This window comes from Gordonia sp. 852002-51296_SCH5728562-b, assembly GCF_001665475.1.
GTDB classification, from domain to species: Bacteria; Actinomycetota; Actinomycetes; order Mycobacteriales; family Mycobacteriaceae; genus Gordonia; species Gordonia sputi.
In genome coordinates, this window is record NZ_LZMI01000116.1 from 1 (window position 1) to 57,671 (window position 57,671).

46 protein-coding genes, 1 tRNA gene and 1 pseudogene (1 of these 48 running past the window's edge) are annotated in these 57,671 nt (G+C 66.1%); 19 read left to right on the plus strand and 29 right to left on the minus strand.

What is annotated here, in order from left to right; translation table 11 throughout:
• The coding region (locus A5766_RS19795) for a fatty acid synthase subunit beta domain-containing protein (protein ID WP_156527530.1) at nucleotides 1–3,476 on the minus strand (3,476 nt) is incomplete at its 3' end.
• Between the two features lie 499 nt (nucleotides 3,477–3,975).
• Here A5766_RS19795 and A5766_RS19800 point away from each other — a divergent pair.
• On the plus strand, nucleotides 3,976–4,425 hold the full coding sequence (locus A5766_RS19800) for an HIT family protein (RefSeq protein WP_005207802.1): 450 nt from the start codon (nucleotides 3,976–3,978) through the stop codon (nucleotides 4,423–4,425).
• Nucleotides 4,422–5,246, plus strand: coding sequence for an NAD-dependent deacylase (locus A5766_RS19805; protein WP_064906123.1), 825 nt, complete (start codon nucleotides 4,422–4,424; stop codon nucleotides 5,244–5,246). Before A5766_RS19800 ends, A5766_RS19805 begins: the two co-directional genes overlap by 4 nt.
• A 3-nt stretch (nucleotides 5,247–5,249) precedes the next feature.
• Here A5766_RS19805 and A5766_RS19810 read toward each other — a convergent pair whose 3' ends face one another.
• The 3 genes from A5766_RS19810 to A5766_RS19820 form a co-directional block, all read right to left on the minus strand.
• Nucleotides 5,250–9,407, minus strand: coding sequence for an AAA domain-containing protein (locus A5766_RS19810; protein WP_005207804.1), 4,158 nt, complete (start codon nucleotides 9,405–9,407; stop codon nucleotides 5,250–5,252).
• A 95-nt stretch (nucleotides 9,408–9,502) separates the two neighbouring features.
• Nucleotides 9,503–9,835, minus strand: coding sequence for a rhodanese-like domain-containing protein (locus tag A5766_RS19815; RefSeq protein WP_005207805.1), 333 nt, complete (start codon nucleotides 9,833–9,835; stop codon nucleotides 9,503–9,505).
• A gap of 170 nt (nucleotides 9,836–10,005) precedes the next feature.
• Nucleotides 10,006–11,763 carry a DEAD/DEAH box helicase gene (locus A5766_RS19820; protein WP_064864602.1) on the minus strand — a complete coding sequence of 586 codons (1,758 nt, stop codon included), beginning with the start codon at nucleotides 11,761–11,763 and terminating at the stop codon, nucleotides 10,006–10,008.
• Nucleotides 11,764–11,994: 231 nt separating this feature from the next.
• Here A5766_RS19820 and A5766_RS19825 point away from each other — a divergent pair, with 231 nt between their 5' ends.
• Together A5766_RS19825 and opgC are read left to right on the plus strand one after the other, a co-directional pair.
• Nucleotides 11,995–13,782 (plus strand): AMP-dependent synthetase/ligase, encoded by a 1,788-nt coding sequence (locus tag A5766_RS19825; RefSeq protein WP_064906135.1) that lies wholly within the window; start codon nucleotides 11,995–11,997, stop codon nucleotides 13,780–13,782.
• 80 nt (nucleotides 13,783–13,862) lie between these two features.
• A complete protein-coding gene (opgC, locus tag A5766_RS19830; protein WP_082965585.1) occupies nucleotides 13,863–15,029 on the plus strand; it encodes an OpgC domain-containing protein in 1,167 nt (388 codons plus the stop codon).
• A gap of 153 nt (nucleotides 15,030–15,182) precedes the next feature.
• Here the strand turns inward: opgC and A5766_RS19835 are convergent, their stop codons facing one another.
• Together A5766_RS19835 and A5766_RS19840 are read right to left on the minus strand one after the other, a co-directional pair.
• The gene (locus tag A5766_RS19835) at nucleotides 15,183–16,331 is read right to left on the minus strand and encodes an acid phosphatase (protein ID WP_064866641.1); all 1,149 of its coding nucleotides are present in this window, start codon (nucleotides 16,329–16,331) and stop codon (nucleotides 15,183–15,185) included.
• Nucleotides 16,332–16,543: 212 nt separating this feature from the next.
• Nucleotides 16,544–18,070, minus strand: coding sequence for a DUF7782 domain-containing protein (locus tag A5766_RS19840; protein ID WP_005207810.1), 1,527 nt, complete (start codon nucleotides 18,068–18,070; stop codon nucleotides 16,544–16,546).
• Nucleotides 18,071–18,378: 308 nt separating this feature from the next.
• Between A5766_RS19840 and A5766_RS19845 the strand changes: the two genes are divergently transcribed.
• Complete coding sequence (locus A5766_RS19845) at nucleotides 18,379–20,118, plus strand: hypothetical protein (RefSeq protein WP_231894738.1); 1,740 nt, start codon at nucleotides 18,379–18,381, stop codon at nucleotides 20,116–20,118.
• Between the two features lie 128 nt (nucleotides 20,119–20,246).
• Here the strand turns inward: A5766_RS19845 and A5766_RS25175 are convergent, their stop codons facing one another.
• Nucleotides 20,247–20,519 (minus strand): hypothetical protein, encoded by a 273-nt coding sequence (locus tag A5766_RS25175; RefSeq protein WP_231894739.1) that lies wholly within the window; start codon nucleotides 20,517–20,519, stop codon nucleotides 20,247–20,249.
• Nucleotides 20,520–20,638: 119 nt separating this feature from the next.
• Here A5766_RS25175 and A5766_RS19850 point away from each other — a divergent pair.
• A pseudogene (locus A5766_RS19850) lies at nucleotides 20,639–23,518 on the plus strand (GH92 family glycosyl hydrolase).
• Here the strand turns inward: A5766_RS19850 and A5766_RS19855 are convergent.
• From A5766_RS19855 to A5766_RS19865, 3 genes are all read right to left on the minus strand, one after another.
• On the minus strand, nucleotides 23,511–24,161 hold the full coding sequence (locus A5766_RS19855) for a hypothetical protein (protein ID WP_039856539.1): 651 nt from the start codon (nucleotides 24,159–24,161) through the stop codon (nucleotides 23,511–23,513). The pseudogene A5766_RS19850 and the gene A5766_RS19855 sit on opposite strands and share 8 nt — an antisense overlap.
• A gap of 94 nt (nucleotides 24,162–24,255) precedes the next feature.
• On the minus strand, nucleotides 24,256–26,094 hold the full coding sequence (locus A5766_RS19860; RefSeq protein WP_005207814.1) for a GmrSD restriction endonuclease domain-containing protein: 1,839 nt from the start codon (nucleotides 26,092–26,094) through the stop codon (nucleotides 24,256–24,258).
• Nucleotides 26,095–26,303: 209 nt separating this feature from the next.
• Nucleotides 26,304–26,388 (minus strand) — tRNA-Leu (locus A5766_RS19865).
• Between the two features lie 60 nt (nucleotides 26,389–26,448).
• Between A5766_RS19865 and A5766_RS19870 the strand changes: the two genes are divergently transcribed.
• Genes A5766_RS19870 through A5766_RS19880 form a run of 3 tightly spaced genes read left to right on the plus strand, consistent with a single transcriptional unit; the run spans nucleotide 26,449 to nucleotide 28,445 of the window.
• Entirely contained in the window at nucleotides 26,449–26,919 is a 471-nt protein-coding gene (locus A5766_RS19870; protein ID WP_039856559.1) for a glucitol operon activator, read from the plus strand.
• Nucleotides 26,916–27,287: a DUF3817 domain-containing protein gene (locus tag A5766_RS19875; RefSeq protein WP_005207816.1), complete on the plus strand. Its 372-nt coding sequence runs from the start codon at nucleotides 26,916–26,918 to the stop codon at nucleotides 27,285–27,287. Before A5766_RS19870 ends, A5766_RS19875 begins: the two co-directional genes overlap by 4 nt.
• Before the next feature lie 45 nt (nucleotides 27,288–27,332).
• A complete protein-coding gene (locus tag A5766_RS19880) occupies nucleotides 27,333–28,445 on the plus strand; it encodes a glycosyltransferase (protein ID WP_005207817.1) in 1,113 nt (370 codons plus the stop codon).
• A gap of 47 nt (nucleotides 28,446–28,492) precedes the next feature.
• Here A5766_RS19880 and rdgB read toward each other — a convergent pair whose 3' ends face one another.
• The 11 genes from rdgB to clpS form a co-directional block, all read right to left on the minus strand.
• Complete coding sequence (rdgB, locus tag A5766_RS19885) at nucleotides 28,493–29,104, minus strand: RdgB/HAM1 family non-canonical purine NTP pyrophosphatase (protein ID WP_005207818.1); 612 nt, start codon at nucleotides 29,102–29,104, stop codon at nucleotides 28,493–28,495.
• Nucleotides 29,105–29,108: 4 nt separating this feature from the next.
• Nucleotides 29,109–29,864, minus strand: a complete 756-nt coding sequence (rph, locus tag A5766_RS19890) for a ribonuclease PH (RefSeq protein WP_005207819.1) — start codon at nucleotides 29,862–29,864, stop codon at nucleotides 29,109–29,111.
• A gap of 18 nt (nucleotides 29,865–29,882) precedes the next feature.
• Nucleotides 29,883–30,650, minus strand: coding sequence for a cyclic nucleotide-degrading phosphodiesterase (locus A5766_RS19895; RefSeq protein WP_064906127.1), 768 nt, complete (start codon nucleotides 30,648–30,650; stop codon nucleotides 29,883–29,885).
• Between the two features lie 104 nt (nucleotides 30,651–30,754).
• Entirely contained in the window at nucleotides 30,755–31,564 is an 810-nt protein-coding gene (gene murI / locus A5766_RS19900; protein WP_039856561.1) for a glutamate racemase, read from the minus strand.
• A complete protein-coding gene (locus A5766_RS19905; protein WP_005207822.1) occupies nucleotides 31,561–32,208 on the minus strand; it encodes a rhomboid family intramembrane serine protease in 648 nt (215 codons plus the stop codon). Before A5766_RS19905 ends, murI begins: the two co-directional genes overlap by 4 nt.
• A gap of 195 nt (nucleotides 32,209–32,403) precedes the next feature.
• A complete protein-coding gene (locus tag A5766_RS19910; RefSeq protein WP_005207823.1) occupies nucleotides 32,404–33,375 on the minus strand; it encodes a PLP-dependent cysteine synthase family protein in 972 nt (323 codons plus the stop codon).
• 7 nt (nucleotides 33,376–33,382) lie between these two features.
• Nucleotides 33,383–33,691, minus strand: a complete 309-nt coding sequence (locus A5766_RS19915; RefSeq protein WP_005207824.1) for a MoaD/ThiS family protein — start codon at nucleotides 33,689–33,691, stop codon at nucleotides 33,383–33,385.
• 7 nt (nucleotides 33,692–33,698) lie between these two features.
• Nucleotides 33,699–34,106, minus strand: coding sequence for a Mov34/MPN/PAD-1 family protein (locus tag A5766_RS19920; RefSeq protein WP_005207825.1), 408 nt, complete (start codon nucleotides 34,104–34,106; stop codon nucleotides 33,699–33,701).
• Nucleotides 34,107–34,197: 91 nt separating this feature from the next.
• Nucleotides 34,198–35,322 carry a P1 family peptidase gene (locus A5766_RS19925; RefSeq protein ID WP_005207826.1) on the minus strand — a complete coding sequence of 375 codons (1,125 nt, stop codon included), beginning with the start codon at nucleotides 35,320–35,322 and terminating at the stop codon, nucleotides 34,198–34,200.
• Nucleotides 35,322–35,897 (minus strand): oxidative stress transcriptional regulator AosR, encoded by a 576-nt coding sequence (gene aosR, locus A5766_RS19930; RefSeq protein WP_005207827.1) that lies wholly within the window; start codon nucleotides 35,895–35,897, stop codon nucleotides 35,322–35,324. Before aosR ends, A5766_RS19925 begins: the two co-directional genes overlap by 1 nt.
• 19 nt (nucleotides 35,898–35,916) lie before the next feature.
• Nucleotides 35,917–36,258: an ATP-dependent Clp protease adapter ClpS gene (gene clpS / locus A5766_RS19935; protein ID WP_039856542.1), complete on the minus strand. Its 342-nt coding sequence runs from the start codon at nucleotides 36,256–36,258 to the stop codon at nucleotides 35,917–35,919.
• 20 nt (nucleotides 36,259–36,278) lie between these two features.
• Between clpS and A5766_RS19940 the strand changes: the two genes are divergently transcribed.
• From A5766_RS19940 to glgB, 5 genes are all read left to right on the plus strand, one after another.
• Nucleotides 36,279–37,583: a nicotinate phosphoribosyltransferase gene (locus A5766_RS19940; protein WP_005207829.1), complete on the plus strand. Its 1,305-nt coding sequence runs from the start codon at nucleotides 36,279–36,281 to the stop codon at nucleotides 37,581–37,583.
• 141 nt (nucleotides 37,584–37,724) lie between these two features.
• Entirely contained in the window at nucleotides 37,725–38,336 is a 612-nt protein-coding gene (locus A5766_RS19945) for an isochorismatase family protein (RefSeq protein WP_005207830.1), read from the plus strand.
• Between the two features lie 80 nt (nucleotides 38,337–38,416).
• A complete protein-coding gene (locus A5766_RS19950) occupies nucleotides 38,417–40,507 on the plus strand; it encodes an ATP-dependent DNA helicase (protein ID WP_064906129.1) in 2,091 nt (696 codons plus the stop codon).
• A gap of 137 nt (nucleotides 40,508–40,644) precedes the next feature.
• On the plus strand, nucleotides 40,645–42,645 hold the full coding sequence (locus tag A5766_RS19955; protein WP_005201712.1) for a maltotransferase domain-containing protein: 2,001 nt from the start codon (nucleotides 40,645–40,647) through the stop codon (nucleotides 42,643–42,645).
• A 7-nt stretch (nucleotides 42,646–42,652) separates the two neighbouring features.
• Complete coding sequence (glgB, locus tag A5766_RS19960) at nucleotides 42,653–44,857, plus strand: 1,4-alpha-glucan branching protein GlgB (protein WP_005201714.1); 2,205 nt, start codon at nucleotides 42,653–42,655, stop codon at nucleotides 44,855–44,857.
• Between the two features lie 26 nt (nucleotides 44,858–44,883).
• Here the strand turns inward: glgB and trxA are convergent, their stop codons facing one another.
• The 5 genes from trxA to A5766_RS19985 form a co-directional block, all read right to left on the minus strand.
• Nucleotides 44,884–45,789 (minus strand): thioredoxin, encoded by a 906-nt coding sequence (gene trxA / locus A5766_RS19965; RefSeq protein WP_005201716.1) that lies wholly within the window; start codon nucleotides 45,787–45,789, stop codon nucleotides 44,884–44,886.
• Nucleotides 45,790–45,875: 86 nt separating this feature from the next.
• Nucleotides 45,876–47,099, minus strand: a complete 1,224-nt coding sequence (locus A5766_RS19970) for an MFS transporter (protein ID WP_156527531.1) — start codon at nucleotides 47,097–47,099, stop codon at nucleotides 45,876–45,878.
• A 31-nt stretch (nucleotides 47,100–47,130) separates the two neighbouring features.
• On the minus strand, nucleotides 47,131–47,436 hold the full coding sequence (locus tag A5766_RS19975; RefSeq protein ID WP_005201720.1) for a thiamine-binding protein: 306 nt from the start codon (nucleotides 47,434–47,436) through the stop codon (nucleotides 47,131–47,133).
• Between the two features lie 59 nt (nucleotides 47,437–47,495).
• Nucleotides 47,496–47,864: a DUF3817 domain-containing protein gene (locus tag A5766_RS19980; RefSeq protein WP_039854076.1), complete on the minus strand. Its 369-nt coding sequence runs from the start codon at nucleotides 47,862–47,864 to the stop codon at nucleotides 47,496–47,498.
• 72 nt (nucleotides 47,865–47,936) lie between these two features.
• Nucleotides 47,937–49,142, minus strand: coding sequence for an acetyl-CoA C-acetyltransferase (locus tag A5766_RS19985; protein WP_005201725.1), 1,206 nt, complete (start codon nucleotides 49,140–49,142; stop codon nucleotides 47,937–47,939).
• Nucleotides 49,143–49,221: 79 nt separating this feature from the next.
• Between A5766_RS19985 and mce the strand changes: the two genes are divergently transcribed.
• Nucleotides 49,222–49,764: a methylmalonyl-CoA epimerase gene (mce, locus tag A5766_RS19990; RefSeq protein WP_005201727.1), complete on the plus strand. Its 543-nt coding sequence runs from the start codon at nucleotides 49,222–49,224 to the stop codon at nucleotides 49,762–49,764.
• Between the two features lie 100 nt (nucleotides 49,765–49,864).
• Nucleotides 49,865–50,905 (plus strand): hypothetical protein, encoded by a 1,041-nt coding sequence (locus A5766_RS19995; RefSeq protein ID WP_005201729.1) that lies wholly within the window; start codon nucleotides 49,865–49,867, stop codon nucleotides 50,903–50,905.
• 12 nt (nucleotides 50,906–50,917) lie between these two features.
• Here A5766_RS19995 and nucS read toward each other — a convergent pair whose 3' ends face one another.
• The 3 genes from nucS to A5766_RS20010 form a co-directional block, all read right to left on the minus strand.
• Complete coding sequence (gene nucS / locus A5766_RS20000) at nucleotides 50,918–51,616, minus strand: endonuclease NucS (RefSeq protein ID WP_005201730.1); 699 nt, start codon at nucleotides 51,614–51,616, stop codon at nucleotides 50,918–50,920.
• 73 nt (nucleotides 51,617–51,689) lie between these two features.
• A complete protein-coding gene (glsA, locus tag A5766_RS20005; protein WP_039854079.1) occupies nucleotides 51,690–53,126 on the minus strand; it encodes a glutaminase A in 1,437 nt (478 codons plus the stop codon).
• A gap of 39 nt (nucleotides 53,127–53,165) precedes the next feature.
• Complete coding sequence (locus A5766_RS20010; RefSeq protein WP_039854082.1) at nucleotides 53,166–54,410, minus strand: helix-turn-helix domain-containing protein; 1,245 nt, start codon at nucleotides 54,408–54,410, stop codon at nucleotides 53,166–53,168.
• 149 nt (nucleotides 54,411–54,559) lie between these two features.
• On the opposite strand from A5766_RS20010, the gene A5766_RS20015 reads away from it, so the two are divergent.
• From A5766_RS20015 to A5766_RS20025, 3 genes are all read left to right on the plus strand, one after another.
• Nucleotides 54,560–56,431, plus strand: coding sequence for an NAD(P)/FAD-dependent oxidoreductase (locus A5766_RS20015; RefSeq protein ID WP_005201734.1), 1,872 nt, complete (start codon nucleotides 54,560–54,562; stop codon nucleotides 56,429–56,431).
• Between the two features lie 182 nt (nucleotides 56,432–56,613).
• Nucleotides 56,614–57,492, plus strand: coding sequence for a universal stress protein (locus A5766_RS20020; RefSeq protein ID WP_005201735.1), 879 nt, complete (start codon nucleotides 56,614–56,616; stop codon nucleotides 57,490–57,492).
• An 18-nt stretch (nucleotides 57,493–57,510) separates the two neighbouring features.
• Nucleotides 57,511–57,671 carry the 5' end (the start) of an APC family permease gene (locus tag A5766_RS20025; protein ID WP_005201736.1) on the plus strand. Its footprint extends 1,456 nt past the window's final position, so only the first 161 of its 1,617 coding nucleotides appear in the window; the start codon lies at nucleotides 57,511–57,513; its stop codon lies off the right edge, out of view.

Here is a 57,671-nt window from a genome sequence, read left to right on the forward strand (position 1 = left end):
GCGGGGGCGACGTCCGGGATACGACCGTGGGACGCGTCATCGACGTCGCCGTCGAGGTGTCGGGACCGGACGGTGAGCTCGGTGTCGTGGTCGGGAATGGTTGCGAACGTCTCGATGGTGTGGTCGAGGTGGACGAGGTCGAGCAGTCCCTCGACGACGGGGATGCCGTCATCGGTCTTGGCAGCACCGACCACCGCGAAAACGCTTGGCCAGCAGGCGCCTACGAGCGTGTCGGGCACCGCGAAGCCGAACGGCTGCGACGGTGTCACGGCGTGGAGGTGAGCGGGCAGCGTGTTGGCGGTGACCACGGCGTGGTCGGCGACGCCGTCTGCCGACCACTCGACTGTGGTGACCGCGGCACCGTCGACGACGTCTGTCAGACATCCACCCGCTGCGACGGTGAGGATCTCGCGCATCGCGTCTGCGGCATCATCTCGCTCGATGCGCGGGCTACCGCCGTCGGCGATGCTCCGATCGACGCGGAGCGGAATGCGCACCGACGATCCCGAGATCGGCACTGTCAGCTCGAAGTTGTCTTCGCCCAGATGCTCGAGCACAGCGCCGGTTGCCGCGTGCTCCGCGCGATGCTCCGAGGTGACCTCCCAGGACTCCCGAGCACCCAGTAGCGCAATGGGACTCGGCACGATACGGCCGGCCCACGAGACATCGTCAGCCCAGAGCACGGCACCGAGGACGCCTGTGTCGCGAACCTGGGCCTGCTTGCGCGCGGTGATCGGCTCAGGCGCCGCACCGGCGACGGTCAGATCGTCGACGACCCTGGCCTCGAACCGGTCGAGTAGGTCACCCACCGGTTCATCGACACGAGTGATACCCGATACCGCGACCGGCCCCGGGATGATGCAGACGGCGTCCGCGCCATAGCGTGCATCGTGGGCCTGCCACAGCGAGTCGCTGCGCCACCACCGTCGAACATCTTTGTCGACGACGGGCACGAAGTTGACCGGCTTGCCGGGGGTCCGGCACAGACCGAGGAAGAACGCGACGTCCGCGGGATGAAGGATGTCGGTCTCGATCTCGGGATAGACACCGCCGAGAGCGTCGATCGCCGCATGCGGATCGTCGGTCGACGCGAGGTCGGCGAACATCGTCGGCACCGGCCCCGAATCCTTCGGGTGCATACGCGCCTCGGTACGCTGCAGCATCTCGACAAACCGCTGCTGCCAGGTGATGTCGGCCCACGGGTACTGATCGGTGCGACCGTCCCCCACGGCCAGCGTCGCGTAGCGGTCGAGCCATTCGCGATAGGTCATGGAGTCGACGTCGCCGAAGTAGGGCTTGGCGGTCGGCGCCATGGCGGCCACGATCTCGTCGCGGCGTTCGGCCACCGCGTCGGCGTCGCCCGCCACCTCGTCGAGAAGTCGCCCGCAGCGCGACGCGGCGTTGTCGACCTCGTGGATGTCGGCGCCGAGTTGGCTTCGGCCCGAAGCCATTCCGTGTGCGGCACGGCCTGCGCCGATCCACTCGTCGACACCCTCGGTGTCGACGAGCAACTGCTTGACCTCCGGCGCCGTGGTGGCCTCGGCGGTGGCCATGGCCGCGGTGCCGATCAGGATGCCGTCGAGCGGCATGGTGGGATAACCGTGCCTTGTTGCCCATTCGCCGGTCAGGTACTCACTGGCGCGCTCGGGCGTACCGATGCCGCCACCGACGCAGATGACGACGTTGTCACGCACGCGCAGCTCGGCGTAGGTGGAGAGCAGCAGGTCGTCGAGGTCTTCCCATGAGTGGTGGCCGCCGGCGCGTCCGCCTTCGATCTGCACGATGACCGGGTGGTGCGGTACCTCGGCGGCGATGCGGATCACCGAACGGATCTGCTCGACGGTGCCGGGCTTGAATGCGACGAAACGCAGTCCTGCCTCGACGAATTCGTCGACGAGGGCCACGGCGTCCTCGAGTTCGGGGATACCCGCCGACACGATCACGCCGTCGATCGGAGCGCCCTGCGCCCGCGCCTTCTGCACGAGACGCTTGCCGCCGAGTTGGAGCTTCCACAGGTACGGATCAAGGAACAGCGCATTGAACTGTGCCTCGCGGCCGGGCTCGAGGAGGTCGGTGAGCGTGGCGACGTTGCGCGCGAAGATCTCTTCGGTCACCTGGCCACCGCCGGCGAGTTCGGCCCAGTGGCCCGCGTTTGCCGCGGCGGCGACGATCGCCGGGTCAACGGTGGTCGGGGTCATGCCCGCAAGCAACATCGGAGAGCGCCCGGTCAGTCGGGTGAACGCCGTCTGCACGACGCGCCGACCGTCGGCGAGCTCAGCCAGCGTCGGGGCGAAGTCAGACCAACGGCGTGCGACCTCCGGAATTCCACCGGGGCTGAACAGGTTTCGCTGACCTCCGCGAAGTGCGGTGGCCACCAGGCCGACGCCCTGCCCCCGAACGAGCGGCGCGGTGAGTCGCGTTGCGAGATCGCTGGGACCGAAATCGAGAATCCACGCGGCGCCGTCGGCGATCACGGCGTCGATCTGAGCAACCCAGTCGACCGGTGCGACCAGAATCGATTCGGCGTGACCGGCAGCGGAGTCGGCGTCGATTCCGCAGGTCTGCGCCCACTCGCGCACCAGATCGACCGCCGGTGCCATGCCGGGGTGGTGGAATGCGACGCTGACGGGAAGCTCGTCGAAGACGGGGGCGAAGGGCGCGCCGCCGGTGACCTTGCGCTTGCGGTCGTCGGCCTCGGCGGCCACGATGCGCTCGCACTCCGCCGCGAACGCCGCGAGGTGCCGGGGTGCGCCGGACAGCACAACCGAACGACGGCTGTTGCGAATGGCGATCACGGGTGCGGTGACCAATTCGGCGTCAGGCAGCCCCGCGCGATAGGTCGAGAGGATCTCGTCGATGCGTGCCGGGGCAACGTTGGTGATCGACAGCATCGGCGAGCCGTCGGGACCGCTCGCCAGGCCACGACGTCGAGCAACGAGCGTGCCCGCGGCAGCGATGAGATGCGCGATCGCAAGTAGCTGTCCGCAGCCGCTCTCGCCGTGCCGGATGGCGTCGACAGCGAGTGATCCCTGCGAATGTCCGACGACGGCGACGGGTGCGATCGCATCGGGATCGAGGCCCTGCTTCTTGAGTGATTCGACGACGGCAACCTGGCTGAGGAGCACACCGGGCCCGCTCAGTGCGAAGTCGGCGAGCTCGGCGTCCGACGGCACCGGCTCGCCTGCATCGGCTGCACGCACCCACGCGAGCGGATGGAAGCCGTCGGGGCGGGCGATCTCGATGGAGTCGGCAACGGGGGCGAGCATGCGCTCGGCGACGGCGACTGCTCCCGCCAGCTTCTGCTCTAGATCGGCGTCGACGACCAATTCGGCCAGTGTCGACAACCACGGACCACCCTGTCCACCGAAGCTGATCGCGTACTGCTCACCTGCTGCGAGCCGATCGATCAGGGATTCTGCAGGGCGTCCGGTGTTGCGGCTTCCGTGGTGCCCTGGGCGGAATTGGTCGACGGTCACGGGCTCTCCTCGTGGTTCGGGGCTCGGCTGATATGCGATGCAGGAGTTGTCTGGGTTTCGTGCGAGAGCACCACGTGGCACGACCCGGCGGCGGGGGGATATCGCCGGGTCGCGCACGTGTCTCTCACGAACATGCTTGCCCAGCAACACCTTTGACGCTGTGGCGGGCGACTGACAGTTCCGCATGGAACGTCGTCGACATGAACGTGGCACTCATGATGGCACATAAACGTGAGGACTTCCTCATGTTGTTCCCGACCCCCAGGTATACCCGCGAGTAGTCCCGCCGGTAACAAATGACGCCGCTTCCCGCCGCCGAAACCATGTGCACATCCGACCAGTTCGCGGCGCATTTTCTTGCTGATTCGAGCTCCGATCGAGGCGCCCTACTCTCGTTATATAATCGTTATGTGACCTGTCGCACTACGTGTCGCTCGTTGCGACATGCCACGCCCGCGGGACTGTCGAGCCCGGGCGGCGAAGTCGTTAGGGTTCAGGGATGACCGACTGCGTGTTCTGCCAGATCGTCGACGGTTCCGCGCCGGCCCGAAAGGTGTACGAAGACGACGCCGTGGTGGGCTTCCTCGACATCAAGCCGGTCTCGCGTGGGCACACCCTCATCGTTCCCCGAACGCATTCGGCGGGCCTGGCAGATCTGGCTCCCGACGACGGCGCTGCGCTGATGCGTGCGGGACAGGTTGTCGCGGCCGCATTGCGGACGACGCCGCTGACACGCGACGACTCGCCTGCTGATGGGGTGAATCTCGTCGTCAACGACGGAAAGGCCGCCTTCCAGACCGTCTTCCACACGCACCTTCATGTGATCCCCCGTCACCGCGGCGACAAGCTCCGCATGGCGAGATCGCTGCTCGTGCGCCGCGACAAGACCCCCGACGTCACCGCGGCCACGGTGCGTGCGGCGGTCCTCGAACAGATCGGACGCGCATGACCTACGACGACGCCCTCACCACTCCTGATGCGCAGATCCCCCAGGCCGCCATCGACACCCTCGCGGGTGCCGAGTGGATCACTGTGTTCACCGGTGCGGGAATGTCGGCCGACAGCGGTGTGCCGACCTTCCGCGACGCACAAACGGGACTCTGGGAGAACTTCGACGCCGAGCAACTGGCGACCCCGCAGGCGTTCAACGCCGACCCCGCCCTCGTGTGGGGGTGGTACCAGTGGCGCGCGCACCTGGTCCGAAAGGCCGCCCCGAACGCAGGACACCTGGCGTTGAGCACCCTGGCAGAGCCGACCGACGAGGCCGACGACGCACCATCGGTCATGGTGGTGACACAGAACGTCGACGACCTACACGAGCGTGCAGGCAACACGGTGGTCAGCCACCTACACGGTTCCCTCTTCGCTCCCCGCTGCTCGCGCTGCGGACACCCCTACGAGGGCAGAGATGCCGACCCGACAACAGCCACCGACGAACGCCCGGTCGAGCCGCCCGCATGCCCGATATGTCTGTCGCCGGTACGGCCGGGCGTCGTGTGGTTTGGCGAACCACTCCCCGCGGAGCCGTGGGCACGTGCCGAGCAGGTATTCGACGTCGCCGATGCCGTCCTCGTCGTGGGGACGAGCGGGATCGTCTACCCCGCCGCGGCGCTGCCCGAGCGCGCAGCGAACCGCGGCATTCCGATCATCGAACTCAACCCGGAACCGTCAGGACTGAGTTCTGTTGCCACGCATAGCATTCGGACCACCGCCGCGCGAGGCCTACCCGAGATCGCCGAACGCGTGCGTGCCACACGGCGCAACCGATAGCTGCTACTCCGCTCCGGTCAGGTCGATCGGTTCCCACGCAGCAGCCTCGCGGGAGGCCGTCGCCGATACCGAACCCGGTTTGACGCCTCGACGGTCGAGAAGCCGGATCACCGCGGCGAGCGCGGCGTCGGCGTCGAGCTCGAACTCCGATTCGCGCACGCGCGCGAATTCCCAACCGCAGCGGCGCAATTCACGCTCGCGCTCCATGTCGGAGCGCGCCTGCGCGCCTGTCGAGGTGAACTCGTCTCCGTCGCATTCGACGGCCATCCGGCCCTCCGAACCCGTGACCACGAGATCGATGACCCGATTGTTGACAAGGACTTTCGGCGTCACGTGATAGCCGAGCGCGGCCAAGCGGTTGAACACCCGCTGCTCGAAGAGGCTGTCGAAAGGTTCGACTCGCTCGTCGTCGGGGACGTCGGAGGGCATCGGAGCGATGGTCGGCCCCTGATTTGCCTGCATGTAGCCCAGCAGCGAGTAGCGCAGGTCGTTGGGACGCAGATCGTCGAGTCCGACCGAGTGGAACAACCACACCTGGTCCATCGCGCGCGACGCGGCGACGTTGATTCGACGCTGTGACTCTGCGCGGGTGAGGGCACTCAGTGATGCGGGGTCGGAGACCACCATCGACAAGAACATCACATGTCGTTCGTCGCCCTGGAAGTCGGGCGGGGTGCCCACCCGGATACGACGCGCACGCCAGGTCTCCTCGCCGACGGCCTCGCGCAGGAGACGGGTGATCTCATCGACCTGCTTGGCTCCCTGCAGCGCGATGATGCCGAAATCGAGTTGGGCATAGGCGGGATCGGCGAGGCAATCGAGCAGTGTCGCAACGATCGCCGCGGCCTCGCCTTCGTTCACCAACGACTGCCCCTGGCCGGAGGCCACGCCGTCGACCCGCACGGTCCGCAGGGGATCGAGCCGATCGGCACCGAACTGTCGAACGGGAACGAGTGGCGACCCACCGTAGAACTGTCGCGACGAGTACTCGATGATCTCCGGCATCGACCGGAAATGTTCACGTAGTCGGATAAGGTGACCGAATCGACTGCGCAGCAACGAGAACAGACTCGATCGCGGTGTCAGCCCGTCGCGGAGGTAATGCGGGAGATCCGGAAGCTCAGCGTCGAGCCTGGCAAACGCATCGTCGAGCGAGGTTCCGGCGAGTCCGCGTGGGGCGCACTGCTTGTCGTCGCCGACGACGATGACGCGGGGCGCGAGCCACAGCAGAAACGAACTGGTGATGTCGGCCTGACTCGCCTCGTCGACGATCACGACGTCGAACGAATTCGGTTCGGGCGGAAGCATATCGGCGACCTGGCTGGTCGACATGATCCACGCGGGAACTGCCGACTGCGCCTGCTCCATCGCTTCGCGCGCGGCAGCCCGGAATCGGTTGGCGTGCTTGCCCGATCCCTTGCCGAGATTGATCATGTGGTCGCGGTAGGACTGTAACGCCTGCACCTGGGCGACGGTGGTGCGCGCGAGACACGCCCGCCACGCGCGCGCGGCGGCGAGCTTGGTGGTCAACTGTGCGATGTCGGCGTCGGCCTCGTCGAGTGCCGACGCCAGACGCGCCTCGGCGTCGGGGTCGCTGCGTTCGGCCACCCAGGTCCGCGCCCGACGCCACTCCCACGCGCCGACCACGTCACGTAGGCGCGCGTCCCACGCCGGGTCGTCAGCTGTTGCGGCCAGCGCCGCGTAGAACTCCGGTGCCTTGCCGCGCAGCCGCAGAGCGAGCAGATCGACGGCCGCTTGGTCGTTCAGCTCACCACGCGCAGTGGTGAACGCACGTCGCGCCGCCCTGATCGCCTCCGCATCGGCGTTGGCCAGTGCGGCGACAAGTGCATCGCCTTCGGGCGACGGTCCCCTTTCGACCTCGGTTGACAGCCGGTACGCGTGATCGGCCAGTTCCTGCTCGGCGAGAATCGCATCGTTGGCCGCCGCGATCGACGCACCCTGGTGGGCAACCTCTGCGACCTGCGCGACGCTGCGCGGGCGCGGGCCACCGGGACTGATGTACTCGAGCTCGCGAATCAACTGATCACGCGCAGAAAGCAGATCCGATACCCAGGCGAGCTGCGTGTCGAGGCGGACGAGCTGGCTGAGCTGCTTGGATCGGGAACCGGCGGTGTCGACGGGGACATGCAGATCCGCGAGCACGCGATGCACCTGACTCACGGCATCGAGGACCGCGAGGTGATCAGCGACGAGCGCCAGGCTGTCGGCGTCGGTGGCTGCGTGGCCGTCGACGCTGGCTATGGCGCCCGATTCTTCTACTGCCCGTTGCTGTTCGGATCTCAGGAGGCGGCCACGCCAGCGTCCACCCTCGCGAAGATAGGTCGCGGCAGCTGCGAACCGCTCACTGTCACCAGGCCTCGCGTTCTCGACGACGATGACGTGCGCGCCGATCGCCCGGTCACGCTGCGCGGCGTCGGCGATGACCGACGAGAGAGCCGTGACGCGCGACCACAGGTGCGCTTCCTGACCGGCGAGGAGCCTGTCGGCCATGTCGACGACCAGTGGCGGGAACGTCGCGACCTCACCGGAGGCCACCGCGAGGTGATCGCAGATCCCCTTTATCCGCAGCAACCGTTCGCTTCCGACGTCCGACAGGATCGACATCAACGAACCGCTACCGACCATCGGCTCCTCGGGTCGCTGTCTGATCCGTTCGCAGATCGCGTCCATCGTCATCGTGTCGGGTAGGTAGTCGTCGAGGTCCGGCAGTCGCTGCGCGAGACGCCCGGAATCGTCACCGACGCGGCGAAGCAGTTCGAGCAGTCGGGTGAACTCGCCGCCGTCCAGTGGAGGCAAAGCGCCGTCGAGCGGCCCGGGAAGCCAGTCGAAACGTTCGGCGTCGGCGTTGCACGCGCGCACGATCGACGCCGCGGTACCGCGATAGTCGCCCGCAACCCACTCGTGCACCTCGGTCTCGGACGAACGCAGGTCCCACAGACCGCGGAGCGCACGCTCGCGCCGATCGACCGCCTGCGCACGGCGGTAGGCGAGGTCGTCGATCTCTGCGTCGGCGACACCGGGTGAGAAACTGGACTTGCGGTCGGCGATCGCCTCGACGCCCGACACCACGGCGTCGTAACTGTCGGTGCTGATGTCGGCGAGCGAAACGGTCAACTCGCGTAGCTCCGGCGGGAGGATGTCGCGCAGCACCTGCAGCGCGTTGACCTTCTCACTGGTCACCAGCACGCGCTGCCCCTTGGCGAGAAGTGCCGAGAGGACGTTCGCGATGGTCTGGGTCTTGCCGGTACCAGGTGGTCCTTCGACGACCACGCCGCTGTCGACACCGAGTTGGGCCAGCACGTCACGTTGCTCGACATTGGACGCGAGCGGGAACATCGCATCGGCGACGAGTTCGGCCGCAGGAGTCGTTCCCGGCCCGCTGAGCGCCGCCAGCCGGTCTGCTGCCTCGATGGGCGCGACGAGCTGCGACAGCCCGATCGGCACCTCGGTGTCCGGCTCGCGCAGTGCCGCCAGCATGGCGTCGTAGAAGCGCAACGCCGACCCCGTTCCGCGGTTGCGGAGAACGATGGCCGGCGCGAGGTCGATGGTCAGTGACACGTGATCGTCGTCGATGACGACGTTGTCGCGCCACGCGGAAACAAGTTGTCCCGCAGCAGAATTTGCGATGTTCGTCAGGCCTGCTACACGTCCCCGCTGCTTGACCGCCTCGGACAGGTCGATGCCGTCGATGGAGGCGAGCAGGTGGGTGTCGTGGATCATCGGAACGCCCGCGGATCCGAGCGAGATCCGGATGACCCCCGAATCGGTGTCGCGTTCCGCGACGACGTCCTGAGTCAGCAGGTGTTCGCGAACGAGGGGCTCGGCGTCGTTCTCCTTGTCGACGACGGTGACCAGTCCGTTGGCGAGGACGATCTCGAGCGCCTCGGGATCGGCGACGAGGTCGTCGAGGATCGTCGACAGTTGCGAATACGTGTCATCGTCCGGAGATACCTCGACGACGGTCTGTCCTGGCGCCGCTCCCGTGCGTACCTGCACCGGCGTCGACCTGCCTACCCACACGACTGCGGGATGCGAGTCGACGGTGGTGACCGACACCGATCGTGACCGGACCAGGCCGCGGAGGAAACCGATCAGCCTCGACACCTGATCCCGACGCTCATCAGGAGTGTCGTTGATCATGCGCTTGCTGCCTTCCCGCCGCGATACCAGAGTTCATCAACGCTACCAAGGCCGCGGAGGCCCGGTCGTGTCGACGAGCACTGTGGCGGTGCAGCTCAGCGAACCGAGGTGCCTCGAAGGGCGGGGAAACCGCCGTCGACGTAGTGCACATTGGTGTAGCCGAGGTCAGCGATCTGCTCGGCGATGCGCGGTGCCTGCGAACGCACAGAGACGACGGCGATCTCGGTGTCGCGGTTGCTGACCAGCGGGAAAGAACCGGTCGGCGTGGGCGCGAGTCGAGTTGTGACCTCATTCGGGTCGACAACGACCGCGCCGGGAACACTGCCCTGGTGACGGACGACCTGCGGACGGGCGTCGACGACGACTGCGTCTCCGTGCTCGACGTGATCGATGGCTTCTGCTGCGGTAATCGAACTCACCACTGACACTGGTGACTCACTCCTGAACTAGAACTTCTACGTGCTTGCCGGGAGCCGGATCGACCGCTCTCCCCCAAAAAAGGTTACGGAAAGATATCGATCTGTCCACCTTCGCATCATCAGCCTGGTCACAGGTTTCAACCCGTTGTATCGCGCAGCGAATCCTTCGGTCGGCTATGTCAGCCCCGACTACGGCCGGCGACGCGCGGATTACCGCGCTTCCCCCAGCTGTCACCGCGTTTGCCGTGGCGGTCACGGTTGAAGCCGCCACCGCCCTGACCATTACGTTTACCGCCACGTGCGCGAGGCGGGCCCTGGTCGCGACGGATGTCGATCGGGTTCTTGCCGATCCGCGTGTGCCTCAGGCGATCCAACGTCTCACGGTCGAGGTCCTCGGGAAGCTCGACGATCGAGAAGTCGTCGCGGATGCTGATGTTGCCGAAATCACCCCGGGTCAGTCCGCCCTCGTTGGCGATCGCGCCCACAATCGCACCCGGAGACACCTTGTGTTTGCGTCCGACAGCGATCCGATAGGTGGCGAAGTTGCCGCCACCCGACCGCGGCGCACGTTCCCGACGCTCGGGACGTTCACCCTTCGGCGGGTCGGGTGCCATCAGGAATCCACCGTCGCGGGTCTCGAGCGCCAGCGCGGCCGCGATGTCGGCCATCGCCACGTCGTTGTCGCGGGCGTAGTTCTCGATCAGTTGCCGGAACATGTCGAGATTCTCCGACGCGAGATTCTCGGTGATGGAGTCGGCGAAACGCGCGACGCGCTGGGCGTTGACGTCGTCGACGGATGGCAGATCGATCTCGGTGAGCGGTTGGCGTGTTGCTCGCTCGATCGCGCGCAGCAGGTGACGCTCGCGCGGTGACACGAACAGCAGGGCGTTACCCGATCGTCCGGCACGTCCGGTGCGTCCGATGCGGTGCACGTACGACTCGGTGTCGTGCGGAATGTCGTAGTTGACCACATGCGAGATCCGGTCGACGTCGAGTCCGCGGGCGGCTACGTCGGTGGCGACGAGAATGTCGATCCCGCCCGCCTTGAGCTGATTGATCGTCCGCTCGCGCTGGGCCTGCACCATGTCGCCGTTGATCGCGACCGCGGAGAACCCCCGCGAGCGCAACTTCTCGGCGAGTTCCTCGGTTGCCGACTTCGTGCGGACGAAGACGATCATCGCGTCGAACGTCTCGACTTCGAGGAAGCGCGTCAGGGCATCGAGTTTGCGCTGGTGAGACACCTGCAGATAGCGCTGGGTGATGTTCTGGGCGGTCGCGGTCTTGGCTTTGACCGTGATCTCCTGCGCATCGTGCAGGTATCGCTGGGCGAGCCGTCTGATCGCGCTCGGCATGGTCGCCGAGAACAACGCGACCTGCTTGTCGTCGGGAGTCTCGGCGAGAATGCGTTCGACGTCCTCGGCGAATCCCATCGTCAGCATCTCGTCGGCTTCGTCGAGCACGAGGAAGTCGAGTTGGGAGATGTCGAGTGTGCCCTTGTCGAGGTGGTCGATGACGCGTCCCGGCGTACCGACGATCACCTGCGCGCCACGCTTGAGACCGGCGAGCTGCACGCCGTAACTCTGTCCGCCGTAGATCGGCAACACACGTACATCGGGCATATGTGCCGAGTATTTGCCGAACGCTTCGGCCACCTGGAGTGCGAGCTCACGGGTCGGCGCGAGGATCAGCGCCTGCGGGCGTCGAATCTGCGGGTCGATCCGCGACAGGATCGGAATCGCGAACGCGGCGGTCTTGCCGGTACCGGTCTGGGCGAGACCGACAACGTCGCGACCCTCCATGAGCGGTGGAATCGTGGCCGCCTGGATGGGCGACGGGGTCTCGTAACCGACATCGGCGATGGCGTTGCGTACGCGTTCGTCGATGTCGAGATCGTCGAATGTGATCGACGGCGCATCTGTGGTCGGGCTGTCGGTCATGGTCTGCGTGTCCCGTTCATCGACTCATACTCTAATCCGCGGGCGGGCCAAAAGCGGCATTCACGTGCCGCACGGTCATGACCCGAGTCGATCACACCTGAATGTGATGAGCACCACTTTCCCTGCTACCCTCTGTGGCAACATATCCGAGCGGCATCCCGCCCGACCTCGACTATGTCCGTTATGTCTATGTCCGAAATGCCGGATACCACGTCCCAGGGGGCCACCTACATGCAGCAGTACGCCACTCCGTCGGATCTGACCGTCGAAGACAAGGCCACGCTGGTCGACACTCTGCTTCGTTATCGCGACAAACGCCCGACACTGCCATTGTTCAAGCGATTGTCGTCCGGTCAGTGGATCACAGTGACCGCCAAACACTTCGCCGACGAGGTCGACGGCGTGGCCAAAGGCCTCATCGCGTCGGGCATCGAGCCGGGCGACCGCGTCGCGATCTGTTCGGCCACGCGGTATGAGTGGTCACTCCTCGACTACGCCATCTGGCGTGCGGGCGCGACAACCGTCGCGGTGTACGAGACCTCTGCACCTGATCAGGTTCAGTACCTTCTCGACGACTCCGGAACCGTCGCGCTGATCGTCGAGGACGACAACCATCGCGACAAGTTCCGCGAGGTGACCGCCGCATTGCCGGCGCTTCGTGAGACCTTCGTCATCGACGACGGCGCGGTGAACGAGCTGACACAACGTGGCGCGGATGTTCCCGACTCCGAACTCGATTCGCGACACGCCAACACGGTGTCGTCCGACGCCGCGACGCTGATCTACACCTCGGGGACCACCGGCCGCCCCAAGGGCGTGGTGCTCACCCATGCGAACTTCCTCGCTGAATGCGCGGCGACCCGCGAGGCCGTCGGCTCGGGCCTCGAAGAGGGCAATTCGACGCTCCTCTTCCTGCCGTTGGCACACGTCTTCGCCCGCGTCATCGCCGTCGCAAGCCTGGAGAGCGGCGTGATCGTGGGTCACACCAGCGATATCCCGCACCTCGTCGAGCATCTCGCCACGTTCAAGCCGAACTACGTGTTGTCGGTGCCGCGCGTGTTCGAGAAGGTCTACAACTCCGCCAAGCAGAAGGCATACGACGGCGGTAAGGGATCAATCTTCGACAAGGCCGCCGACACCGCCATCGAGTACAGCGAGGCGTTGGAAAAGGGCGGACCCGGCATCGTGCTCAAGCTCAAGCACAAGGTGTTCGACGCCCTGGTCTACAACAAGCTGCGTGCCGCACTCGGCGGCAACTGCGACGGTGCGATCTCGGGCGGAGCCCCACTCGGAGCGCGCCTCGGGCACTTCTTCCGTGGCGCGGGTGTGCCGGTTTACGAGGGCTACGGACTGTCGGAAACCACAGCTGCAATCACCGCCAACAGCGAAGAGCACCAGCGTGTGGGTTCTGTCGGGCGGCCGATTCCCGGCGTGACCATCGCGATTGCCGAGGAGGACGGCGAGGTTCTCGTCAAGGGACCTGTGGTCTTCACCGAGTACTGGCACAACCCCGACGCCACCGCCGACGCGATTCGCGACGGATGGTTCCACACCGGCGACGTCGGACGTCTCGATGACGGCTTTCTCTACATCACTGGCCGTAAGAAGGAATTGATCGTCACGGCGGGCGGCAAGAACGTCTCCCCCGCCCAGCTCGAGGACTCGATCCGTGCGCATCCGATGATCAGCCAGTGCCTCGTCGTCGGCGACAACAAACCGTTCATCGCCGCATTGATCACCATCGACACCGAGGCAGTTCCCGGTTGGCTCGAGCGCAACGGGCTCGCTGCCGACACCCCGTTGACCGAGCTGGCCTCCAACGACAAGCTGCGCGCGGAGATCACCGAGGCTGTCGACGCCGCCAATGCGAAGGTCTCCAAGGCCGAGGCGATCAAGAAGTTCAACATCCTCGACACCGATTTCACGATCGATTCGGGCGAGCTCACGCCGACGATGAAGCTCAAGCGCAACATCATCCACTCGGCCCATCAGAAGGCGATCGCCGACCTCTACACATGATCGCTCAGTAGACAGTCAAACCGCACCCCGCGTGGCCCTGCACGGCTACGCGGGGTGCGGTCTTCTACGCTCGAATGACCATGACCCGTGATCTCGCCATCGACGCCACGCGCGGCGTCGCCATCTGGTCGATGATCACGGCGCACTTTGCCCTGGGAATGCGCATCGCCGAGCCCACGCACTCGTTCCCCTACGTCGACGGGATGTCTGCGTTCGTCCTGCTGTCGGGATTCGTTCTGGGCCTGGTGTATCAGCGGTGGATCGAACGCCATGGATTGTGGTTCGCGTATCGACGTCTCACCAAACGGATCGTCGTGCTGTATTTCTGCCAGTTGACGATCGCGCTCGTCGCCGTCGCCGCGGCGATGGCCGGGCATCGCTGGCTGACGCTCCTACTTCCGATCGACGGGTGGGGTGAAGGTATCCGACTCGCGCTGAGAATGGACTACCTGCCCAGTGGGGGCAACATCTTGTTGCTGTACCTGGTGTTGATGGCCTCGGCATATGTCGTATTCCCCCTTCTGATGCGTGGATGGTGGGTCGCGGTGCTGTGTGCATCGATCGCGCTGTACGTGATCTCGCAGATTCACTCCCCGGACTGGTTTTTCCTGACCCAGTCGATGGCGTCTCCGCGGACGGAGAACTGGGCAGCGTGGCAGATCATGTTCGTGCCCGCACTGGTGATCGGCTGGAACTGGCGGCGATGGCAGGGAGCTCGCTTCATCGACAGATACCTGCCTGCAATCCTTGTCGGGGCGGTCTGCGTCTGGTTGGTCTTCCACTACGTGATCGACACCGGCCCGTGGGCCGAACTCGAATCCCACTTCGCCGACAAGGTCAGCTTCGCGCCGGCACGCGCGCTGGGCGCCTGGGTCGTCGTACCCGCGGTGTACGGGGTGTTCCGTGCGCTACTTCGGGTGTGGCACCACGACTGGTTGCGGCCTCTCGTGATGACCGGAGCGCGCAGCCTCGACTCGTATGTCATTCAGGCGATCGCCCTGATCATCGTTCCGATCCACGTCGCCCACCGCCCCTGGGACGAGACCACGTCGGTAGCCGTCACGCTGCTCGTCTTCGGTGCGTGCTGGGCGTGGGCGGAACTTCGACGCGCCGCTGAGATCGACAAGCTCCATAGACTTCCCGCGATCGCCTATCGCGCGACTCACAGCCCCGCCGCTCCGCCGTCCGACAGCTCGGCTGCTCCTACCTCGGAACGCGAACCTGTCAGCGAAGCTGTACCCAGTTGAGTTCCCGTAGCCGTTGACTGGTCTGGGAACTCAGGTCGGCTGCGCAGAAAGTTACGTCTCTCGGGGCCTCCGCATGTACCGGTACGCGCGGAGGCTCCGAGGGATGTGGTTTTCTGCGCTGCGATCCGACCTATCTGAGCTGAGCAACCTGCCTCAGCGAGCCACCCACGCACGCGCGATGTCGAGTCGCTGCCAGCCGCCGTTCGCCCCGGTCTTGTCGAGCGGATACCCGCCGGGCAAGGCCGTCCGCGCCAACAGGTCGCGCAGCTGCTGCGTCGACCACCCCGGATGAGCGGCCCGGATCAGGTTCTCGGCACCGGCCGGAACCTGAAGTGGCGCAGCGGGTCCGGTCGGCAGGAACGAGAAGGTCGAGCGCCGGCGGTAGCTGCTCAACGCGGCGTCGGTCCCTATGTAGGGCTGCTGGCAGCCGACGATGCGGCCGATCGGCGCACCGACCCGCGCAGCGAGTACCGACCGCAGTTCGGTCCGTGCCTGCGCCAGCAGCGTTGCGAAACTCGGGTCGGCGATGACCTCGGAAGTGATGTTCTCTGCAAGCATGCGCCCACCGATGACGTCGAGCGGGTAGTGCACGCCGAGCACGACGCGGTGATAACCGTACTCAGCGCCGCGGGCGAGAACCTGCGGCCCGACCTCGGGCAACATCGTCGCGATCAGGAAGGCCTGCGTGTAGCCCCAGGTGGTATGTCCCGACGGGTACGACCCGCTGCCGCGTACCGATTCATAGAGATCGGGACGGCCGTCGCCGTAGTGGCGGATGAGAGTGGGCGCCACCTCGAACGGCCGCCGGTAGTCGAAGTACTTCTTCTCCTTCGACGTACCGACGCGATCGCCGACCAATGCCTTGTCGCCGAGCAGCAGCTCACTCGTCTTCGGGAGCTGCCCGGCCTTGAGGGCGTCGAAGAATGCGGGCGAGAGCTTCGAGCCGAGGGCGTTGAAGATCGCGGGTCCCTCGATCGCGTAGTTGTCGTCGACCGCATACGCCGACACCTTCGGGCTCGCAGCATTGTTCACCGCGATGGCCTCGAGAAGGTTCTGCTGTTTGATCAGCGGGGACAGCGACGAGAACGCGTCGAGCGTCGCGATGTGATTCGCGGGCTTCGCCGTCGCGAACGGCGCCGACTTCTCGCCCGCGGTGAAGCCGCTCGACGCCGAGACCGTGGTCGGAGTGAACGCACAGGCCGCGGGAGCCGCAGTCGCGGTCGTGGGTACGAGCAACCCGACGGCAGCGATCGCGGGAAGGACTGCGGCCGTGAGTAATCTGCGGCTTCCGAACCGACGCATATGGTGTTGCCTCCCCGAATGAGTTGCGCCCCATGGACGTCGGGGCCGGTCGCGAACCCTCTCAGATGACCAGCTCATGTCAACGACGAGGCGACGTCGCGGTGAACGTCAGGTGTCGGGCCCGGTCCCATCGGATCGGGGTCGGACAATCCGGTCGGGCTGATCGGTTGTGGTTCGCGTTCCGGTTGAGGCGGAAGTGGTCGGACGCTTGCTCAGCGAACCTCGTAGAGGATGCCCCGCCCGATGGCCTCACGGACGACGGGTAGCGCTGCCGCAGCGAGCGCGTCGGCGTCGACGTCGTGGAAGTCGGCGAGGAGTTCGATGAGTGCTCCCAGCGGCACCTGACCCCGGCAACCCGCCAGCAACGCCCGTGAGACCTCGTCGACGCCGAGGACGGCGCCCGGCCCACCCGGGCGCCGCACGGATGCTCCGATCTCCTGCCAGCCGTCGTCGCCCGGAAGCGACTGCGCGTCGAGGAATACCGGGGAGGTCTTCAGTCGAGCGGCGAGCAGAGCATTGTCGGAGGTGGTCCGGAGATAGTCGCGACGGTCCAGAAATGCCTTGGCCTCGGGACCGGTCACCTCCTCACCCGCGCCGGTGATCTCTTCGATCACGACGTCGGGCGGGCCGTCGGGTCCACCCCGACGATCCCGAAGCGTGATGACTCCCATGCCGATTCCCGCGATACGCTCTCGCTGGAACCAGTCGAGCCACGCCGATCCTCGCGCGGCGATCTGATCCGGTTCTTCGCCCGCGTCGGACAACCACAGCGAGATGTAGTCGACGGGATCGGCCAGCTCGCGCTGCACAACCCACCCGTCGAGCCCCGTCTCCGCGATCCACGAACCCACTCGATCGCGCCAGTCCGCGTCCTCGTAGACGATCCAGTTGGCAAGCAACTGCGCCGTGCCTCCGGGGTTCAGGCGCGCGGGCAACTCGCGGATCAGGCGCGCACACAGGGCGTCGCCCTCCATCCCTGAGTCGCGATACTCGTAGTCCTGCGACCCTGACCCGACGACGAACGGCGGGTTGGAGACGATCAGGTCGAAGCGCTCGTCGCCGACGGGCTCGAACAGACTGCCCTCGCGCAGATCCCAGGACATCCCGTTGAGGCGTGCGGTCGCGGCCGCCAGGGCAAGCGCGCGGGGGTTGGTATCCGTCGCGACGATCCGATCGGCGTGGGTTCCAAGGTGTAGCGCCTGGATTCCGCACCCGGTACCGAGGTCCAATGCCGACTCGACCGGGTCACGAATGATCGCCCGCGCCAACGAGATCGACGCTCCCCCGATACCGAGGACGTGATCGTGCCCGACAGGACCCGAACGCATCGCGGCGTCCTGATCGGAGACGACGAGGTAGTCGCGGACGTCGTCGGCGTGTGGTCGGATGTCGAGGATCGCGCGCACGCGCCCGTCGTCGACGAACTCGACGACCCCGTTCGCCGCGAGCGCATCCAGCGGCGTCGACGCAAACACCTGCTCGGCGGCCTCACGCGGCTCGTCAGAGCCGAGGAGGAAGAGGCGTATCAGCGTCGCGAGAGGTCGGCGTTCGGCAGGCGCCATCACGGTGGCACGCAGCGCAGGCCACCACACTCCCTTGCCGAGTGCGGCGTTGGCATCGTCACCGAGAAGTGCGGCGACTCCATCGGAGTTGTACTGCGCCGCACGCAGATCCGCTCCGAGTGAATCGACGACCGACAGGTCGTCGAGAGGAAGACGCCCGAACGCGGGGTCAGACATGCGTCACCGACCTTTCGATACTTCATGTGGCGACGTCCAGCAGACCACACGGCTGGGGCGGTGGCGGACGACACTCGGATCAATTCGCCGAGAAGTCTGTACGGGTTCCGTAAAGTGCCCTAACCTTCCGAGTGTCAGTCGAGACCTGATAGTGACCTTAGAGTTTCATTAAGGTTATGCTAACCTCACCAACTGAGCCGATGTGCTGGTGCTATCGGCGGGATGAGTTGAGCAGTCGGCAGACACCATTTCGGTGACACATGAGAAGAGAGTGCTTCATGGTGCGTGGCGTGGGTCGGGACCACCCGGTGGCAGCAGGACGATCGAGAACCGGGACGAAGTGGCTGGTCCGCGTCACCGCGGCAACGACGCTGTGTTCGGTCTTTGCCGCCGGCGCTACCGGTAACGGCACAGCAGCGGTGGTGGCAACGCAGGCCGCTCATCAGCAGCAAATCGCGACGCAAGCGGCACAGATCAAGGTAAAGCCGACAACGCGTCCCGCCGAGACATACGACGAGCGACTCGACCGGATCGGTAAGTCGAAGCGCTCACTGCTGGCAACACCCAAGGAGAACTTGGGCAAGGAAACCAGTTGTGTCAGTGCAGAATTCACTTCGCTCTCGGTGGTCTACGACTCGCTGTTCGAGTCGATCCTCCCGTCGCTTCCGCCCCAGCTGCAGCAGAACGCCTACGCCGCACGCGCCCAGGCGCATCGCGACATGGACCACATGAACGTCTCGACGCTGGCCATCTCCGACAGCCCGCTGGCCCTCGGCGCCGACTCCGACGACCCAGCCACCAAATACCGGAGCCCGATCTCTCAGTGGATCGTGGTGCAGCTCTTGAAGGTTCGCGACGGCAAGCAGAACGAGGCCATCCCGGTCAGCCGCATCACGCTGATGCAAGCCGTGGAAACCGCGTGGCTGTACTTGTTCACGACCGTCGTGGCGCCGGCCAAGGTGCTGTCGCAGATCGCGCCCATCTCGGGCAGTCCCTTCGACGAGACTCAACTGTCGGCGCTCTCGAACTTCATCACCTGGAAGAGCATCCTGCAGATCGGCGTCTCCGCCAGCGCGCTCGGCGCCCAGTACACCTACCAGGCGATCGCCAGCTCGATGATCAACCAGTGCGTCGCGCGGGTCACGAAAGAACAGAAGGACGACGCCGGCCGTCCGAGTGAGACCGTTCGCTACAACATTCCGATCCCGGCGATCGTGCAGGACATTGCCGATCAACTCGCACTCGCCGACAACAAGACCTGTGCGCCCGTCGGTTCACTTCCGCTGTCGCGCATCGTGACCCGCACCTCCGACTACGCGCAGACGATGGTCACCACCGAGGCGCAGAAGCGCAACATCCGCAACGAGACCGAGCGCATTCTCTCGACGATGCGCTCGACCCCGATCCCGCACAACCTGATTCCTGCCGATCCCGCGGACTTCAACACGGCGGAATCGATCGCCTCCTACATCGGCACGATCATTCCCTACGTCGGCGGCGCACCCCTCGACATCGCGCTGGGCCTGGGGCACAACATCGGCCAGGGCGACAACCTCGCGGCGACGGTACCGCTCTCCGACCTCACCGTCACCAAGGGAATGACCGCCGCGTACTACTCGCTGTACCTCTCGCTTTATCTGTTCAGCACAGCGGGCGGACTGGTGGAATCTGCGGGCCTCGAGGCCGCGGGCATCACAGGTCTTCCGCTCACCCCCGTGCGCCTGCTCAACGCGGCCGGCTCGGCAGCCATCACGTACGGACTCGTCAACTACCACAACGTGATCCGCTCGATGTGCCTGCGCGAGGACGACACCACCGGAACAGGCCTCGGAGCCGAGCAGCACAAGAAGCTGCGCGACGCCAAGGACGGCGTGCGCACTGAGAAGGCCGCCGACGAGAAGGCGCTCGCACCTGCCGCACCGAGCACGTCGGCGCGGGTACCCGCCGGGGACGATCAACGTCGCACCGCGGCACCGACGACCACGTCGAAGAAGCCAGCCATCACCCCGGTGCCCGGCCTGCCCTTCACGATTCCGGCTGCCGGCTGATCCTGGCCTCGTATTGTCGCTGATGTTGGTCATGGATTTCCTGACCAACGTCAGCGGCAATCCCTCGCGCACGACGTAGGGTGGCGCTTGTGCGGTTCGGTGCGCGCAAGCAGAACCCGACCACCTCGCTACGGCGAGGCCCTGGTCCATCGCATCCTGTCAACGCACGGCCGCTGGTTGGTCTGACGTCGCCACAACCATGGGTCTACGACCTCACTGTGCGGCCCGAGTCCGAAGTGGTTGCCGCCCTCGACGGCTGCGATCTCGTCGGGCGTGTCGTCGGAGAAGACGACGAGCTGACCTACGCCATCCATGCCGTCTTCGACCCTGACGAACACGACGTGCGGGACTCGTACGCCGCGACGGCCATAGCCCTCGATCTCCAATTCGACGACGGCCACACACTTTCCGAGAGGGCGGTGCTCGACCAGCACGGCGTCGAACTCGATCCGCGTAGTCAGTACCTGTCTCGGACTGTTGCGGTGGATCAGTGGACTCTGAAGAGAGTGCGACTCACCGGATGTGCGGGTCTGAGGATCGTCGGAGTGGCGCTTCGATTGACTCCCCCACCACGAATCATCAAGACTCACAAGCAACGTCGACTTTGGGGTTTGTCGACGACGTGTGCCTGCGTCCGCGCAGTGCGCCTCCCCCGGAGCGTATTCATCGCGTTCGCACCACACGCGGAACGCACTCCAGCGACCGCTTCTCGCGCGGTAACTGCGCGCCGCTTGTCGCTCCCCCGCACGGGTCGGTGTTCGGTCTGCCGATGACCGACGCGGGCAATCGAGGATGGCCGTACTCCTACCACGAGGCCAACGACGCCGAGAACCGTTCGCACCTCAACGCTTTCGCGACCTCGCACATCCCGAGTCCGTGGATGGGTGATCGCGGTGTGCTTCAGTTCTTTCCCAGTGTGCTTGCCCATCCGGCGCTGGATCGCAGCGACCGCGCACTCGAGTTCTCGCACCACGACGAATCCGATCGCCCGGACCGCTACGCCGTGCCACTCGACGGCGGCTCCGCGGCCGGCGGTGTCGACGCCGAACTCACCGCGGGCACGTGGTCGGTGTGGCTGCGGGTTGGCTTTCCCTCCGATGTCGGGTCACTGATCTTCGATCAGCTCGACGGGCGCGGATCGCTGGTGTTGTCCGACGCCTCACGGGGTCTGATCACCGGATTCGTCGACGGCCCAGGCGGTTTGGTCGATGTGCCACGCATGTACTTCGCTGCCCGCGTCGATGTTCCCGTCACGGCAACAAGCCATGCACCCGGTCGTCACGAACGCAGTGCGGTGCTCGGCTCGGTCACCCTCGACGTGGCGCAGCGTCGAAGCGCTGTGCTCGCCGTCGGGACGTCATTCATCGGTGTCGATCAGGCAGCCCGCAACCTCGACTATGACATCTGGCTTGCCGGAGGCGGTTTCGATGCGATCTGGTCACGGAGCCGCGCCGCCTGGGACGCTGTCCTCGGTCGCCTCGATATTCGTGGCGCAAGCGATGACCAACTCGTCACCGCATACTCCAGTCTTCATCGAGTTCACCTCTACCCCACCATCGCCCATGAGAACGTCGGAACTCCGGACAACCCACGGTGGGCGTACGCAGACCCCTTCGTTCCGCCTGTCGACGACGGACCGACACTGACAGCGCGTCCCGTCGTCGACGGCAAGCTCACCGTGACCGACGGCTTCTGGGACTCCTATCGTGCGAGCTGGCCACTACGTACCCTCGTGTGGCCAACGGAGACAGGAGAATTGGTCGACGGCTTCGTCGAACACTTTCGACGAAGTGGTTGGACGAGCAGATGGTCGGCTCCCGGGCCTGCCGACATCATGACCGGCACGAGCAGCGACGCCGTATTCGCCGACGCCGCGCTCGCCGACCTACCGGGACTCGACCTCGAGAATGCCTACGACGCCTGCCTCCGCAATGCGACCACCCCGTCGTCGAATCCCCGTGTTGGCCGAAAGGGAATGTCACGCTCGCTGTTCCGGGGGTTCACCGACACCGACACAGCCGAGGGAATGAGCTGGACCGTCGACGCGGCGATCAACGACGCAGCGATCGCCACCTTCTCACGTCTACTCGCACAACGATTCCCCGCGCACCCTCGGAGTGAGGAGTTCCGCACCAACGCGCTGTGGTTCGACGCGCGAGCGGCGTCGTACGCCACCGTCTTCGACGCCGAGACCGGCTTCTTCCGCGGGCGAGAACGCAATGGGGATTTCCGCCCGGTCCGCGACTTCGACCCACGCAGGTGGGGCGTCGACTACACCGAAACCAACGCCTGGGGAACCGCATTCACCGCACCGCACGACGGGGCGGGACTTGCGACGCTACACGGAGGACGAGCGGCGCTCGAGAAGAAGCTCGACGAGTTCTGCGCGACTCCCGAAAGCGGCAGCGCCGACATGCGCGGGTCGTATCCCGTTGTGATCCACGAGATGCGAGAGGCCCGCGACACCCGCATGGGCATGCTCGCACTCTCCAACCAACCCGCACACCACATTCCGTTCATGTACGCCCACGCGTCCACGCCGGGCAGCTTCGCCCACGCGAAGACGCAGGCGCTCATTCGCGATGCCACGCAGCGACTGTTTCTTGGATCGGAGATCGGGCAGGGGTACCCCGGAGACGAGGACAACGGCGAGATGTCGGCGTGGTATCTCTAAGCGGTGACGGGACTCTATCCGCTGTCGATCGGCTCGGGCGAGTACGTGATCACCGCTCCGACGTTCCCGTGGATCAGGTGGACGTTGGACAACGGCGCCACACTCACCGTCGACGCTCCTGCGGCGTCGTCGACGAATCGCTACATCGAGTCCGTGACCATCGACGGGCAGCCGTGGAATCACATCACCGTGTCGCGGGAACGACTGATGCGGGGCGCACACATCACGATCGCACTCGGCCCGGCGCCCACTACGTGGGCCGCGGGTACGGTGCCGGCATCGACAACTCCACAGGGCACGGTTCCCCAACCACCTCGCGACCTGACGAGTCCGCGGGCCGCTCCGACGTGTGCACGCGGCCCAGCAGGCGCAAGGGCCGTCTTCGACGACGATTCGTCAACCACACCACTACTCCTGCAGGCTGGCCACGCGGTGGGCTGGGAGTTCGACGCCCCGACCCTTGTCGACCACTACACGGTCACCCCGCACTCGGCGGGCGAGCTGAGTTGGCTGATCGAGGTTCTCGACGACGCCGGCGCGTGGATCGCCGTCGACGAACGGAGAGCGCCGTTCCGCTGGGACCGGCAGACCCGCATCTTCGCGCTGCCGTCGCCGACCGCAACGTCGGAGATCCGACTGCGGACACTCGACGACGTCGAGCTGGCCCAGTTGGAGTTCTTGCGGTTGACCAGCGGCGGTGCGACTCCTGAGGTCTTGATCAGTTAGCCGTGGACAGCTTCTTCAACGTTGCGCGGGCCTGTTTACGCACTTCGCTGTCAGGGTCGTCAACATACTGCTCGATGATCGGCCGCAGTCCCGACGGAAGCGGCCTGTACTGGCGGATGTACTTGATCCCCAGGGCACGCACGCTGGGATCGTCGATCTGGTCAACGACGATCTGCAAACCTTCGGGCAGCCCCTGCTTGACGAGCCACTCGAGGATCGCGACCCGACCCGACCCCAGAGACCGATCAGCACCGAGCCTCGCCATCTGCTCGTAGTCACTCGGCACAGCAAGGTAACGAAGCGCGTTCCCGATCGCGTACGAATTCACCTCTGGCAGTGGAGGATTCAAGTAGTACTGCTCCATCAGCAATGGAACAGCTTCCGTACCCATCGCATCGATCGTCGTGAGTGCGCGATATAACCCAGATCGAAAATTCGCAAGATCACGATGATCGGTCAATCCTGAGTACTCTTCGACATTCCGCACCCAATCAATCAACATGGGAATCAGCGCCGGATACCGTTCGCTCGTTCTAGTAAGGTCATTCATAGTCCGAAAAGGCAAACGACTACGCTTCCCCGCTTTTTTGATGTCCGAGGACAGCGCGGCGTGGGCCGCTATCCACTCAGGTGGTGGCGACATGTCATCAAGTTCCTCGTTGCTCGACGACCGGTCCTTGGTTCCCGATAGCCAAATCTTGCATCTTGATCTGACCCGACCGCGCGAGAACAGCAAGCTACTCCGATTCATCCGGCAACTCTTCGATTTCGGAAATCTCGAACTGCGTTGAATCCTCCGACGCTCCGTGATCTACATCGCGCGGCACGGCCTTGCCCATCGCATTCTCCACAAGGTCACACAATCGGCGCCGACGCTCTGTGAAGTAGGAAGTGAAGTCGTCGGCGCGCAACGATCCAGCTGGAACCAGGTGGGCCTCCACCAGTGCATTCAGCTTCGACGGGTCGATCTGCGCCTTCTTCTCAATCTGCGCGAGATAGACCGAGGGTGCGGCGCCACCAATTGTGCGATTGGTTACGGCGGAGATCGCAGTCTTGTTCACGATGCTCTCGCGACGTTCGTCGTCGATCTTGTGATTTTCACACCACTTCTTCGGGAAGATGTGGTGAATGTCGACCGCCAAGTTTGCGTACTGCACCTTGTCGAGAGCTTTGTCTTCCATCCAGTCTCGCGCCGAGTTGCCCAGCAGGAGGGCGTAGATACCTTTGTAAGCGGCCGCATTTCGAGTCCGAAGGGAGTGGAGGCGCGACTCCACGAACGTGGCGTCATTGACGGTATTGGGCACCGGAGCAGTCGAGTCGCCCCGCGCCCAATCCGGTACTTGTTCGAGGTCGCGCACGAACCGCGTTTCGCTGGCGCCACCGTAGAGCTCTCCGAGAATCCCACACCAAAACCAGCGAACCAACTTCTCACGGGGACCGAGGAGGTCGGCGTCGTGGCCCATCGCCACTCGAATAGCAGCGAGCGGTACCAGTTGCTTGGGATATGGCAAGAATCTGGTGTCGAAGACGTGCCGGTCCGCCATGAAGTCCGACGCCCAGATGAATGCTTCGCGGAGCGGACCGACCCATTCCAGGTAGTCGTCGAGCGAGAGTTTCAGGACGTCTTCGCGCTTCGCGGACACTGCGGGCGGCCTCGGACCGGTGTAAGCGAGATTGCGTTTGCGGGTTGTGAGCAGGGTAACGGCCTGCAGAAAGTCGGTGTTCTCCAAGCCGGCGAGCACGGGATACCCGGCGAACTTCGCCTGCGTCTCCTTCCAGTCGTCGTTCAGGCGGAAATCTGTGCCGTGAGTTCGGTAGTAGTCGGGGTCGCCCGCAAAGGTGGCGGTCAACAACTCGAACACATTGAGCGGGAGCCCGCCGACGTTGACCCGCTCGAAGACCGTCGCCACTGCCCCTTTACTGGTGTCCTTGTCGAGCTCGATCGCCGGGATGTTGTACGCGCCGGCTGGTTTGATGATGTTGTTGTTGAACGCCTTCGCAAGCTCGAGATCCTTCAGCTCGAACAGCCACGACATAGCGTCCCCGAAAACCAAACTCACCGGAAACAACCCGGCCGCCTGCTGTTTTTCAGGTGTCGACGCGTCGCGGACGATGTCTTTGCCAAAATTCGTCCGCTCGATTCCGTCACCGGGCAGCGACAACACCGCCTCGTCGATACGATCCTCACCCAGGACGGCGACGTGCATGTCGATGAAGTAGCGGCGATCCATGCGTTTGCCCCGGCTGTCCATGGTGTGCACCACGCCATCGCCGGTCAGCGCTTGCGTCAGTGAGGTCAACCGCTGCTGTCCGTCCAACAACAACGACTCTGCGTGCGTACCGATCGGCACGTCGGTTCCCTCGATCGGGCGGGGCTTGAAGCGAATCTGGTCGTTGCCGGTATTGAGAAGCATCACCACACCCAACGGGTGACCACGAAGCACGGTCACCAGCAGCTGCCGAATTCGTTCGTCCTCCCACTTGTAACCCCGTTGAAAATCGGGCAGCTGAATCTTCCCCGACTCCGCCCACTTCAGAAACTCACTGAGCTCATACAGCGGCGTCTGGAATCCCATCAGAATGCCTCCCACTCGTTGTGAAGTCGGATCACGTTGTGCCGAGCTCACGGTCTACGCCAGACCAAGGACACGTCACCAGATCGTCCAACTACTACTCGATGACTGATCTCCGCCGCGATGGTATTGGGCAGAACTGACACAGAGGCTCGAACGTGGAGGGTGTGCACGTCCGTGGCTTGAAGCGCTCAAGCGTTCAACGACCCAGCTGGTGCGCGAGGGGGGACTTGAACCCCCACGTCCGTAGACACTGGAACCTAAATCCAGCGCGTCTGCCAATTCCGCCACTCGCGCGTGCGCGGTCAACAGTACCGGTCGCGCGGCGATACACCCAGGCCAGGTACCGTCAAGGGTATGTCTACTACGCGTCGTGGTGCTCGCAGGCACCGCCCGGCACTGTTGGTGCTGGTGGCGCTCGCCGCTGTCGTGTGCCTCGGCATGGCGTGGTGGCAGTGGGATCGTTTCGAGTCGTCGGGCGGCACCGGTCAGAACCTGGGTTACGCGCTCCAATGGCCGGCGTTCGCCGTCGCGTTCGTTTGGGCATACCGCCGGTTCGTCGTGCTCGAAGCGGATCCGGAGGAGGTCGAGAAGCTCAAGCCGAAGGGCGTGACGGAGATCCCCGACGGCATACTTCCCGAGCGGGCAACCACCCCGAGCGCGTCGTCGTTCGCCGCGAATCCCGCGCGCGACGATTCCACACTCACCGACTACAACCGGTACCTCGCCGAGCTCGCCGCCACAGACCGAGAGCGCACCGAGGCGCACCCGGTCACCACGCCCGCGACGACCCGCGAGTCCACACAGACGGAGGAACACCACAGGTGAGCAGCGAGACCCCACAGAGCACCGAAACCGCCCGGTCCACACAGACCGCCACGCCCGTCGCGAAGGTGAAGAGCGCACTGACTCGCTATCGCGTGCTCGCGTGGATCACCGGTATCTGGCTGCTGCTGTTGGTCGCCGAGCTGATCCTGCGTTATGGCTTCGGCAATCACGTGTTGGACTTCGTCCCGCCGGTACACGGCTGGATCTACTTCATCTACCTCGTCTGCGCGATCGACCTCGGCATCAAGGTGCGCTGGTCGGTCGGCAAGATCATCGTGACCGCCATCGCGGGCACCATCCCCTTTCTCTCCTTCTATGTCGAGCACATCCGGTCGAAGGAAGTAAAGGCGCAGTTCAACCTGACCTAAGGCACGCGCAGCTCTGCGTTCACGCGAGCGCGGCTGACTGGCGGGGTGCGCATCGTCCAGTTGGCCAACTTCTACGGTGAGCGCTCCGGAGGACTGCGCACGGCCGTCGACCGCTGGGGTGCCGGCTACGTCGCCGCCGGACATGACGTGACGCTCGTCGTACCGGGAAGCGAATCCCGGGAAGACCTGATGCCGTCGGGAGTAGTGAAAATCTCGGTGCGCGCGCCGGGCATCCCGTTCTCCGGCGGCTACCGCCTGGCATCTGCTCGACGCGTCGCCGACGTCCTTGCTTCGATTCGCCCCGACGCGCTCGAGGTGTCGGACCGGCTGACGCTGCGCGGCTTCGGTGACTGGGCTCGACGCCGCGACATCCCGTCGGCGATGGTGTCGCACGAGCGGCTCGACAGGCTGCTCGCCATGGCGATGCCGGCCCGGACCGCACGGGCATTGGCCGATCGGGCAAACGCCGCGACCGCCAACTCGTATGACTCCGTGGTGTGCACCACCGGGTTCGCCGCCGCTGAGTTCGAACGTATCGGAGCCAGCAACGTGGTCCGCGCACCGCTCGGCGTCGACCTGGAGCAGTTCGCGCCACACCACCTCGACCCCACACTGAGTGCCCGCTGGACCGACGGATCGACGACGCTGCTGGGCCACTGCGGCCGACTGTCGATGGAGAAGCGTGCGGACCGCTCCATCGCGGCCGCTGCCAAACTCCATCGCGCGGGGCTACCCGTGCATCTGGTCATCGCGGGAGACGGGCCCATGCGCGGCGCCCTGCAGCACGCCGCCAGGGGCCTACCCGTCACTTTCCTCGGCCACCTGCGTGACCGGCGCGAGGTCGCCGCGCTGTTGGCCAGCACCGACGTCTCGTTTGCTCCCGGCCCGCATGAGACATTCTGTCTGTCGGCGTTGGAATCGCTCGCGTCGGGGACGCCGGTCGTCGGATCGCGGTCGTCCGCCGTCGCGGGGATGGTCGACGAGTCGTGCGGCGCACTCGCCGACAATTCGGGGACAGGGTTCGCACACGCCGTCGAGCGTGTTCTGTCGATACCGCGTTCCGAACGTGAAGGGGCCGCTCGCGCGCGAGCTGCGCAGTTCACGTGGCCCGATTCGGTCTCACGGATGCTCGCGGTCCACAGCGGCAGCGCAGGCTGACGGTAGCCCCTTGCCGCGACGCCCGGTCCGTTGCGCGCCGTCGACCCTCAGGCCAGGGCGCGCAGCGCAGGAACCAACTGCGCCAAGGCTTTTCCGCGATGACTCAGTGCGTCCTTCTCCGCCGGAGCCAGCTCGGCGGCAGAGCGTCCGGCAGCTACCGCGTCGTCGGGAATGAAGAGCGGATCGTAGCCGAAGCCGTTGGAGCCCTGCGGTTCTCGCGCGAACACGCCGCGCCACTCGCCGCGCACGACGGTCTCGTCGCCCGACGGCGACACCAAGGCACACGCCGACACGAATGCCGCGCCGCGTCTGTCATCGGGTGTGTCCGAGAGTTGCGCCAGCACCAGCGCGTTGTTGGCCGCGTCGTCGCCGTGTACGCCACTCCATCGAGCCGAAAGCACGCCGGGCATCCCGTTGAGTGCGTCGATCTCGATTCCCGAATCATCTGCGAGACAAGGCAACCCGGTTGCCCGCGCGCCCGCTCTGGCCTTGATCAACGCGTTGTCCTCGAACGTCGCGCCCGTCTCGGGTTCTTCGGGGTACTCGGGCACGGCGTCGAGCCCGATCACCTCGAGGCCCGTGAGGCCTGCGGCGTCGACGACCCGCTGAAGCTCGGCTAGCTTCTTACGGTTGCGACTCGCGAGGAGTACCTGCGACATCGAGTCAGGCCGGCTCTGGCAGGGTGCCGGGATACGGGAGCGCGAGCGCCTCGCGCTGTGCCACGAACAGCTTGTCCGTCCCGATCTCAGCCATGTCGAGCAGCTTGTCGAGGGTGGCACGCGGGAAGGTCGCGCCCTCGCCCGTGCCCTGCACCTCGACGAGGGTTCCGGCATCGGTGGCGACGACGTTCATGTCGACCTCGGCGCGCGAATCCTCCTCATACGGGAGATCCAATCGCACTCGTCCATCGACGACGCCGACGCTGACGGCGGCGATCATGCACGAGAGCGGCTGCGGATCCGACAGTCGCCCAGCAGCTTTGAGCCACGTCACCGCGTCGGCGAGTGCGACGTAGGCGCCGGTGATCGACGCGGTGCGCGTGCCGCCGTCGGCCTGCAGGACGTCGCAGTCGAGGGCGACGGTGTTCTCGCCGAGCGCGCTCAGGTCGATGCACGCGCGCAGCGAACGTCCGATCAGTCGACTGATCTCGTGGGTACGTCCCCCGATCTTGCCCTTGACCGACTCGCGGCGTGAACGCTCGTGGGTCGCGGCGGGAAGCATCGAGTACTCGGCGGTCAGCCAACCGAGCCCGGACCCGCGGCGCCAGGGCGGAACACCCTCGGTGACACTCGCGGTGCACATCACCCGTGTCTGACCGAACTCGATCAGCACCGACCCAGCGGGATTCGACGTGAATCCGCGGGTGATGGTGATGGGACGGAGTTCGTCGTCGGCCCTGCCGTCAGCTCGTGTGGTCACGAACTCAACTGTAGGAGATCACCCGGGTAGGTCGAACACCTGGCCCTGACGCACGAGGCCGACCGGCCCCGAGAAGGTGCTGCGCGCCTCGGCGAGGATCGCCTCGGCATCCGACCACGGTGCGACATGGGTGATCGCGAGCGATTTCGCGTCGGCCTTGGTCGCCATCTCCCCCGCCTCGATGCCCGACATGTGCAGGTGCGGAGGGCGCTCCGACGGTGCGTGCGTCCACGACGCCTCACACAAGAAGATGTCGGCATCCGCGGCGAGATCGATCACCGCGTCGCACGGACCCGAGTCGCCGCTGTAGGCGATGACCTGCCCCTCCGGACCGGTGAATCGCAGTCCGAACGTGGCGGGCGGATGGTCGACGCGGAAGGGTTCGATCATGATGCCGCCCAACGTGATCTCGATGTTGTCCGACCACTCGTGGACGTCGAACGTATCGCTGATGTCGTCGATCTGACCGCCGAACTCGCTCGACGCCGCCCCGATCCGCAGCGCGGTACCCGTCGGCCCGTACAGCGACGCCAGTCCGGTCGCAGGCGTCGGCGCGTAGCGACGCCACACCAGCATTGCGGGCAGGTCGACGCAGTGATCGGCATGCAGATGGCTCAGCACGACGTCGACGTCATTCGGGTCGACGATCCGCTGCAGTTCCCCCATCACCCCGGGGCCGCAATCGACGAGCACGGGTCGATGGCCGGGAACGGTCAGCAGGTAGCCCGAGCAGGCCGCACCGGGGCCACCGACACTGCCCGAACAGCCCAGGACAGTCAGACGCATACGACCTACATTGCCACGCGCACATGGCGGGCAGACCACTTATCGGTCACAAGACACGCCGACTCGGACGTGTGACCGATCCGACGTCGGCGACACTCCGCACGTCAGACCGGATCCACCGGTCGGACAACAGGTCCGAGGAAGCGACTCGACAGCTTTGCGAACATCTCGGGGTCGCCGGTCGCCTGGAAGTGGCGCACCGCCTCGCGGCCGGTGTGCGGGTGGAGCAGATCGGATTCGGTGAGCACACGGAACAGATCCTTGGCGGTCTCCTCGGCGCTGGACACGAGCGTCACCTCGTCGCCCATCGCCAACTGGATCACGCCCGACAGCAACGGATAGTGGGTGCATCCGAGCACAACCGTGTCGACGTCGGCCTCCTGCAGCGGCTCGAGATATCCCTGCGCGAGACCAAGGATCTGCCTACCGCTGGTGATGCCGCGTTCGACGAAATCGACGAATCGCGGACATGCGACCGCGGTGATCTGGGCGTCGCGGGCGGCGGCGAACGAGTCCTGATACGCGCGCGAGGAGATCGTCGCCTCCGTGCCGATCACGCCGATGCGCCCGGTCTTCGTCGCGACGACGGCTCGACGGACCGCTGGCAGCACCACCTCGATCACCGGGATCGGCGCGTAGCGCTCGCGGGCATCGCGCAGGCAGGCCGCGGACGCGGTGTTGCAGGCGATCACGATTGCCTTGACCCCGCGCTCGGCGAGGTCGTCTCCGATCGCGAGGGCGTGTCGTCGGATCTCCGGAATGGTCAGCGGACCGTAGGGTCCGTTCGCGGTGTCGCCGATGTAGACGATGTCCTCGTCGGGCAGTTGGTCGATGATCGCGCGGGCAACGGTCAGCCCACCGACGCCGGAATCGAAGATGCCGATAGGCGCGTCGGTGCGTGTGTTGGTGACTATGACCGCACCCCCGGTGTTGTCGGACCATACGGAGATACAGGACCCGATGAGGCCGTCGGGCGTCGGCGACGATCCCGGTCGGCGAGGAACCACGCGGCGAGTACACCGCCGATGGCGCCGAACAGATGTCCCTGCCACGAGACCCCGAAGGTGCCGGGGAACACGCCCCACAGCACCGATCCGTATACGAGAAAGAGGATGACTCCGATCGCGATCTGCGTGAGGTCGCGGTTGAAGAGTCCGCGTACGAGCAGGTATGTCAGCCAACCGAAGATGATGCCCGACGCCCCGACCGTGACGCTGTACGACGGCGCGAACAACCAGACACCGATGCCCGACACGATCCAGACGATTGCGGTGACGATGAGGAAGCGTTTGCTCAGCAGCAGAATGAATCCCAGCACGACGAGCGGGATCAGATTGGCGAACAGGTGCTGCCAATCGGCGTGCAGGAACGGCGCCCACAGGATGCCGTCGAGTCCGTCGATCTGGCGTGGTTCGATGCCGGCGCGATCAAGGTCGTAGTGAGTTGCGGCGTCGATCGCCTCGACGATCACGAGCACCGCGACGATGAACGCCATCACGATCGCCGACCGCGCCCACAGCGGCCGCGCGCCGCGCGTGGGGGTGGTGCTCGGTGTCATCTCGTTCCTTCGTCGGGTGGTCTCGACAAGCTCGACCAGCGGGTTCAGCTCGACCAGCGGTGGTCTCGACAGGCTCGACCAGCGAGGGTAGCTCGACCAGTGGTGGTCTCGATAAGCTCGACCAGCGGGTTGGGCTCGACCAGCGGGTTGGGCTCGACCAGCAGTGGTCTCGACAAGCTCGACCAGCGGAGGCGGCTAAGCCCAGAGCTGTCCCTCGAGTGCCTGCTCGGCATCCTCAAGGCTACCGTCGTAGGCCCCGGTGGACAGATACTTCCACCCCGCGTCGGGCACGACCAATCCGATGTCGGCGCGTCGACCCTCCTTGAGCGCCTTGCGGCCGATGCCGCGGGCGGCCTGCAGGATCGCGCCCGTCGACACTCCGGCGAAAATGCCCTCGAGGTCGATGAGTTCGCGGACCCGCGCGACGGCGTCGACGCCCTGAACGGAGTATCGGCGGGTCAGCACCGATTCGTCATACAGCTCGGGCACAAAACCCTCGTCGATGTTGCGCAGGCCGTACACCTCGTCGCCGTATCGCGGTTCGGCCGCGACGATCTCGATGTCGGGGTCGCGTTCGCGCAGATACCGTCCGACGCCCATCAACGTTCCGGTGGTGCCGAGACCCGCGACGAAGTGGGTGATCTCGGGAAGATCGGCGAACAGTTCCGGGCCGGTGCCCTCGTAGTGCGCGCGCCAGTTGGCCTCATTGCCGTACTGGTAGAGCATCACCCAATCGGGGTGCTCCGCTGCGAGTTCCTTGGCTATACGGACGGCGGTATTCGAGCCGCCCGCGGCTGGTGACGAAATCACCTCGGCGCCGTACATGCGCAGCAGTGATCGACGTTCGTCCGAGGTGTTCTCGGGCATCACGCAAATCAAGTGGTAGCCCTTGAGCTTCGCGGCCATGGCAAGCGAGATACCGGTGTTGCCGCTCGTGGGTTCGAGGATCGTCGACCCCGGCTGCAGCAGGCCGTCGGCTTCGGCTTGCTCGATCATGCGCAGCGCCGGCCGGTCTTTGGTCGAGCCGGTGGGGTTGCGATCTTCGAGCTTGGCCCAGAGCCGCACGTGCGGACCGTCGTCGGTGTCGTCCCACCTCGGTGAGAGGCGTTGCAGTCCGATCAGGGGCGTGTTCCCGACGGATGAGATCAGCGACGTGTAGCGCGCCACGAAATCCCTATCGTCCGAGCGCTGGCAGTGCGCCGCCGGCGACCGCGGGCAGGATGGTGACCTCGTCGCCGTCGTCGATCGTGGTCGCGAGACCGCCGGAGAAGCGCACGTCCTCGTCGTTGACGTAGATGTTGACGAAGCGGTGCAGCTTGCCCGCGGCCGCACCATCCGTGGCAACTAGGCGTTCCTTGAGGCCGGGGTTGGCAGTCTCGAGATTGTCGATGAGCTCCGACAGCGTCGAGCCGGAACCCTCGACCCGCTTCTCGCCGCCGGTGTGCGTACGCAGGATGGTCGGGATGGACACGGTGACCGTCATGGTTGATTCAGCTCCTGATCTCGATGGGTTCTTCGGTGACATCACCGTCGATGATGCGGTAACTCCGGATCTCGGTGTCGTCGGCGTCGCGCGTGGACACGAGGACGTAATGCGCCTGGGGTTCGCTGGCATAGGAGACGTCGGTGCGGCTCGGGTATGCCTCTGTGGCGGTGTGGGAGTGATAGATGACGATCGGCTCCTCGTCGTTGCGATCCATCTCCCGCCAGACCTTCAGTTGCTCCGTCGAATCGAAGCGGTAGAACGTCGGCGACCGCTCGGCGTTGACCATCGGGATGAACCGGACGGGACGGTCGGAGCCCTCCGCGCCTGCGATCACCCCGCACGCCTCGTCCGGATGATCGGCGCGCGCATGCGCGACCATCTCGTCGACCAACTCCTGGCTGATCTGCAGCACTCGCTCTCCTCGAAGTGAACGGATAAACGTCCTGACGAACAACGTGCCCCTCGACGCCGCTATTCCGAGACCCCGGTGACGACTCCGGCAGCTACGCGATGCCGGTGGTCGTGATCGCCGACGGCGCGAGGTCGGCGTAGGAGGGCACGCCCGCCACCGAATCGGCGGCCAGCACCGCGTTGACGATCGCGCGTTGGGTGACCGTCACGGCGACGCGGCAGATCTCGGCGAGGACAGCGACGTCGGGGTTCATCCCCGACGGCACGAACGCCGCGGGCTCGGTCGGCTGTGCTCCGGTCGCAACCGCGAAGATGGTGTCGCCGTCGAGCGGCGAGTGCACGGGGTGGATGGCGCGGGCGAGCCCGTCGTGCGCCGACATCGCGATTCGACGTACCGACGCGGCGTCGAGTTCGGCGTCGGTCGCCACCACGCCGATCGTCGTGTTGAGCACGGTCTGTTTGGCAGCGACCTCGGCCAATCGCGCGGCATCCGAGCTGTCCGGGCGGGCGAGTCCGTAATACGCGAGGTCGTGTTCTGTTGCACCCCAAGGCAATCCGGTAGTCGGATCGATCACCGAGCCCACCGGGTTGGCGACGATCAACGCGCCGACGGTGATGCCCGACGCCGCGCCGGTCTCGATGCGCGACGACGCCGTACCCACTCCACCTTTCAGTCCGCCCGCCCGAGCTCCGGCCCCGCCGCCGACACTGCCCTGAGCGACCTCGGCGCCCGCAGCCTGCAGCGCCGCGTGTCCGAAGCCCGCGTCCGGACGGTTGGTCCACCCGCCCATCGGGAGGTCGAAGATGACGGCCGCCGGAACAATCGGGACCACGCCGCCCTGGGCGTTCATCGGTAAGCCACGACCCGACTCCTCGAGCCCGGCCATCACCCCGTCCGCGGCGGCGAGTCCGTAGGCGCTGCCGCCCGTAAGGACTATCGCGTGCACCGTGGTCACGGTGTTCGACGGATCGAGCAGGTCTGTCTCGCGAGTCCCCGGTCCGCCACCACGCACGTCGACAGCCGCGGTCGGGGCATGCGTCGCTCCCTCCGGCGTGCTGACGACCACGACGGTCGTACCTGTCGCCCACCCCGTGCCGGGCGGATCGTCGGGTCCGCCGAGGCCGAGTGTGGCGTCGGCATCGACGAGGTGGTGATGACCGACGGCGATGCCTGCCACATCGGTGATCCGATCACCGGCGGGAGCCCAGCCGGTCATCACATCATCGCCTCGACGAGCAGCTCCTGGATGACTGTCAGCCAGTGATAGACGTCGAGGTGAGCAGCATGCGGATGGTCGGGCGGGAGCCGGTCGGGGGTGTCCTCGGAGATCCCGAGCGTCGCGCCCAGCGCGAGGCGGACGTCGTTGAGCGCGGTCAGCCAGCACATCGCCTCCTCCTCGGTCAGCGAGACATCGCCGCCGCCGTCGGGGAGAGTCGCGAGCATCGTCGTCGACGCCGCGAGCTTGGCGTCGATGATCTTGGGTTCGTTGACGCTGCGCAGTGCCGCGTTGAGCCGCCCGTTCACGGCGTCCGCGGTGAGTTCGGTGTCCTGGTCGGGACGATGAAAGTCGGGCAGCAGACGGCCGAGGGTCGCATCCGTCGGGGCACTCGAGTGTCCGGTCCGGATGCCGGTCAGCTCGGCGAGGTCGTCGCGCGGCGCGCTCGCCTCACGTTCGGTGAGCAGCTCCGACATCGACGCCACCATCGACGCGAGGAGCTCGGACTCGTGAGACTCCAACGACGTCGTGTACCGCACCGAGCGTCCTCGGCCCTTGCGTTTGAAAACGCGCACTCGTATGTCCCGCCCGCTGCTAGCTGTCGCGCTGCATCGTCGCCCACAGACCCGCGGCGTGCAGTTTCGTCACGTCGGATTCCATCTTGTCGCGGTCGCCCGACGACACCACGGCTTTGCCCTCGGTGTGCACCTGCATCATGAGCTGGTTCGCCTTGGATTCGGAGTATCCGAAGACCTTCTGGAAGACGAAGGTCACGTAGCGCATCAGATTGACCGGATCGTCCCAGACGATGGTCACCCAGGGACGGTCGAACGCCGACGCGGCATCGGCAACGGCCGGGTCGGCCACGGCCGTGCCACCGCTACCGCCGCCACTTCCGGGGGTAGCCTCATGCGCACGAATATCGTCAGGCGCCATACAAACTAGGGTAAGGGATCGTGACCATCCGCAACACCGCCCTGCTCACCGACCAGTACGAGCTCACCATGGTCTCCGCCGCGCTGCGGCACCCGATCGCACACCGGCAGTGTGTGTTCGAGGTGTTCGCGCGCCGTCTCCCCGACGGCCGCCGGTATGGGGTCGTCGCGGGCACCGCTCGTATCCTCGACGCGCTGACGCAGTTCCGCTTCGGCGACGACGAGATCGCCGTCGTCGAACGCTTCCTCGACGACGAGACCGTCGAGTGGCTGCGGAACTACGAGTTCACCGGCGACATCGACGGATATCGCGAGGGCGAGCTGTACTTCCCGAACTCGCCGATCCTGACGGTGCGCGGAACCTTCGCCGAGGCGGTGGTGCTCGAGACGCTGATCTTGTCGATCCTCAACCACGACAGCGCCATTGCCTCCGCAGCCGCGCGCATGGTCAGCGCAGCGAGCAGGCGCCCGATCATCGAGATGGGATCGCGTCGCACGCACGAATGGGCAGCTGTGGCGAGCGCACGGGCCGCCTACCTCGCGGGTGTCGCGGCAACGTCGAACCTCGAGGCGGCACGTACCTACGGCGTGCCGAGCGCGGGAACCGCGGCGCATTCGTTCACCCTCGCGTTCACCGATCCCGAGGGCCCCAACGAGAAGGCGGCGTTCGCCGCGCAGATCGAGACACTCGGTGTCGGCACCACGCTTCTCGTCGACACCTTCGACATCACCCAGGGCGTGCGCAACGCCGTCGAGGTGGCAGGTCCCGAGCTCGGTGCAGTCCGTATCGATTCCGGCGATCTCGGCGTGTTGGCACGGCAGGTCCGCGAGCAACTCGACGAGCTGGGCGCCCCGAACACCAAGATCGTCGTCTCCGGCGATCTCGACGAATATGCGATCGCGTCACTGCGCGCCGAGCCGGTCGACACCTACGGCGTCGGCACGTCGTTGGTCACCGGCAGCGGCGCCCCGACGGCCGGCATGGTCTACAAGCTGGTCGAGGTCGACGGCATCCCCGTCGCCAAACGCGCCAGCCACAAGGAGTCGAAGGGCGGCGCGAAGAACGCCGTGCGGGTCGCGCGGCCGACCGGGACCATCGTCGAGGAGATCCTCTACCGCGCCGGAACACCGACACCCGACGTTCCGGGACACGTCGTCCGACCGTTGCAGATCCCGCTGGTTCGCGGTGGGCGGCGCGTCGACGACCTTCCGACGCTCGACGACGCGCGCGCGTTCCTCGCCGAAGGTCTGGTCAGCCTGCCGTGGGAGGGACTCGGACTCTCGCACGGAGATCCCGCCGTACCGACGCGTTTCCAACTCGGCTGACAGCACAGGGAACCGATCCCCACCCGCCGACGTCCAAGCATCGAACCGGTATACCGAGCAACCCGACTACTCACGCATCTGAGTACACGAGCACACACAACCGATCACACAGCAGCCACGCCACGACCCGAGGAGATCGGAATGTCCAGCCCACACTTCGATGACGACGTCAGCCCAGCCCAAGCGCTCATCGTCGTCGACGTCCAGAACGACTTCTGTGAGGGTGGCGCGCTCGGCGTGAACGGCGGCACCGCGGTCGCGCGGTCGCTGAAGTCATTGACAGACGACTACGGCATCGTCGTGGCGACGCGTGATTACCACATCGATCCGGGCGCGCATTTCTCCGACAATCCCGACTTCGTCGACACCTGGCCGCCACACTGCAGGGTCGGGACGGACGGCGTCGCGTTCTCGCCCGAGTTCGATACCTCCGCGGTCCAGGAGGTGTTCTCCAAGGGTGCGTATAGCGCGGCGTACTCCGGATTCGAGGGCGCCTCGGACGACGGCACCACACTCACGGACTGGCTCCGCGCCCATGACGTGCGCAGCGTCGACGTGGTCGGCATCGCCACCGATCACTGCGTACGCGCCACCGCGATCGACGCCGCGAACGAGGGTTTCGACACCCGCGTCCTGTTGAGCTTCACTGCGGCAGTCTCCGAACCGACCGCCAACGCCGCGCTGACGAGCTTGCGCGACGCAGGCGTCACGCTCGTGGGCGACTTGGTCTACGGCGGACAGGCCGCTTCCTAGTGACCGACCTATCTGTAGCGAATGCCGCCAAGCCGGACGCCTCGGGGCCAACTACCTCGCGGGCGACCGGGCTCCCGCCGGTGACCGCCCTCCTCGACACCGCCGTGACCGCGCTGTCGGGCAAACGCCGCGACGGGCAGGTCCGCATGGCCTCCGCCGTCGCCAACGCCATCGACACCGGTCAGCACCTCGCAGTGCAGGCGGGTACGGGCACGGGAAAGTCGTTGGCCTATCTCGTGCCTGCCATCCGGCACGCCGTCGAATCCGGCGACACGGTGGTGGTCTCCACGGCGACCATCGCACTGCAGCGCCAACTGGTCGAGCGCGACCTGCCCCGCCTCTCCAAAGCCCTGAAGGGTGCGCTCGGCCGCGAGCCGACGTTCGCGATCCTCAAGGGTCGCGGAAACTACTTGTGCCTGAACAAGATTCACGCCGGGACCGTCGAAGAGCCGGATACCGAGCTGTTCGACGCGTTCGAACTCTCACGCACCGGCCGGGAGGTCACGCGCCTGCGCGAGTGGGTGTCCGACACCGACACGGGCGACCGCGACGACCTCTCCCCCGGCGTCACCGACCGATCGTGGCGGCAGGTCAGCGTCACCTCGCGCGAGTGTCTCGGGGCGTCGAACTGCTCGTATGCCGAGGATTGCTTCGCCGAACGGGCACGACGCAAGTCCGGGCAGGTCGACGTCGTGGTGACCAATCACGCGCTGTTGGCGATCGACGCGATGAGTCCGGCCAACGTACTGCCCGACCACCATGTGGTGATCGTCGATGAGGCGCACGACCTCGTCGACCGCATCACTTCGGTGTCGACGTCCGACCTCTCGGCCGCCTCGATCACGGTGGCCGCCCGACGCTGCGGCAAGCTCATCGACGAGGAAACCGTCGACGCGCTGATCGGCGCGGGCGAGCAACTCGGCGACATGCTCGACGACGCCCCCAAGCGCGAGTGGACCGCCATGCCCGCGGATGCCGCGCTGGTTCTGGCGACGCTACGAGATCGGTTGTGGCTGGCGCGTTCGGCCATCGGTCCCGCGCGCGGACCGGGAGGCGCCGACGACGGCCAGGGCGCGGCACGGTCGGCTGCGCTGACCTCCTTGGAAGAACTCCACGACACCGCGGTCCGCGTGCTCGGCGCCTTCGACGAACCCGACCCGGCGAAACGACGCGACGTCGTCTGGGTGGCAGAAGAACGCACCGGCCGATCCGAATCGTCGACGCGCACCGTGCTGCACATCGCACCGCTGTCGGTCGGCGGACTGCTGCGCGCGACGCTGTTCACCGAGTCGACCGTCATCCTGACCTCCGCGACACTGACCATCGGCGGCTCCTTCGACGCTCTCGCCGCCACATGGGGGCTGCCCGCAGCGGGCCGCGGCACCGACACCCCGGCCGCCGACGACATCGCGCTCGGCGGCGACGCCCGCAACGACACACCCGCACGCGACGTCACCGCAACGGGCAGCGCTGCGCCCTCCGACGGTTCGCCGATGCGGTGGACGGGCCTCGACGCCGGCTCACCGTTCGACTACCCACGCTCGGCGATCCTCTACGTCGCACGTCATCTCCCCCGACCTGGACGAGACTCCATCGCCCCCGCAACACTCGACGAGCTCGCCGCGCTCACCGAGGCCGCGGTTGGTCGCACGCTCGGGCTGTTCTCGTCGATGCGCGCCGCCCGCGAGGCCAGCGAGGCGCTCCGCGCGCGCAGCGACCTCCCCATCCTGTGCCAGGGCGACGACACCACCGCGGCGCTCGTCGCACGCTTCGCCGACGACCCGAGGACCTGCCTGTTCGGCACGCTGTCGCTGTGGCAGGGCGTCGACGTCCCCGGCCCGTCGTTGTCGCTGGTGATCATCGACCGCATTCCCTTCCCGCGCCCCGACGATCCCCTACTCGGTGCCCGCCAGCGCGCAGTCACCTCGCGGGGAGGAAACGGATTCCTGTCGGTCGCAGCCAATCACGCTGCATTGCTGCTGGCGCAGGGCGCCGGGCGACTCCTGCGGTCGGTCGACGATCGCGGCGTGGTCGCCGTCCTCGATTCGCGTCTGGCGACGGCCGGATACGGCGGTTATCTCCTCGCATCCATGCCGCCGTTCTGGCGCACGACCGACCCCGACGTGGTCCGCGCGGCACTCGGCAGACTGGCCGCCGTACCGCTACGGTGAGTCTGACGCCCGGATTCGGCATCACGACCCGGCGACGTCACTAGTGTTGAACTCAACGCCACTAGAGTGAACGCAACACTGTGGGATCGATGAGGACTCCCGGCCCTGCGCGTGGCCGCTGACGAGAGGGGGCCGAAGTGATCGGCCGGATGGGCATCGACGACATCCAACCATTGGTCTCCGCAGGGCAATACCCTGCCAAATGCGTTGTCGGAGAATTGATCCCGATCAGCGCGACCGCGTGGCGAGAGGGACACGACGCGCTCGGGGTCACCCTGCACGTCGAAACGCCCTACCGCACCTCGTTCGACGTCCGCATGTCGCCCGCGACGGAACCCGATGCCTTCAACGCGGCCATCGTTCCCGACGCCGTCGGCTACTGGACCTTCCGCATCGAGGCGTGGAGTGATCCGTACGCGACGTGGCGGTCGGCGGTCACCAAGAAGATCGACGCCGGTCAGGGCGCGGAGGATCTCGCCAACGACCTCGAGACCGGTGCGCGGATTCTCGGCGAAGCGGCGCAACAGGTCGACGGTACCGACCGCCAGTTGTTGCTCGACGCCGTCGACTCACTTCGCTCGAGGCGCAGACGCGTCGAGAATCGCGTGGGAATCGCGTTGTCCGACGAGGTCGTCGACCTTCTCGACGCACATCCCGTGCGTGAACTCGTGACCAAGAGTCGTAATCTGCGGATCTGGACCGACCGACGCCGCGCGCTCTACGGATCGTGGTACGAGATGTTCCCGCGATCGACGGGCGGCTGGGACAACGACGGCAACCCCGTGCACGGCACGTTCCTGACCGCAGCTCAAGATCTCTCGCGCATCGCCGACATGGGATTCGATGTGGTCTACCTGCCACCGATCCACCCGATCGGCGAGGTCAATCGCAAGGGGCCCAACAACACGTTGGTCGCGGCACCGAACGACGTCGGGTCGCCGTGGGCGATCGGGTCGGCGCAGGGTGGTCACGACGCGATCCACCCACAGCTCGGCTCGCAGGAGGATTTCGAGTATTTCCTCTCTCGCGCAAGCGAACTCGGCATGGAGGTCGCGCTCGATCTGGCCCTGCAGACCGCCCCCGACCATCCGTGGGCGACCGAGCATCCCGACTGGTTCACCACCCTGCCGGACGGCACGATCGCCTATGCCGAGAATCCGCCGAAGAAGTACCAGGACATCTACCCACTGAACTTCGACAACGATCGCAACGGCATCTACCGCGCGGTACTCGAAGTGGTGCTCGCGTGGAACAAGTTGGGCGTCAAGATCTTTCGCGTCGACAACCCGCACACCAAGCCACCGAACTTCTGGGAGTGGCTGATCACCGAGGTCAAAAAGCGCGACCCCGACGTGCTGTTCCTCGCCGAGGCATTCACCAGACCTGCACTACTCTATGGCCTTGCACGCCTTGGTTTCACACAGTCCTACACCTACTTCACCTGGAAGACCGCGAAGTGGGAACTCGAGGAGTTCGGCCGCGAGATCGCCGCGCACGCCGACGAGTCGCGCCCCAACCTCTTCGTCAATACCCCCGACATCTTGCACGAGAGCCTGCAGCACGGCGGACCGGGCATGTTCGCGCTACGCGCGGCACTGGCCGCCACCTTGTCGCCGACCTGGGGTGTCTACAGCGGCTATGAGCTGTACGAGCACCTGCCCGTGCGCGAGGGCAGCGAGGAGTACCTCAACTCCGAGAAGTACGAACTCCGCCCACGCGACTACAAGGGAGCCGCGAGCCGTGGCGAGTCACTCGAACCATGGATCACCTCACTCAATGCGATCCGCCGACGCCATCCGGCCCTGCAGCAGTTGCGCGACATCACCTTTCACCACCTCGACAACCCGGCACTGATCGCCTACTCCAAGCTCGACCCGGTGTCAGGTGATCGTGTCGTCGTGGTGGTCAACATCAATCCGTTCGGTGCCGAGGAGTCGACGCTGTGGCTCGACATGCCCGCACTCGGATTCGACTGGCAGGAGCGCTTCGTCGGCACAGATGAGGTCTCCGGTGAGGAATTCGGTTGGGGCCAGGCGAATTACGTACGACTCGAACCGTGGCGCGCCGTCGCACACATCGTCGCCCTTCCACCCCTGAGTCCCGACGCCGCCCGCCGACTCTCCTACCGAATCCAGTGAGCACACCGTGACCAGCACGCAGCCCGATCCCTTCGCTTCCGACCACGACCTCCGACGTCTGATGGCGACGACGCATCCCGACCCGCACTCGTTCCTCGGCGCCCACGACGCCCCCGGGGGTAACACGATCCTGCGGACACTGCGTCCCAATGCGATCTCGGTATCGGCGGTGATCGGCGGCGTCGACTATCCGATGCACCATCAGACCGATGACCTGTTCGTCGTCACCGTGCCGATCACCGACCTCATCGACTACCGCTATCGAGTCGTCTACCCCGACGGGCACGGCGGCACAACAGAATTCGTCGTTGCCGACGGTTATCGGTTCCTCCCGAGCATCGGTGAGCTCGATCTGCATCTGTTCTCCGAGGGCAGGCACGAGGAGCTCTGGAAGGTTCTCGGCGCGCACACCGTCGTCTACACCACGCCAGACGGCGACGTGCCCGGCACGACGTTCTCGGTGTGGGCACCCAACGCGCACGGCGTCGTCGTGATCGGTGATTTCGACGGCTGGAGCGGACGGTCGACGCCCATGCGGTCAATGGGGCCATCGGGCGTGTGGGAGTTGTTCATCCCCGACGTCGGCGAGGGCACGCTGTACAAGTTTCGCATCCACGGCGCCGACGGCACCCTCCACGACAAGGCCGACCCGATGGCCAGGCGCACGGAGGTTCCGCCCGCCACCGCGTCGGTGGTCACGCATTCGGACTTCGTCTGGTCCGACGACGACTGGATCGACCGTCGGATCGAGAGCGAGCCGACACGTGAACCGATGAGCGTGTACGAGGTGCATCTGGGTTCATGGCGCAAGGGGCTCGACTATCGCGAACTCGCTGAGCAACTCGGCTCCTACGTGATCGAGAAGGGCTTCACCCACGTCGAGTTCCTGCCCGTCGCGGAACACCCGTTCGGTGGCTCGTGGGGATATCAGGTCACGTCGTACTACGCGCCGACAGCCCGCTTCGGCAAACCCGACGACTTCCGGTACCTCGTCGACCATCTGCATTCGTTGGGAATCTCGGTGCTCATCGACTGGGTCCCCGCACACTTCCCCAAGGACGAATGGGCGCTGGCCCGCTTCGACGGCACACCACTCTACGAGAACGCCGACCCGATGCGGGGCGAGCAGCTCGACTGGGGCACATACGTTTTCGACTTCGGTCGACGCGAAGTGCGCAACTTCCTTGTCGCCAACGCACTCTATTGGATCGACGAATTCCACGTCGACGGACTGCGCGTCGACGCGGTGGCATCGATGCTCTACCTCGATTACTCGCGGCCGGCGGGCGGCTGGCGGCCGAACATCTACGGCGGCAGAGAGAATCTCGAAGCCGTGCAGTTCCTGCAGGAGACCAACGCGACGGTCCACAAGCTCTTCCCCGGTGCGGTGACCGTCGCCGAGGAGTCGACGGCCTGGCCCGGCGTGACACGCATGACCGACCTCGGCGGACTGGGTTTCAGCCTCAAATGGAACATGGGCTGGATGCACGACACGCTGGGCTATCTGGGGCGCGACCAGATCCACCGCAGCTTCCATCACCACGAGATCACGTTCTCGCTGATGTACGCGTGGAGTGAGAACTTCGTGCTCCCGCTCTCACACGACGAGGTGGTGCACGGCAAGGGCACGCTGTGGAGCCGGATGCCCGGCGACTCCTGGACGAAAGCCGCAGGCGTGCGGGTGTTCCTCGCGTACCAGTGGTCGCACCCCGGAAAGCAACTGCTGTTCATGGGCCAGGAGTTCGGTCAGACCGCCGAGTGGGCCGACAACCGCAGCTTGGACTGGTATCAGCTACAAGGCTGGGAAGGCGAACTGCACCAGGGGATCTCGGCGCTGACCACCGATCTCAATCGCGTCTACCGCGAGCGTCCCGCCCTGTTCACGCAAGACACCGAGCCCCAGGGCTACGAGTGGATCGACGCGAACGACACCGCGAACAACGTCATCAGCTTCCTGCGATGGGGTTCCGACGGCTCGGTGGTGGCGTGCCTGTTCAATTTCTCCGGTGCAGACCGCAGCGACTACCGAGTGGGACTTCCCCGCGCCGGTACCTGGACCGAGATCCTCAACACCGACGCCGCCGCGTACAGCGGCGCGGGTAAGGGCAATCTGGGTGCGGTGCAGGCCGACGGCGAGGGCTGGCACGGGAGGCCGGTCTCGGCGTCGGTCACGATTCCTGCCAACTCGGCGATCTGGCTCGCACCGGCCTAGTGCCGGGTCTGTGCGCCACAACCGGCTCAGAACAGCGCGGCAGCCAGCTTTCGACGAGCGGCCACCACGAACGGCTCGGCCGGGTCGAACAGCTCGAACAGCTCGAGCAGTCGGGTCCGTGCACGGGTCCGGTCGTCGCCGGAGGTCACCTTCACAACGTCGATGATGCGCGCAAACGCTCCCTCCGGATCCTGACCGAGCAGCAGGACGTCCGCGGCCGCGAGTTGGGCGTCGACGTCTGTCGCGGCGGCATTCTCGACGATCGCTGGGTCATGAGCCTGGGCACGGAGCATGAAGTCGAGGTTGCGCACCAACGATGCGGCCTCGACGTTGTCGGGCTCGGCCTCGGCGATGGCGCGGTAGTCGGCGAGCGCACCGTCGAAGTCGCCCGCGTTCATCTTGTCCTCGGCGGCGACCATGCGCGGATCGTCGGCGATCTCCTGCTCTGCCTCGGGGGCAGGAGCCCCAGCGAGCGCACCGCCGACCTGGGCGAGGATCTGATCGATCCAGTCGACGATCTCGGCCTCCGGACGCGCGCCATTGAAAGCGGCGACGGGCTGACCGGCGGCGAGTGCGACAACCGTCGGAATCGACTGCACACCGAAGGCCTGCGCGATCTGCGGGTTCGCGTCGACATCGATCTTGGCGAGGACCCAGGCGCCGCCAGAGGCGTTGGCGAGCTTCTCCAACACCGGCGACAACTGCTTACACGGACCGCACCACTCCGCCCAGAGGTCGACCAGGACAAGCTGTCTCGTCGAGCGGGCGAGGACCTCGGTCTCGAAGGTCGCGTCCGTCACGTCGATCACGTTGCCGCCGGTCGGCGCCGCTCCAGCGCTGGGCCGCTGGGCTGCCGCGGCGGGTTGACGCGCCTGCGCTCGTTGCGCCTCGGCCTTCTCCTTCAGTGCGGAGAGGTCGACTGCACCTGACATGGCAACTGTCGCGGCGGCTTGCTGACGTGCTGCGGCGGCGGCCTGGGTGCGTGCTGCATTTCCCTGAGGCCTGGGGGTCGGTCGTGTCACCCCTCTAGTGTGTCACGGACGGCCCGACCACTCACCGGTCGTACGACCGGCGCTGCCACCAACGCGAAGACCAGCGCGCCGATTGCGGGTGTCAGGCCGACCGACACCCCCGAGTGACCCGCGATGAACCCGACGATCGCGGGTCCCGACAGCATCCCGATGTAGCCGCAGCCGACGACGGTAGAGATGGCACGTCCGCTCGACGACGTCGTGAGATTGCCTGCAGCCGTGAAGATCTGCGGGATCAGCCCGGCGAGACCGACGCCGAAGATGGTCCAGCCGACGATCGCGATGACCGGTTCGGGAGCGAGAATCGCCAAGGTGATTCCACAGATGCCGAGCGCCGAACCCACCCGCACCACCCAGACGGGGCCGAGCCGCCCAGCGATCGGGTCGATGCCGAAGCGGGCGATCGTCATCGCGGCACTGAACGCCCCGAACGCCACAGCGCCGACCGCGTCACGCGTACCGAAATCTTCGACGATCTGCAGCGCACTCCAGTCATATGCCGTTCCCTCGGCCAGCATGAGTGCGAACGCCACGGCCGCGAGGATTGCCAGTCGACGCAGGTCCAGTCCATGCCACCAACGCGCGCCTGTCGTCGACGCATCGTCGTCTGTCGACCCACCTGCCGCCGACGCCGAGGCCGAGGCCGCTTCGACCAATCCCCCACCGTCAGGCGCGACGAGCGAGCGGGCACACACCGCGACCAGCACCAACCCGAGTAGCGCCGACACCCCGACAGTCGCGACGACGCCGACCTGCGCCCACAACGTCGCGGCGACGACGAGCGACCCGGCAAGGCCGCCGAGCGAGAAGAATCCGTGAAACGACGACATGATCGGTCGGCGATACGCCCGTTCAACCGCGACGGCCTGGGCGTTCATCGAGACGTCGAGGCTTCCGTTGACGAACCCGAAGAGCACGAGCGCGACGGCGAGCTGACCGGTATTCGACGCCACCGCGGGCCCGATCATGACCGGACACAGCAGCGTAGCCGCGACCAAAGTCGTGGTGCGCGAACCGAATCTGTCGAGAGCATGCCCGCTGACCTGCATGCCGACGAACGCCGAGCCGCCGAGCAACAGCAGCAGCCCGCCGAGCTGCTCGTGCGAGGTGCCGGTGTGGGCGGTGATGACGGGAATGTGGGCCACCCACAGCGCTGCGAGAAAGCCGTTCAGGAAGAAGATCGCCGAGACCGCACCGCGCGCACTCGTCAGCGTGGATCGTCGAGCAGGCGCGCGGGCCGAGTCAGGACAGATGTCGCATCACCCGGTCGACCTTGCCGGTCAGTTCGTCGGTGTGGCCGGGGCGGACGTCGGCCTTGATGACGAGGCCCACACGCGGGGCGAGTTCGCCGACCGCGTCGGTGGCGCGTTTGATCACGTCCATCACCGCATCCCAGTCACCCTCGATGTAGGTGAACATCGCGGTGGTCTGGTGTGGAAGACCTGATTCGCGCACCACCCGCACGGCCGCCGCGACGGCTTCGCTCATGCCTCCGTCGTCACCGACGGCGTCGCCACCCGACGGCGTGAGACTGAATGCGGCGATCATGGTCGGCTCCTCTGCAAGTGATGCGGAATCGGAAGCGACCAGGGTCGCTTACCGGGACGTCATGCCGCGTACTGGGGCGTCGACTCGGCGTCGACCTGCCCCGACAGCTCGGCCAGGTGCCCGTTGCGGCGTGCCCACCACTCGAACACCAGCGTGCCGAACGGCGGGATGCTGGAGATCAGCGCGAGCGCGGTAACCGAGAGGCTCCACCGCAACGACACCGCGGTGACGATCGAGATCAGAACGAAGACGACGAAGACGATGCCGTGCACCATGCCGGGAACCGCGACGGCCTCGGTGTACCCGAGCACCCACTTGAAGAACATCGCCACCAACAGCGCGGCCCAGGTGATTGCCTCGAGTACGGCGACGAACCGGAAACGCTTGGCCGGGGTGGACAGGTCGAAGAATTGCCTCATATAACCCATTGTGCCTGACACGGATGCCTACTACGACAGGGCGTAGTAGGCATCCGTGATCACGAACGTGGTGAAGTTTCCTCAGGCCTTGGGCACGCGAATGATGAGCGCGTCACCCTGACCGCCCGCGCCGCAGAGCGCAGCAACACCGACGCCCCCGCCCCGACGCTGCAGTTCCAGCGCGAGGTGCAGCGTGATGCGTGCTCCGGACGTCCCGATGGGATGGCCGATCGCGATGGCCCCACCGTTGACGTTGACGATGTCGGGGTTGATGCCGAGCGCCTTGGTCGAGGCCAGTCCGACCGCGGCGAACGCCTCGTTGATCTCAACGAGGTCGAGATCGGCTGGCGTGATTCCCGCTCGCGCACAAGCCTTTTCGATGGCGTTGGCCGGCTGGAGCTGCAGCGAGGAGTCGGGGCCCGCAACCACTCCGTGCGGACCGATCTCGGCGAGCGGGGTCAGGCCGAGTTCTGCGGCCTTCGCCTTGCTCATCACGACGACGGCGGCGCCGCCGTCGGAGATCTGTGACGAGTTGCCCGCGGTGATGGTGCCGTCCTTGCGGAATGCCGGGCGCAGTCCCGCGAGAGTATCGGCAGTGGTGTCGGCGCGAATACCCTCGTCCTCGGAGAATTCGATCGGGTCGCCCTTGCGCTGCGGGATGCTCACGGGAACGACCTCGTCGGCGAAGAGTCCGTTCTTCCACGCGGTCGCGGCGAGCTGGTGGCTACGCGCGGCGAACTCGTCCTGCTCGGCGCGGGTGAAGCCATCGGTGTCGTTGCCCTGCTCGGTCAGCGCACCCATCGGCTGATCGGTGAAGGCGTCGTAGAGGCCGTCGAATGCGGTGTGGTCCACGAGCTCGGTGTTGCCGTACTTGAATCCGCTGCGGCTTCCCGGCAGCAGGTGCGGCGCCTGGGTCATGGACTCCTGGCCACCGGCCACGACGCACTCGAACTCACCGGCACGGATGAGCTGGTCGGCCAGCGCGATCGAGTCGATGCCGGACAAGCACATCTTGTTGATGGTCAGCGCGGGAACGTCCCACCCGATTCCGGCTTTCACCGATGTCTGGCGTGCGGGCATCTGTCCCGCGCCTGCGGTGAGCACCTGGCCCATGATCACGTAGTCGACAGCCGACGCCGGGACGCCTCCGCGTTCGAGCGCAGCCTTGATGGCGATCGCACCGAGATCGACACCGCTGAAACCCTTCAGCGAGCCGAGGAGCCGACCGAACGGCGTGCGCGCGCCGGCGACGATCACCGACGTCGCCTGATCTGTTGCCGGGGACATGAGGACCTCCAAGTACTGGGCAGCGACCAACCGAGCGGTCGCTCTGTTCGTATGACGCCTTAAACGTTACCTTTATCGCATGACGCCCTCATCATCCGTGCCCCCCGTCGAATCGGCAGTTGCATCTGATTCCGAAACCGCAGCCGCGGTCGGCTCCGCCGGCGCGACGGCACTCATCTCCGACCTTGTGGTGGCCATCGACCACGTCGGTATCGCGGTGCCCGATCTCGACGCCGCGAAGCAGTGGTACGCCGACCATCTGGGCTTCGTCACCCTGCACCAGGAGAAGAACGAGGAGCAGGGCGTCGAGGAGGCGATGATCGGACCCGCGGACTCGGGCACAGGCGCGGTCATCCAACTGCTCGCACCGGCGTCCGAGTCGTCGACGATCGCCAAGTTCCTCGATCGCAATGGACCAGGCTTGCAGCAGCTCGCCGTACGGGTCACCGACGTCGACGAGGTGGTGTCCCGCCTGACGTCCGCAGGGGTCCGCGTTCTGTATCCGGAGGCGCGACGCGGCACGGCCGACTCGCGAATCAACTTCGTTCATCCGAAGGATGCTGGCGGCGTGCTGCTCGAGCTCGTCGAACCCGCGGCCGACCACAGCGCTTCGACGCACTGACCCGCGCACTTCCGCGTCCACGGCAAATATTTGCCGAGGCGCACACGCGCTCGTACCAGACACAGCACCGCCACAGCACGGCCGACTAGACTGTCGAACCATGTCGAGCCAGGCTCCGAGGCAGCAACTCCCGTTCGCCGTCGTCATGCGCGGATACGATCGCGAGCAGGTCGCCGAGCGTTTCCGACGCATCGACGCCGACCTGCGAGTCCTCGCCGCCGACCGCGACGCCGCGACCGCCAACGCGCAAGAACTCGCCGCGCATCTGCACGAGGCCCGCGCGACGATCGAGGAACTCCGCCGCGAGGTCGACACCCTGTCTGTGCCACCCACGACGGCCCAGGGCATGAGCGAACGATTGAGTCGCATGCTGCAGCTCGCGTCCGACGAGGCGTCGGAGATGCGCGCAGAAGCAGGCGCCGAGGCCGCCGAGACGGTGTCGGTGGCGCGTCAGGAAGCAGCGGAACTCGGCAAGAACTCACGTGAAGATGCCGACCGAATCCTGTCCGAGGCACAGGCCAGGGCTGAATCGATCGTGGCTGACGCCGAGAACAAGGCGTCCGGCATCGTCGCCGAGGCGGAACAGCACGCATCTGACCTACGCACCGACGCGGAGTCGATCCACGCCAAGGCAAAGGCCGACGCCGCGGAGTCGGACCGGTTGTGCAGCGAACGCGCAGCGGCGATGGAAGCCGAGCACACGGCGACGATGAACGCGGCACGTACCCAGGCCTCCCAACTGGTCGCCAAGGCTCATGCGGACGCCGACGAACTGGCGCGACAGAGCAAGCAGACGCGCACCGAGGAACGCCGCCACCACGACATGACCCTCGCCGAGGAGCGTCGACAAGCATTGGCCGAGGCCAAGCAGATTCGCGACACCGCCCGCGACATCGCCATCGAGCGACTGGCGGGCGCCCGCAATCTCTCGGCGAAGGCCGACGACGCGCGCACGCAGGTCCTTGAGGAGTTCGAGGAGATCCGCAAGAAGCTCAACGAGATCCAGCGCGAGTTCGACACGTTCCCCGACACGCTGCGTCCTGCCGAAGACATCGACTACACGTCGTTGTCGGATGCCGACGACTCCGAACTGCTCAACCGGATACTGTCCGAGCGCGCCCGCTTCAGCACGGGCGACTGACGCCGCGGCGCCTCAGAACAACCGGAACTCGGTACTCTCCGCTCCCCGCAGAGCGTCGTAATCCAGGACGACGCAACGGATTCCGCGGTCGGTCGCCAGCGTGCGCGCCTGTGGTTTGATCTGCTGGGCCGCGAAGACGCCACTGACGGGTGCGAGCAACGGATCGCGGTTGAGGAGTTCGAGGTAACGGGTCAGTTGTTCGACGCCGTCGATCTCGCCGCGACGTTTGATCTCGACGGCGACGGTCGCACCCTGCGCATCCCTGCACAGAATGTCGACGGGCCCGATTGCCGTCATGTACTCGCGCCTGATCAGCGTGTGACCGGGTCCGAGCGTCTCGACGTGCTCGGCGAGCAACTCCTGCAGGTGCGCCTCGACGCCGTCCTTGACCAGGCCGGGATCGATGCCCAGTTCATGCGACGAGTCGTGCTCTATCGACGCGAGCGTGATGCGCAGCTCCTCGCCGGCCTTGTTGGTCACCACCCAGTACGCCTCGACCGACTCATGCAGCGCTGCGACCTCGTCGGGAACCTGCGCCTCGGTCAACCAGCAGGGCGGACTCATCCAGTTCAGCGGTTTGTAGGCGCGATCGTCGGCATGCACGCTCACCGAGCCGTCGGACTTGATGAGCAGCAACCGTTTGGCCATGGGCAGATGAGCCGTCAGTCGGCCGACGTAGTCCACTTGGCATTCCGCGATCACCAGACGCACACCGGGCAGCTTATCGGCCGCGCGCGTTGACCAACACGACCCCCGACCCCCGGCGAGCCACCACGGCGCCGCGTCAGGCGTTGCGGTAGTGCTTCAGCAGGAACTGTTCGGCGTCGTCGACGGCGTCGGCCATGGACGAGTGCACGTGCGGGAGCGTGGGATCGAGTCCCTGCAACTGGGCCGGTACGGCGAGGTTGTGGACGAAGGAGTCCGACCGGTGTCGCTCGACACTCGCGCGCACCTCGCCGTCGGGGTCGACGAGAATGATGCGTTTACCGTTGTCGTCGGCCGAGTTCTTGACGGCGAGCATCATCGTGCGGGCAACCGGATCGATCACCCCGACACGCGAGATCTCGATGATCACGACGTCGACACGCTCGATGTCCTCCTCGACGCGCCGCAGTGCGCTCTCCGCGCTGCCGAACGTCAGGTCGCCCTGCAACTCGTACACTCGGACACGGTCGCGGCAGGTGCGCAGGAAGCTGCGCTCCTCCTCCGTCCAGTCGTCGCCGACGGAGAAGTCGGCGATGTCGTAGGTCGCTCTGATCGCGACCCGGTTCTCGCGGGTCACGTTGAACATGTGGAGCCCGAGGTCGGTCGACAGGTGCTCGCACGTGTCGACGCCGCGCACGCTGTTGCCGTGCTCATCAAGTCGAGGCGAGTAGACACCGATGCCCAGCTGGCCGGGCAGCACCGCCAGGATGCCGCCTCCCACACCACTTTTCGCAGGCATTCCGACTGCCGTCACCCAGTCGCCCGCGGCGTCGTACATGCCGCACGTGGTCATCACGCTCAGCAACCGCTGTGCGACCTCCTGGCTGAACACTCGCCGTCCCGTGCGCGGGTTGGCCCCACCGCAGGCGATCGTCGTACCCATGACGGCGAGGTCGCTGGTGGTGACATCGATCGCGCACTGACGAAAATAGAGCGCGATCGCGGCGTCGGGGTGGGTGTCGAGTCCGCCGAAGCTGTCGAGCATGTAGGCGATCGCGCGGTTACGCGACCCAGTCGCCGCCTCCGACTCGAAGACGCTCTCGTTCAGGGTCAACTGTCGTCCCGCGCATGCCGAGTAGAAGGCGAGGATCTCCTCGAAGGTCTTCTCCACGACATCGGGATCGACGTCGCGAACCGGCGGAAGGAGCAACGACGATGCGACGATCGCACCCGCGTTGATCATCGCGTTCTTGGGACGCCGGCGCGAGTCGACGCTGATCTGGTTGAACGCCTCACCCGACGGCTCGACACCGATCTTCGCGTCGACCTCCGTCGGGCCCAATCGGCTCAGCGCCATCGCGTAGGTCAGCGGCTTGGACACCGACTGGATGGTGAACGCGGTCCCCGAGTCACCGAGCGAGTAGAGATAGCCGTCGTGCATGGCGACCGAGAGCCCGTAGCCGTCGGGATCAACCGCCGCGAGTTCGGGGATGTAGTCGGCCACCTCCCCCGTCCGATCGTCCACGCAGTCGGACATGATCTTGCGAAGGTAGCCATCCACATGCGAAATCGTCACGCACCGACCGTAACCCGCGGAGGTTCACGGGTCGAGGATTCACCGGTCGAGTGACCGCGCCGAGTCGTCGACAGACGTGATGTCGACGCCTGGGGCGAACCGGTACGGATTCGCGCTGAGCACGCCGCCGAGACTCCTTCGCAGACGCGACATCTCGGCACGCACGGTCACGGTGCGGTCGTCGGTGCCGAAGAGTTGCTCCGACATCGCGGCTGCACTCAACCCGTCGGGGTGGGCGGCGAGCAACGCCAGAATCTCCGCGTGCCGCGGCGACGGACGGTGGGTCCACGAGCCCGTCGCGCCCGATACCCGCACTGTCGGCGGGTGATCGCCTGCGAGATCGAGTTCGACGAGTGTCGTCGTCGGGTCGCGGTCGTCGGCGACGCGCACGAGCCATCCACCGGGCAACGGTTCGAACTCGCACGCGCCCAGCGCGTGCAACCACGCGCGCCCGGGTTGCGGGCTTCGCGGTAGTGCCAGTCGCGAGCACGGTGCAACCGAGTCGACCGCCGCCACCCAACCGTCGGCGTCGACGGCGAGCGCAGGCCCGGACGAACGCGCGAGGATCGGAGCCGCGATCGCCCTCAGCTCGTCGAGCCTGCGTCGATGATGTTCGCGCAGTTGAGATTCGGCGAGTTTCGCAACTGCACTCACGAGCGCCAGCGTCGTCGGGTGAATGGTTGCGGCAGGGCCACTGACGTCGACGACGCCGAGCACCGCATCCGTTCTCGGGTCGCGGATCGGCGCACCCGTGCACGTCCAGGTGTGGTGTGTTCGAACGAAGTGCTCGGCGGAGAAAACCTGCACGGGGCCTCCGGACATCAACGCGGTTCCAATGGCGTTGGTGCCGACGGACCGCTCTCCCCAATCCGCGCCCTCGACGAATCCGAGACGATCTGCCCGGTGCAACACGCGGGTCTGACCTCCGCGCCAGAGGACGTGTCCCGCGGCGTCGGCGATCACGAGAATGTTGTCGCCGTCGGCGATCACGGCGTCGAGTCCGCCGGTCAGATCGTCGAGAACGAGTGTCAGCGGCGACTGTGCACGACGCGCCTCGAGGTCTGCGGCACCGATGAGATTCTCCGCGCTGCCGCGCTCCGGGTCGACACCCGCGTGCAGGACTCGTCGCCAGGACTCGCCGATCACGTCGCGCGGACGCGCCGGCGGGCGATTGCCCGACATCGCGGCGTCGTACACGGCGGCGAGGACGGCGGCATAGTGCCGCGGGTCGTCGCCCGCGCCGACTGCGGGCTCGCCCGCTCTGGCTGGTGATGTAGCGGTCATCACCAGAGATTGTGCTCCCGATCACAGTCGGACCGCAAAGAACTCCGCGGATGCAACCCGCTGCAACCCTTGCCCACCCCACCCACTCCCGAGTGTGCTGTGCATCACACCCGCCGGGCCCAACGGACCGGCAGAGATGAGGAGAAGCAATGACTCAGACGCTTGAACCCCATACGTCCACGCCGACCACCGGACGAGACGAGACGACCCATCGGACACCGGCCGAACGCGTCGACCGCTGGCTCGCCGACTTCGAATCGGCACTTCGATCACGCGACATCGCCGCGGCGACCTCGATGTTCGCGACCGACTGCTACTGGCGTGACCTCGTGGCCTTCACGTGGAATCTCAAAACCGTCGAGGGGCGCGAGCAGCTCGCGGACATGCTCACAGCGCGCCTCGACGACACCGACCCGGAGTCGTTCACCGCCACCGAGACCCCGACCGAGGACGACGGCGTGGTGACCGCGTTTCTCGAGTTCGAGACCGCAACGGGTCGCGGCGAAGGCTTACTGCGGCTCCGACGGACGGCCGACGGTGACGACGACCGCGACGAGGCCTGGACACTGCTCACCACCCTCCAGGAACTGACGGGGTACGAGGAGCGCCGCGGCGCGAGCAGAGTGCTGGGCGCGGTACACGGGTCCGAGCCCGACGCACGGTCGTGGGCCGAACGCCGCGAGGCCGAGGAGGCGGAGCTCGGTCGATCGAGCCAGCCCTATGTGCTCGTCGTCGGCGGCGGCCAGGGTGGCATCGCGCTCGGTGCGCGGCTGCGGCAACTCGGCGTTCCGTCGATCGTCGTCGACAGTCACGACCGACCGGGCGACCAGTGGCGCGGACGGTACAAGACGCTGTGTCTGCACGATCCGGTCTGGTACGACCACCTGCCCTACCTCCCCTTCCCCGAGAACTGGCCCGTCTTCGCGCCCAAGGACAAAATCGGCGACTGGCTCGAGTTCTATACGCGCGTCATGGAGGTTCCCTATTGGTCGAAGACCACCTGCACGTCGGCGAGCTACGACGAGCAGGCCGGACACTGGACCGTCGAGGTCGATCGCGACGGGGAGCACCTCACACTCACCCCGACCCAGCTCGTCCTCGCGACCGGAATGTCGGGCAAGCCCAACGTCCCGTCCTTCTCCGGCCAGGACGTGTTCGCCGGCGAGCAGCACCACTCGAGTCAGCACCCGGGACCCGACGGCTTCGCGGGCAAACGCGTCGTCGTGGTCGGTGCCAACAACTCGGCACACGACATCTGTAAAGCGTTGGTGGAGAACGGGATCGACACCACGATGATCCAGCGATCGTCGACACACATCGTGAAGTCGGACTCACTCATGGAGATCGGCCTCGGTGCGCTCTACAGCGAGCAGGCAGTGGCGTCGGGCATGACGACGAAGAAGGCCGACCTCACGTTCGCCTCGCTGCCCTACCGGATCATGCACGAGTTCCAGATCCCGCTCTACGACCAGATCCGTGAGCGCGACAAGGACTTCTACGCTCGGCTTGAAGCTGCGGGATTCGACCTCGACTTCGGCGACGACGACTCGGGACTGTTCATGAAGTACCTGCGTCGCGGCTCGGGCTACTACATTGACGTCGGTGCGTGCGAGCTGGTCGCCGACGGCACCATCAAGCTCGCTCACGGACAGGTCGATCACCTCACCGAGAACTCCGTGGTGCTCGCCGACGGCACAGAGCTTCCGGCAGACGTCGTGGTCTACGCAACCGGGTACGGCTCGATGAACGGATGGGCGGCCGACCTGATCGGTCAGGATGTCGCCGATCGGGTGGGCAAGGTGTGGGGACTCGGCTCCGACACCACCAAGGACCCCGGGCCATGGGAGGGCGAGCAACGCAACATGTGGAAGCCGACCCAACAGCCGGGCCTGTGGTTCCACGGCGGCAACCTGCACCAGTCCCGCCACTACTCGCTGTACCTCGCGCTGCAACTCAAGGCGCGTTTCGAGGGCATCGACACCCCCGTCTACGACCTGCAGGAGGTCCACCACCTGAGCTGACGAGTCGTCGAGTCCCTCCGTTTGACTGGCCAGAATGTCCTGCGTACCTCTTGGGCGCAGGACATTCTGGCCAGTGCGCCCGGAAGTGGCCCAGCGCACAGTGAGTCCACTGCCGTGAATCTCGAACCGCTCGTACCCTGCTGGCGCCACCCTCCCGAGCCGACCGAACGGAGCGCATCACCATGACCAACCCCAGGCCCAACCTGCTGGTCGCCTACCTCGCAACCCCCGGCGGCGAGGATGCACTGGCCTTGGGCGCACAGTTGGCCCAATCCTTCGACGCCGACCTGAAGATCTGTCTGGTGGTGCCGCCGTCCACACCGGCCGAACAGGCCGTGGCGCCGGGCGACTTCCAGGAGATCCTGGACAGACAGGCCGCGACCTGGCTCGACGAAGCGCTGCGCACATTGCCCGACGGTGTCGACGGCGAAGGCTATGTCGCCGAGTATGAGAACGCCGCGGAGGGCCTGTCGATCGAGGCGACACGGCTGAACTCGTCGATGATCGTCGTCGGCGGGTCCGGAGGCGGAATCCTCGGGCGTCACACGCTCGGTTCCGTTGTGACCGATCTCGTGCACACCTCGGGCACCCCGGTTGCGGTGACTCCCCGGGGCCTACGCGAAATCGTCTCGCCGGTTACGCGCATCACGTGCGCGGTGGGTCGACGACCGGGCGTCGAAGCGCTGTTGCAGGCGGCGACGCGGGCGTGCACGGCCGCCGACGTCCCGCTCCGATTGTTGTCGCTGCTGCCCGTCGACGACGGCCTCTCGAGCGATCCGACGAAGGATTCCGAGGCCCGCCGCGTGGTGAACGAGCACCTCGAACGCACTGTCGCCGCAGCGCGTGCCGACCTGCCGGACGGGCATCCGGTCACCACCGCCATCGCGACCGGCAAGACCGTCGAAGATGCTGCGGCGTCGCTGGATTGGGAACCGGGCGACCTCATCTATGTCGGTTCGAGCCGACTCGCGCAGCCATTCCACCTGTTCCTCGGGTCCACCGCGGCCAAGATGCTGCGGGTGCTCGCCGTTCCCATGATCGTCGTCCCCCGCGGCGCCTGACACCGGAGATCTGCAGAGATGAGTTCGTCCCCATCGTCGCCAACCGAATCGCCCGACCCTGCGCCGTCCACCCCGAGCACGTCCGACCCGAACACGTCTGACCCAGGCGCGTCGAACCCTGTCACCATCGAAACGAACAGCAAGGGACTCGCGTCGGGGAAGGTAGGGGTGTTCTCGGG

Coding starts and splice junctions, on each gene's coding strand:
- A5766_RS19915 (WP_005207824.1), bottom strand. CDS start 33,691: ATGACGGTCACCGTGTCCATCCCGACCATCCTGCGTACGCACACCGGC.
- A5766_RS19820 (WP_064864602.1), bottom strand. CDS start 11,763: ATGACCGACAGCCCGACCACAGATGCGCCGTCGATCACATTCGACGAT.
- A5766_RS19975 (WP_005201720.1), bottom strand. CDS start 47,436: ATGATCGCCGCATTCAGTCTCACGCCGTCGGGTGGCGACGCCGTCGGT.
- A5766_RS19945 (WP_005207830.1), top strand. CDS start 37,725: ATGTCCAGCCCACACTTCGATGACGACGTCAGCCCAGCCCAAGCGCTC.
- A5766_RS19810 (WP_005207804.1), bottom strand. CDS start 9,407: ATGATCAACGACACTCCTGATGAGCGTCGGGATCAGGTGTCGAGGCTG.
- A5766_RS19925 (WP_005207826.1), bottom strand. CDS start 35,322: ATGACCGGCTGGGCTCCCGCCGGTGATCGGATCACCGATGTGGCAGGC.
- rdgB (WP_005207818.1), bottom strand. CDS start 29,104: ATGTCGCAGGTACTCCTCGCGAGTCGCAACCGTAAGAAGCTAGCCGAG.
- A5766_RS19825 (WP_064906135.1), top strand. CDS start 11,995: ATGCAGCAGTACGCCACTCCGTCGGATCTGACCGTCGAAGACAAGGCC.
- A5766_RS19835 (WP_064866641.1), bottom strand. CDS start 16,331: ATGCGTCGGTTCGGAAGCCGCAGATTACTCACGGCCGCAGTCCTTCCC.
- A5766_RS19985 (WP_005201725.1), bottom strand. CDS start 49,142: ATGTCCCCGGCAACAGATCAGGCGACGTCGGTGATCGTCGCCGGCGCG.
- opgC (WP_082965585.1), top strand. CDS start 13,863: ATGACCCGTGATCTCGCCATCGACGCCACGCGCGGCGTCGCCATCTGG.
- A5766_RS19995 (WP_005201729.1), top strand. CDS start 49,865: ATGTCGAGCCAGGCTCCGAGGCAGCAACTCCCGTTCGCCGTCGTCATG.
- A5766_RS20010 (WP_039854082.1), bottom strand. CDS start 54,410: ATGACCGCTACATCACCAGCCAGAGCGGGCGAGCCCGCAGTCGGCGCG.
- A5766_RS19980 (WP_039854076.1), bottom strand. CDS start 47,864: ATGGGTTATATGAGGCAATTCTTCGACCTGTCCACCCCGGCCAAGCGT.
- A5766_RS19855 (WP_039856539.1), bottom strand. CDS start 24,161: ATGTCGCCACCACCTGAGTGGATAGCGGCCCACGCCGCGCTGTCCTCG.
- mce (WP_005201727.1), top strand. CDS start 49,222: ATGACGCCCTCATCATCCGTGCCCCCCGTCGAATCGGCAGTTGCATCT.
- A5766_RS19895 (WP_064906127.1), bottom strand. CDS start 30,650: ATGCGTCTGACTGTCCTGGGCTGTTCGGGCAGTGTCGGTGGCCCCGGT.
- A5766_RS19870 (WP_039856559.1), top strand. CDS start 26,449: ATGTCTACTACGCGTCGTGGTGCTCGCAGGCACCGCCCGGCACTGTTG.
- A5766_RS20015 (WP_005201734.1), top strand. CDS start 54,560: ATGACTCAGACGCTTGAACCCCATACGTCCACGCCGACCACCGGACGA.
- A5766_RS19805 (WP_064906123.1), top strand. CDS start 4,422: ATGACCTACGACGACGCCCTCACCACTCCTGATGCGCAGATCCCCCAG.
- A5766_RS19800 (WP_005207802.1), top strand. CDS start 3,976: ATGACCGACTGCGTGTTCTGCCAGATCGTCGACGGTTCCGCGCCGGCC.
- trxA (WP_005201716.1), bottom strand. CDS start 45,789: ATGTCAGGTGCAGTCGACCTCTCCGCACTGAAGGAGAAGGCCGAGGCG.
- clpS (WP_039856542.1), bottom strand. CDS start 36,258: ATGGCGCCTGACGATATTCGTGCGCATGAGGCTACCCCCGGAAGTGGC.
- A5766_RS20020 (WP_005201735.1), top strand. CDS start 56,614: ATGACCAACCCCAGGCCCAACCTGCTGGTCGCCTACCTCGCAACCCCC.
- A5766_RS19840 (WP_005207810.1), bottom strand. CDS start 18,070: ATGTCTGACCCCGCGTTCGGGCGTCTTCCTCTCGACGACCTGTCGGTC.
- A5766_RS19905 (WP_005207822.1), bottom strand. CDS start 32,208: ATGACACCGAGCACCACCCCCACGCGCGGCGCGCGGCCGCTGTGGGCG.
- A5766_RS19860 (WP_005207814.1), bottom strand. CDS start 26,094: ATGGGATTCCAGACGCCGCTGTATGAGCTCAGTGAGTTTCTGAAGTGG.